The organism is Aliikangiella coralliicola, assembly GCF_007004725.1.
GTDB classification, from domain to species: Bacteria; Pseudomonadota; Gammaproteobacteria; order Enterobacterales; family Kangiellaceae; genus Aliikangiella; species Aliikangiella coralliicola.
In genome coordinates this window covers 346030-403700 of record NZ_ML660162.1, presented here as the reverse complement: position 1 = coordinate 403700, position 57671 = coordinate 346030, and the positions used below count along the sequence as shown (strand labels likewise).

Genomic DNA, 57671 nt, shown 5'->3' with positions numbered 1-57671 from the left:
GCCTTGTCCCAAGCCAATGCACATGGTTGCGACACCGAGGGTTGCGTCTTTGCTTTCCATTAAACGTAATAAGGTGCCGCTAATGCGAGTACCGGAACAACCTAATGGATGACCGAGGGCTATTGCGCCGCCGTTCAGATTGACTTTGTCGTCCATCACATCCAGCAGCCCAAGATCTTTGAGTACTGGTAATGATTGCGCTGCAAAGGCCTCATTTAGCTCCCAAAGGTCAATATCGTTCGCTTGCAACCCAGCTCGTTTTAGTGCTTTTTGTACGGCTGGTACAGGGCCATATCCCATAATCGCTGGATCGCAACCGGCAACACCCATTGAACGAACTTTGGCAATGGGTTGTAAGCCTAGGGCGTCAGCTTTTTCAGCACTCATGATCAGCATGGCAGAAGCACCATCAGACAGCGCAGAAGCGTTACCTGCTGTGACAGTTCCTCGTGGATCGAATACAGGTCGCAACTTGCTTAATCCTTCAACATTGGTTTCCGGACGGATAACTTCATCGTAGTCAAACAACTTAAGCGCGCCGTCGGCATCATGACCCTCCATCGGCACAATCTCTTTGGCGAATGCCCCACTAGTGGTTGCCGCGTGAGCACGTTGATGAGAGCGTGCGGCAAATTCGTCTTGAGTGGTTCGATCAAACTGATGCAACTTGCCAAGTAACTCGGCTGTTAGTCCCATCATGCCCGAGCCTTTGGCAGAGTGCTTGGCAATTTGTGGCGCGAAATCAATACCATGAGTCATGGGAACATGCCCCATATGCTCAACGCCGCCAACGATAAAAATATCGCCATTATTGGTTTGTATCGCCTGGGTTGCACTATGAATCGCCTGCATGGACGAACCACACAAGCGGTTAACGGTTAGCGCCGCAACAGTATGTGGTAAATCGGTCATTAAAGCTGCATTCCGGCCAATATTAAACCCTTGCTCCAGCGTTTGCTGTACACAACCCCAGATCACATCTTCAACTTCTGCAGGGTCAATTGACTTGTTTCGATCTAAGATTTCCTGCATTAACTTCGCGCTCATCACCTCGGCACGGACATTTCTAAACATACCGCCTTTGGAACGACCCATCGGGGTTCTGATAGCATCGACGATGACTACATCTTTCATTTTCATTTCTCCCGGATTCTTTGCAAAATCGTAATTTTTCGCGGTATTAGTTAAGCGCCATAAAATGTTTTGTTATCTGCGGCCATGGTCTTAAGCAATTCAGGCACAGCATAGCCAACGCCCAAATCTGCATATTTTTCAGCAGCGGCGACCACATTTGCCAGGCCGAGTTCATCAGCATACTTTAACGCGCCGCCACGGAACGGTGGGAAGCCCAGTCCGAACAGTAACGCCATATCACACTCAGCGGCAGTATCGACAATCCCTTCTTCCAGACAGCGGACCACTTCGAAAATCAATGGCAGCATCATACGTTCGATTATTTCCTGATTATCGAACTCTTTGGCAGGTGTGCCGATGAGATCAAATATGTTTTCATCAACAATTTTCTTTGGTCGGCCTTTCTTATCTTTTTCATAAGTATAAAAACCGCTGCCAGACTTCTGACCGTATTTATCGGCTTTGAATAATACTTCAACAGCGTCACCTTCGATGGCGCTCATGCGGTCAGGGAAACCGGCGGCCAACACGTCAACGCAGTGATAGGCTGTATCAATTCCAACCACGTCTAGTAGGTAAGCAGGACCCATCGGCCAGCCAAAGCCCGCCATGACCTTGTCGATTTGGCGGAAATCAGCGCCGTCCTTGAGCAGCAAACTAAAGCCGCGGAAATAGGGGAATAACACACGATTCACGTAAAAGCCGGGGCAATCTTTAACAACCACGGCGGATTTGCCCATGGCCGATGCGTAAGCAACCGTTGCTGCAACTGTTTCGTCTGTTGTTTTTTCACCACGTATGACTTCAACTAGCGGCATTTTATGAACCGGGTTGAAAAAGTGCATGCCGCAAAACTGTTCTGGACGTTTTAGATTTTTCGCCAGAAGATCGATTGAAATCGTTGAGGTATTTGAGGTCAATATGGCATCTTCGCTAATCACGCCCTCGACTTCTTGCAGCACCGTATCTTTGACTTTTGGGTTTTCCACCACAGCTTCTACAACCAGGTCGGCGTGTTGCACGGCCGAATAATCTAAGGATGGTGTAATACTTGCAACGACTTTCGCCATTTTGTCTGCCGTCAATTTGCCTAATTGAACACCTTTGTTCAGTATTTTGATGGCTTCATTCATTCCCAGATCGAGTGCAGCAGTGTTGATGTCCTTCATTACCACCGGGATGCCTTTGCTGGCAGACTGGTAAGCAATACCGCCCCCCATAATACCGGCGCCGAGTACCGCTGCTGATTCGACTTTTTTGTTTGCTGTTTTTGCTGCGACTTTGGCTTTTTTCTTCAGCAGTTGATCATTCAGAAATATTTGAACCATGGCGCTAGCTTGTGAAGTTTGGCATACATTCACAAAGCCTTCGTGTTCTTCTTTCAGCGCTTCGCGGGCCGGCATTTGAGCGGTTTCTTCAATAACCCTGATAGCTTCCATGGGGGCGGGGTAGTGTGGTAACGCTTTGGCGCCAACGACACCTTTGGCGGTAGTGAAGGCCATGGTACTTTCAAGTTTGTTCAGTTTTAGCGGTGCCTGCTTTTCTGCTCTGCGAGCTTTCCAATCGAGCTTGCCTGACGCGGCATCTTCAACCATTTGTAGCGCGACTTCTCTCAATTTTTCTGGTTCGGTGACAGCGTCAATGGCGCCAAGTTTCAATGCATTTTCAGGTTTGTGGGGCTTAGCCATGGCAATCCACTCAATAGCATTATCGCTACCAATTAGACGAGGTAATCGAATTGTGCCGCCAAAGCCTGGAATAAGACCAAGTTGTGTTTCTGGCAATCCAACTCTGGCAGTTGATGAGGCCACCCTGAAATCGCAGGTCAACGCCATTTCAAATCCACCACCCAGAGCAAAGCCGTTAATTGCACAAACAGTCGGGAAAGGTAAATCTTCATAGCCCGAAAATATCGCACCGGCTTCAACACACCATTTGACCATCTGCTCGCGGGGCTCGGCGAACATTGATAAAAACTCAGTAATATCTGCACCAACGATAAAAACCGGCTTTGGGCTTGTTGCGATTGCACCGCGCACGCCATCGGTGTTGTTTAAGCGATCGATAACTTCCGCCCATTCCTTCAAAGTCGAGTTATCAAACTTGTTGACTGATTCGTTTTTGTTATCAAAGATAACTTCAGCAATGCCATTGTCCAGCATTTGACACTGAAGTGATTGACCGTCATAAATCATGGGTTACTCCATTGGTTAATATGTCGTTTTGTCGTCTAGTTTAAGCGATTTTCTGATCTGGATCTTTCATTCTAAACGCTGAAGATTGCACGAGTATAACAGGTTTGACCAGTATTTAAACAGATGTTTGAATTTATCCCATAATGAGGTTTTAATCAATAAGCTAAGTGCTTACTATAGCTTGTGTGTCGCTTAATTCAGCTTGTTGGGCCAATGGAAAATTTCCTTATTTTCATATGTCATTGAATCGGTAATATAAAATCTATAAGATGGCTTTCACGCAAAATCGGGCTCAAGCCCTTCATATAATAGTTATTAACAGGTTGTTGTTGTGTCAAATTTAGCCAATCTTTATGGTCCTCATCTAACAGAGCTGTTGGCGCGCCATCGCCAATTAATGCAGCAAAATGATATCGCGTACCTGGTGATCCCTTCCGGGGAGCCAATCCGTATTTACCTGGATGATATGGACTATCCATTTAAGTCGAGCTTTTTATTTCGCACCTACGTTCCCCTGACAGAGCTTCCCCATAGTTACCTGATCATCGGACACGAAGGCAAGCCGACCCTGGTTTATTTCCAGCCGGAGGATTATTGGCATGTTGCCCCGTCTGATCCCGAGGGTATCTGGCCTGAACATTTTGATGTGAAAGTGATCTCTTCACAAAATCAGGCATCGCAGTTTTTACCAGAGAATAGTGAGAATGTGGCGGTTTTAGGTCAACCAACTGATATAACCAGCCAGCTTTCAAAAGCACAAATCAATCCACCGCAGTTGCTGAATTCAATTTATTGGCAAAGGGCCTATAAGACTGATTACGAAATTGCCTGCATGAAGCTCGCAAATGAAAAGGCGGCCTATGCCCATAAAACTGCCGAAGAGGCTTTTCGGGCCGGTAAAAGTGAACAACAAATTCATCTGGCATATGTGGAAGCCACCGGAATGATGGAACACCAGATGCCTTACAGTAATATTGTCGCTCTAAATAACCATGGGGCGGTGTTGCATTACACCGAGTGCGATTCAGTTGCACCCAAACAGATGAAATCATTTCTGATCGACGCCGGTGTGAGCGTGAATGGCTATCATTCAGACATCACTCGAACTTATTCTTTTCAAAAAGACGAATTTGCTGATTTAATAGAAGCAATGGATGAAATGCAACGAGGGTGCATTGATTCAATTCAAACCGGACAACCTTATCTCGATCTTCATGTGGCGGCTCACCTGAAGATTGCCGAGATTATTCAAAGGTTTGGATTGGTTGATATGTCGCCAGAAAGCATGCTGGAAAGCGGCGTTTCAGCGACTTTCTTTCCCCACGGTCTCGGGCATTTAATTGGTTTACAGGTTCATGATGTCGGCGGTCAGTTTGGCGATGAAATGGGAACCGCTAATCCTCCGCCAGAGGCTCACCCATTTTTGCGTAGTACTCGCAACATGGAGCCTGGTGTTGCTTTTACGATTGAGCCTGGTTTGTATTTTATCGAGTCTTTACTCAAGCGACATCGTGACAGTAATCATGCCAGTGCTTTTAACTGGGATAAAATTGAGTCGTTTATGCCATATGGCGGCATTCGAATTGAGGATGATATTGTGGTTCAGGACGAAGGAGTGCTGAATTTAACCCGCGATGCATTTGCGAAGCTGTAAAGGTCGAGTTTGTGTTGGTTCTGAAGTTTTTGTCCGAGGTTGATAAACAAGTTTTAAACAGAACCGAGATGTCAATATAAAGCTTATGCCAACTTATAATGTTCCAGCGCAATCCGTCGAAGTTGAAGAAGTGATAAAGAATAGTCAATTTATCACGCGTCTACATCATGTAGTGACTGCTGAAGCGGCCAAGGCTTTTATTAAAAAGTTGAACCAGGATTACCCTGACGCCACTCATCACTGTTGGGCTTATATTGTTGGCAATCCTCGCTCAACAACTTTAATTGGTTGTAGCGACGATGGTGAACCCTCAGGCACTGCGGGCAAACCTATGTTGAACGTGTTACAACACGCGGATATTGGCGATATTGTTGCGGTATGCACTCGCTATTATGGTGGAACCAAATTAGGGACGGGTGGTTTAACGCGCGCATACGGTGGCGGTGTTAAGTTGGCACTGGAGAGTTTACCGACTAAAGAGAAAATTGATTACGATAAAATCTCTTTTGAGATTGAATATTCGCAATTGAAAGATTGCGAACATTTGATGAAAGGTTTTCAAATTGAAAATCTTAAAATTGATTACCAGACTAAAATCACTGTTGAACTTGAGATTGCCTGTGAAGAAGTAGAAGAATTTAAGCTGGCAATGGATAACAAATTTAAAGGGCAAATTGAGTGGATTACTACAGCTTAGCTAAACATATTCATATGACGGCCGCAGGCTTGTCGTTTTTAGGGTTTTTAATTCGCGGTTACTGGATGCTGACAGGCAGTGGCTTGTTATATAAGAAACCGGTCAAAATACTGCCGCACATCATTGATACCTTATTGTTAGCAGCAGCAATTTACCTGGTTGTGGTTTCTTCTCAGTATCCCTTTGTGGTGAATTGGGTTACCGCCAAAGTGCTTTTATTAATCGTTTATATTGTTGCCGGAACCATCGCGTTAAAACGTGGCAGAACTAAAAAGAAAAGAGTAGCTGCTTTCTTTGTTTCGGTTATTTCAATTTGCGCTATTTTTGCGATTGCTGCGACCAAGCCTGCGCTAAACTTCTGATCGAATGGTTGTCAGGCTTTCGCATTTAATCATCTTGCTAAGGGGTTAATTAACTTTATTTAGCGAAAGCTTAGCGTCTTTATCAGTCCATATTTGATTGACCCATTGTTGGACATTGCGTCTGATATTCGGGTCTTCAATGTAGTTACCTTTGACTTCAGCAGGGATCTCAATCAGTTCTGCTTCAAGCTTGATTTTTCGAACTCTGCCGCATAAAAAATCCCAGAAGCTAAAATTATCGTTCTTCGGATAAGTAATGGTGATGTTGAGTACTTTGTTGATTTCGTTACCCATCAAAGTTAACACATAGCCGATACCGCCTGTTTTGGGTTTCAGCAGGTTTTGATAAGGCGAGCTTTGTTTTTGATGTTTTAACGGGGTAAAGCGGGTTCCTTCGGCAAAATTCATGATAGAAATTGGTATCGATTTAAACTTTTCGCAAGCTTTTTTGGTGGTTTCAAAATCCTTACCCTTTTTGTGAGGGTTCTTTTTGATATAGGATTTTGAGTAGCGTTTCATAAATGGAAAGTCCAGCGCCCACCAGGCGATGCCCAGTACTGGAACCCAAAAAAGCTCTTGTTTGAGGAAAAATTTCAAAAACGGAATCTTACGGTTGAAAGTCTGTTGTAGCGCTAGTATGTCTACCCAGCTTTGGTGATTTGCTATGACCAGATACCAGTCATTGGTGGATAGCCCATCGGGTAGGTGCACTTCCCACTCAATAGGTTTGCTCAATTTATTGATGACGGTGTTCACCGAAATCCAGCTAGAGGCGAAAAAGTTCAGCAAATAGTTAAACACCACGGCCATTGCTTTTATCGGTACGAGCAATTTTAAGATCGCCACGACTAAGATGGGCACAAACCAGAAAAAAGTATTGATTGTGTGAAAAAACAGGGAAAGAGCCCCTACTAGTGGCGCTGGTAAAATTCTAGCTAACATATAACGGTTGTATCCTTATAATTTCGCGCCAATTATACGCATTTATCCGCAATCTCCCAACAAATCCCAATTGAAACTTAAGATTGTGCTTTGACGCTAGTCTTTATGCCTTGCAGTAGCTGGCTGGGAAGCCATTACGGGATTACTCAGGCGAAAGGTTTTTAGGTTGATTGGCCTATGGTAGAATTGCGGTAAGAATTGACCTGTATAGAGCGCCACAAAAGCAGGTGTTGAAAAATTTCTGCGCGAGAACTAATAAGAGAAAGTCTATGATCGATGTTAAAAAAATTGATGAGATCGCTACTAAATTGAATGATGCGATACCACCTGGCGCAAAAGCATTTCAGGAAGATATGCACGCCCAGTTTAAACAGATTTTACAAACCATGCTGTCTAAGATGGATATTGTGACCAGGGAGGAGTTTGATGTGCAAACCAAAGTATTAGCTAAGACTCGGCAAAAAATTGATGATCTGGAAAAAGCGATTGCCGCGCTGGAAGAAAAGCAGGGGCAGTAAACAGTTCGGTAGTTGAAATTTTTCAGATTGCTTATTGATTACTTAGTTTCGTAGGCGCAATGCAGCACCTCATTGAATGTTAGACCAATCTTTTTCTAGCTTTATTATGCTGTTCGAAGCGGTTAACAACGAACGTTTCAAACTCGTTGATTGGCATAGGTTTCGCGAAATAATAACCCTGGATAAAGTCACAACCGATTCGCTTTAAATGTGAAAGTTGCCCTTTTTGCTCGACGCCTTCTGCCACCACTTTGATGCCGAGTTTGTGGGATAAGTCAACCAGAGACTCTACGATCGCAGAGTCCCTTTTGTCTTCCACCAAATGATCGATAAATGCCTTATCGATTTTGAGAATATCTGCAGGAAAATTTTTCAGGTAACTGAGGGAAGAATAACCTTTACCGAAATCGTCGAGGGCGACCGAAATTCCGATTTCCTTTAGTTCTGAAAGCAGGTAACTATTGTGCTCGACATGCTCGATCATTATATCTTCAGTAAGTTCAACTTCCAGGTTGTGTGCGTCGAGAGAACTGGCTTGAAGTGCCAGGTAAACATTTTCTTTCAAGTTACCTGTTTTAAAATGTGCGCCTGAAATATTGACCGAAAAGCGGAGTTGTCCATAAGTGTCTGTAAATTTCTTGGCTAGCTGGCAAACCTGATTTAACACCCAACCTTCGACTCCCACTAATAAACCGAGATCTTCCAGTAATGGAATAAAGACTGCCGGCGAAATAAATCCATATTTAGGATGGTTCCATCGCAACAAAGCCTCGGCTCCGGCTACATGATCTGAATGGGATAACATTTGTGGTTGCAGGTGAATATCAAACTCGCCATTAATCAGGGCACGCCTTAAATTTTTCTCAAGTTCCAGTTTTAACCGTGCTTGCTTGTTAAGCTCTCGAGTAAAAAAATGATAAGTATTTCGTCCGAGTTCTTTCGCTTTATAAAGTGCAGAGTCGGCATTCTTTAAAAGTGTTTCAGGTTCAATACCACATTCAGGGAAAGTGGCGATCCCCATGCTGGCGGAAATGAATAATTCGTGTTGTCGAACTTCGAAGCCAGGCTCCATCGCCTTTTGTATTTTTTGCGCGATAGTGATGATATTTCGGGTTGGGCCGGTGTTTTCCATTAAAATCGCAAACTCGTCGTTGCCAAAACGTGCCACAATATCGGTTTCTCGAACGCAGGTTGTTAGCCGCTCGGCAACTTGTACTAAAAGAATATCGCCAATGTCATGACCCAGTGAGTCGTTGATTAATTTGAATTTATCTAAGTCGATAAATAGCACTGCAAACTGACGGTCGTTTCGTTTCGCGATGCTAATTGAGTGTTCAAGGTGTTGATACAGCAGGTAACGGTTGGCAAGGCCGGTTAGTTGATCGTGAGTTGCCATATGGGCTATTTTAGATTCTGCCTTGCGACGTCTGATGGCGTGTTGAATGGTTCTGTCTAGAAAGGTGCTTGTGAGTTCATTTTTTGGTAAGCAATCATCGGCTCCCAGTTGCATGACCTGCTGGTCAACTTTGATATCAGATTGGTCGGTGAGATAAATAATTGGCTGATGAAACTGTAATTTGAGCGCTGACTTTAAGATATCGATAGACCCACGTGGCCCTTCGAATTGATTTTCGGATTGCCCCAGAAGAAGGATATCGAATCGCAAATTTTCGAATTGTGTTGCGTCAAACTGATTGAGACACTGAAGTTGGTAAGTTTCGGTGACTGTTTTTGACAACTTCTTTTCTATATCTAGAATGTCCTTATCACGACTTTCTATCATTAAAACTTTTATCATCAACTGCTATTTCTGCTACTAATGGGCTCTTCTTACTTAAACCTGTTTAAGTATAGGCAGAAAAATGCAGGCTCAGTTAAATTTTCGAAGGTAAACTGAGTAATTCAATCATTAGTGGTTATAAGGCGTTGCAGGAAACTCATAAGAAGAATTTTTGATATTTAAACTGTTAACGGTGTCTAATTTTTTTATCGAGTAAATTTATTTGGTATTGAGATAATTGCGCTGAATAAGCTTTTTCGCGCTACTTAAATCGCCGAACAAATGAGTTTCTTTTACTCTGCTATGCCTAAAGTTGATCTAATCGAACTTTTAAATCTGTAACCGAAAAACTAGCGCAGATACCATCGATAAATAAGACGATGCACCAAATTTCCATAGGGAGGAAATGCCATCTTCGCTGAATTAAAGCGACCCCGTTTAAAAATAGATTTGGCTTTTGAAAATGTGAGAAAGCCTTCTCGGGCATGGTAACTTCCCATTCCCGATGGACCAATTCCGCCAAAGGGTAGGTCGTCCTGGCCGACATGTGTCACCGTATCGTTGATACATACACCGCCGGCATGGGTGTGCCTTAATACCTGATTTTCTAAGCGCTGGCTTAGCGTAAACAAATAAAGTGCTAAAGGTCTGGGTTGAGAATGAACTATTTGAATGGCCTGTTTAAGATCCTTGTAGGCAATGATTGGCAGGATAGGACCGAAAATTTCTTCCTGCATAATAGTCATTGATGTGTTTACTTTTGTGACCAGCTGCAGAGGCATTGACCGTTGACGGGATTCTCCCGGTTCTGCCAGTGAAATTATTTCCGCGCCTTTTTCCTGGGCATCCTTTAGCCAGGATTTTAACCTTGCGTGTTGGGCATCATTAACAATAGAGGTGTAGTCGCCGTTATCAATATCAGGATATAACTGTTGAAAACGAGTTTTAAATGCCGAGATTAATTCATCGAGTTTATCTTCGGGGCATAAAATATAGTCAGGTGCCACGCAAGTTTGTCCCGCGTTTAAACATTTACCATAGAGAATTCTCTCAACAGCAAAGTCTGCAGTGACATCGGGAGCAACGATCGCGGGAGACTTGCCGCCAAGTTCCAGTGTAACCGGTGTTAAATTTTCGGCTGCTGCTGCCATGACTTTTTTTCCGACGTTGGTTGAACCGGTAAACAACAGGTGATCGAAAGGTAATTGAGTAAACTCCGCTGCAACATCGGCTCCCCCCTCAATCATGCAAACTTCATCGACGGAAAATGCGTCCTCAATAATTTCGTTCAGCACGCGATTTCCATAAGGACAATATTCAGAAGGTTTGATCATGGCGCGATTACCTGCGGCAATCGCAGCGATCAATGGACCCAAGCTTAAGTAAACAGGGTAATTCCATGGTGCCATGATTCCCACTACGCCCAGTGGCTGATACATGATTCGAGCCTGAGCCGGTTGAAATAACATGGCGACTGAGCGTTTTTCCGGTTTCATCCACTCCCGCAGATGTTTGATGGTGTGATCAATATTGAGCACCGTCGGTAAAATATCGGCTAACAAGGTTTCATCAAAAGAACGACACCCGAAGTCAGCAGAAATCGCCTTCACCAATTTGTCCTGGTGCTTAATAATTGCTTTTCTCAAGGCGACAAGCTGTTGTTTGCGAAGCTTTTCTTCAGGGAAAGGCGATTCTCTAAACGCACGTTGTTGCAGTTCAAATATCTCGCGCGATTTTTGAAGTTGCTGCTTATTATGAGCTTCTTGTGGATCGAGGGTTTCGAAATTTCCTTGAGTGTGCATGTGCGATTACCTGATAGTGGATTATTTACACCGTATTGAGTTTATCAATCATCAGCCAGGTTAAAGTGTGATTGATTCGTCAATGTTCGTCACGCCCTAGTGAACAGTAAATTGTATTTGTCCTAACTGGTCAAACTCTGCTAGATAATTTCCCGGTTGAGCAGGGATCATTTTTCCTAACGCACCAGTAATTAATAAATCACCTGCCGAAAGTTGGTGCCCCTGGCTAACTAGTTGATTGGTTAACCAGAGCAGTGCCTGCCATTGGTCACCGAGAGCGTCGATGGCTTTGCCATTGAATTGTACCTGATTGTCATGAGATAAACGGGTTGTAAGTTGGTTAATATTAACGATTTTGTTGAGTGGTTTTTTTTCACCAATAATAAACTGATGTGATGCAACATTGGCCGCAATTAAGTCTACTCCGGTGATTTTTTTTGGTTGTTCAAAACCAATATCTGGAAGCTCGACCACGGCGACCACTGATTCAAATGCCTGCTTTAGTTGAACGATGTCTTTGACAGGTTGTTTTATTGGTTTTGCCAGGATAAATCCTAGCTCGGTTTCCAGCATTAATTTACCCGCTGATTTTAAAGAAACTGTATGTGGATCAGCCACATGACCACTCGCAAATAATACGCCTGATAAAGCCTGACTAACATTGAACTTTTGTTGTCCTGCTGTAGAAGTCAGGCCCGCTTTATATCCGGCAATTGGATCTTTGCCGCTGCGAAGTTTTACGTACTTTTGTTGGACCTTGTATGCCTGGGACTCATTGGCTTGTGCCGCTGCTAGTGAATAATGTGGTGCAGCCAATTTTTGGGTGTGCGCAAGTAGTAGTTGTTGCGGAAAGTTTTCACTTGCCGCTGGCCAAACCCACGAAAGCAGGTAGAATAGTATTATTACTTGTTTAAGCACTAGTTGTTTGGTCACTGTCATTGTTGTTCTATGATTCCAAATGACTTCCCAATATACCGAATCAATTTATGGATGTCACACCAATTCTAGACGGCCTGAATAAGGCACAAAGAGAAGCTGTTACTGCTGATAATCAGGCGCTGTTAGTTCTTGCCGGTGCCGGTTCTGGTAAAACCCGCGTGTTGGTTCATCGGATAGCCTGGCTTATCGCAACCGAGAATATTTCTCCCCACGCAATTATGGCGGTTACCTTTACCAACAAAGCTTCTCACGAGATGAAAAACCGAGTAGAAAGCCTGTTAGGGCGATCAGCATCAAGTATGTGGATCGGCACATTTCACGGCCTGGCCCACCGATTGTTAAGAGCCCACGCGCGGGATGCGGAGTTGCCCGATACTTTCCAGATTCTGGACTCTGATGATCAGCTGCGAGTGATCAAACGGGTGATGAGGGAAATGAATCTTGATGATAATGAATGGCCACCCAAGCAGGCACAATGGTTTATTAACAAGCAAAAGGATGAAGGCAAAAGGCCTAAAGACATTCAGCATAACGGCGATTTATTTATCAGTACACATACCAAGGTTTACCACGCTTATCAACAAGCATGCGCTACTGGTGGATTAGTCGATTTTGCCGAGCTGTTGTTAAAAGCATTTGAGTTGTTGCGAGATAATCAGCATTTGCGCGAACATTATCAGGAGCGTTTTTTACATTTGTTGGTGGACGAGTTTCAAGATACCAATGGTATCCAGTATGCCTGGTTGCGCCTGATCTCTGCCAGTAATTGTGGTATTACCATCGTTGGTGATGATGATCAGTCAATTTATGGTTGGCGGGGTGCCAAAATTGAAAATATCCAGCGGTTTGACCGCGAATTCTCTGATGCGAAGACGATACGACTGGAACAAAATTACCGCTCTACAGGTACGATATTGAAAGCAGCCAATGCTGTCATCGCGAATAACCAGGAACGAATGGGGAAAAACCTTTGGACCGATGATAGTGAAGGCGAGCCGATTTCCTTGTATGCGGCATTTAACGAACAAGAAGAAGCAAGGTTTATGGCCGCGCGAATTGCTGATTGGCATCAGCAAGGTAACGCCTATTCTGAGTGTGCGATTTTGTATCGCTCTAATGCTCAATCGCGGGTGATTGAAGAATTTTTATTACAACGCCAGATCCCCTATCGAATTTATGGGGGACTAAAGTTTTTCGAACGTGCTGAAGTAAAAGATACCTTAGCCTATTTAAGATTGATGTATAACAATCAGGATGACGCGGCGTTTGAACGAGTGGTTAATACACCACCGAGAGGATTAGGTCAGAAGTCGGTAGAAAAAGTCAGGGAGATGGCGCGTATTGATCAATCGACTTTATGGGAGGCAGCCCAAAAAATTGTTGCAGAGTCAGCACTCACTCCGAAAGCAACTGCTGCTTTGAGCGGGTTTATCGAACTGGTTAAGCTCGGTTATGAAGAATTTCATCCATTGCCGCTTTCCGAACAAATACAATTGACCATCGAGTCAACCAACCTGATGGAAATGTACGCGAAAGAAAAAGGTGAAAAGGCGCTCGCCAGAAAAGAAAACCTGGCTGAATTAGCCAGTGCTGCAAGGGAGTTTGACGTCGAAGATTACCCTGATTTATCGCCGATGACTGCATTTCTGGCCCACGCATCCTTGGAAGCTGGCGACACACAGGCAGAGCAATACGAAGATTGTGTGCAGATGATGACGCTTCATTCAGCTAAAGGATTAGAGTTTCCGCTGGTTTTTATTGCCGGTATGGAAGAAAAACTTTTTCCTCATATGATGTCGATGGAAGAAGCGGATAAGCTTGAAGAAGAAAGGCGCCTGGCCTATGTGGGCATCACCAGGGCAATGAAAAAACTCTACTTGCTTTATGCTGAAAAGCGGCGCTTATGGGGCAAAGAAACTTATCCGGCAGTTTCTCGCTTTATTCGTGAAATACCGGCTCAACTTAAAGAAGAAGTCAGACTCAACTCACAACTTAGCCAGCCTGTTTTTGCCGGTGAGTCAGAGTCCGCTCAAGGCGCTAATGGTTTTAATTTAGGCCAATTTGTCGAGCACCCTAAGTTTGGTGTCGGTGTGATTCTCAATTACGAAGGTGAAGGCGCTCAGGCGCGTGTTCAGGTTAATTTTGATTCGGTTGGGGCGAAATGGTTGGTGTTAGCTTATGCGAAGCTGGAAGCATGCTAGCTGGCGACAATTCCGGTTGGCAGATTAAAAAGTAATCGTGTTGCAGAAAAGCGATTGGTTTAGGAGATAGATCGGATATTTGCAAGCTGGGCTAGCTTAAAGTGCCGCCCAACTTGCAAAACTACGAGAGATTAATTAACGCTAGTTCAAATACTACCAATTAATAGTTGGATAATTGAAAGTCCAAATTCCCATTGTTGCTTAACAAAGTCCAATCATCATAAATAGATTTGGGCTTTAAAAAGAGCCCCAGCGGATTAAGCAAGGCAATGCGGTTGCTGTTTAGTTTAAATTCCGTTACCGAGTCAGATATAAGAGCCCAACTATTCGACGTTAGCGAACCTTCTTTAATATAAAGTTTACCACTCGTCTGCAATGCAGCAATTCGATCTCTCTCAATGTCGAAATCGGCGATGTTTAACCCAAGTTCATGCCAGGTGCCATCCAGCTTTCCTTCAATTGCATAGAAAGTATTATGGTAACTCAGAACACCAACACGAACACCGTCTAACTGAAACTTGGCGACGTTTTCGGCATGACTGTGCCATGCTGCATCAAGGGCACCTTCTTTAATATGGAGTTTATTGTAGAAATCCAACACGGCGATACGATCATATGACAACTGGAATTCTTTAACCTCCCAGCTTACAGCCATCCATGGATTGCCCAAAGCCCCTTCAGTAACCCATAAATCATTTGCCGTGTTAAGGGCCGCAACACGTTCACGTTCTAGCTGAAAACTGGTCACACTCTGAGCCTGGCTGAACCAGGGAGCATTTAGCGCGCCTTCTTTAACATGCAGCGAACCGTCGTTGTTGAGAACCCCGATCCGATTACCTTCCAGTTGAAAAGAACGCACATCACCTGCCACATGAGTCCAGGTCATGCTGCCACTGCCCACATCGACCAGGGCATCTTCTGAAACATAAAGAGAATTTCCGATTTTTATCGCAACTCGTTTATTTTCGATTTGATAGGCATCTACATCTGAGTTGTTTCGGATCAACTTCCAGGCAGCATTAGCATCGCCTTCTTTAACAAAAAGATTTCCGGCACTATCCAGCGCACCAACTCGTGATGGTGTGGCTAAACCTCCCCTGAAACTATCTTTTTTGATAGTAATGTCCAAATCCGCGGGATCACTTAAATCATAGACATCGTGCTGACTAAGACTATGTTCAAAGTTTCCCAGCCCAAGTTCGTAATCTGCTTCATCACAAGTATTAAGCCACGCATGTTTGTAACTGCCGTGGTCCCTTCTGCCGGTGGCATCCCAGATTTTTGTTGATCCCTGTATTCGTCCATCGGTCGATGTAAATTTAATGGTGGCGCTCTCGCCTGGTGGAATGAAACATTTCTTTGTACTTGAGCCGGGCTGGCTGTCGCCCTGATTAAAATTACATCGCAACACATTTTGGGAATGATCATGCCAGATTCTGTAACCACCGGCGCTGGGATTAAATTCAACTTCATAAGGAGCATTACTATTGTTGTAGATATGGCGAATACAGGAAGCCGCCATAAGATCGCCTGCTGCTATCAGGCCCAGAAAAGCGAAGACAGCCCTGGCTCCTGATTTTTTGGCGGTCGTATGTTCAGATTTTTTTGGCATCTGAGCGCCAAAACGATTAACGATATTTTTAGTCAATGTCTTCATTTTTAATCTCCTACGTATTACGTGATTTGCTGTATCGAGTTGATGTTAAGAATTTGAATTGAACAGTCTGTCAATTCACGGTGAACATATTACGAAGGACAGAGACATAGAAAAATATGGCTCCCGGAAAAAGATATTTTCCATTTAGAGGGGAGTTTAATATTCTGATTTTGTTGATAGAAAACTTTGATAAGATCTGGTTCTTATTTGGTGGCTCCAATGAATTTGCAAATATTCGTGGGAATTTCAATACTCGGATTTAGCTGGAACGAAGAATAAAACGGCTAGATAAAAAAAAGCCCCAAAACATGTTTGAGGCTGATATTGAATCTAGCTTGGGGAAACCAGATCCAAATTCCCGCATATTAGGAGGGGTCGCGGGAAACGCATGTTGCGTCAGTTATTAAGACGCTCCACAGTTTAAATAGTTTCATCTACTATATGAGATAAATGTAAGGAATTGTTAAGTTCTGTAAGTGCTGCTTTTTAGTGGCTTTAGTTATTAAAAATTTGTGAGGAGTGATTGCTCAGAGTAACGCCCCAGATACAGCAGAACAAAAGGTATGCAGTGTTCTGGTGCCACTGCCAAGGTGCAATTATTGCGGCTTTGAGTCAGGTTTTAAAATTTGAAATCACATCTTCTAGCTTTGCCACATGTTCGGCGAGTTGTTGGCTAGCGGATATTGATTGTTCTACATTATTCTCCGTCACTGTGGAAATCTGGCTAATTGAGTTTAAGCTGCTATCAATTTGACTGGCGATTTGCTGTTGTTGTTGTGAGGCTTGTTCGGTTGCACTATTTTGCTGGCTTATTTCTTCAACGGCTTCGGTAATATGATCCAGCGCCTGATCCAGTTTCGCAGATTCTTCGACTGACCGGAGTGCTTTTTTATCGCTACGGGTCATTGCGTCGACAGCGTCGCTAACTCCCTGTTGCAGGCTTGTAATCGTCGTTTGAATTTCTTCGATTGATTCGTGCGTCCGTTTAGCTAGTGAGCGAACCTCATCTGCCACTACCGCAAATCCGCGGCCTTGCTCGCCGGCGCGTGCCGCTTCTATTGCCGCGTTAAGCGCTAACAAATTGGTTTGTTCTGCAATATTCTTAATCACATCCAGTACCTGGTTAATACTGTCGCTTTGTTGCGATAGCTTATTGGTGACATCGACCGACAGTTTGATTTCTGCGCCCAGCTCATTAGTGGCCTGACGCGCATCAGCTAACTGTTGTTTGCCCTGCTGGGTTTGCTGATTGGCGCGGTTTAAGGCTTCTACGACTTTATGGGTATTTTCAGAAACCGTCGCAACGGCATCCAGCAGTTCACTGATGGCGGCGGTAATCGATTGGGTATCCTGCAACTGAGTGTTAACTGCATCGCCGGTCTGATTAGCAAGTTGCTCTACATCATGGGATTGTTGTGCGACACCGTGGGCTGCTACCTGAACGGAATCAACCAGTTTATTCACTTTAATCGCCATCTTATTGAAAGCTTTGATTGCGTTAGATAACTCGTCTTTTGTTCTTACTGACGCCGAAACACGCGTATCACCGTCGGCCAGTTTTTGTGCGACGTTGGTGAGACTGTTGGTTGTCATCGAAATAGAAAAACTCATTCCAACAAACAGGTAAATTACAATTAATAAAACCGCCGAAACAATTAATGAAACCGTCATCATATTGACTGAATTGTCACTCAAACGTTGCTTAAGGCGCTTTGTTAATTCGCCGGAGAGGCGTTGACCTCCCAGGTAATAAGTATTGAGTTGTTGTTCAAAAAATGCGTCTAAATCAGCAGAATTCAGGGTGACTTCATCGGCTACCAAAAACTGATCTTCCAAAAATATCAATATCGCATCAATCACTTTTAACATTGAGTCGACATCTTCGGCGATCTGTTGTTGAAGCTGCTGGTCGAGCCCTTCACCAAAACTGGCAATATTCTTAATGAGAACATTACTACCAGCTAGCCGATCAGAAACAATACTCAAACTATCAAAAGTACCCGATGAGACTTCGCCTTCTCCAACGGCGTAAGCGGCGACACCATAACTTCGTGAAATCTGGCTTAATACGAGTAAACGTTTCTCGGCCAGTAAACGGGATATCATTACAGTATCTACCTGGGGATCGTTGGTCAGGCCTTTGAGGTTCGCTGTAGTAAAGTAAAGATTATTAAATTGAGTGAGCGCAGTTTCTAACAGGTCAAAGTGATCAACGGCGCTCCATTGGGGATTACCCAAAGTACTGGTTGTTTCTGATAGCCTGGCGTTGGACTTTGTTAACGCAGCCAGGAATGTTGTTAACTGATCATCGGTGAAATATTCTTCATTGGCCAGACTGGGAAGCTGCTGAATGAATTGCTGGAGCCTGGCGGTTTGCTCTGGTGGCACTGTTTGGCCTGAGCGCCAAGCCATATCGTGAATTAAAACCGATAATAGCTTTCTTTGTTGTAGGTCGATTTCGGAGAATATTTTTACGCCGCTTAGCTCAGCTCGGGTATGGCGGGACAGGTTATTGACTTCACTAAAGTAGTTAATTGCCAAGATTATCAGCGGTAACAGAAAGAGTAATACGATCAGAGTAAACTTGAGATTAAATCTCAATTTATTCATGAATAAGGTCGCTGGTAAGAAAAGTCGCCTAAACATATGAGTTAAAACGCAAATTTGCCATTATGAAATCATAACTAAACTATAGACTATGTCTGTTAAATTCTCGATTAGCTATAGTGACATCCGCCGTTTTTCTACTAGAAAGGCGTTAGTGACAAGATTGTTATTTAACTTTTGCGTGTCAGGTTTTTGGGGCGGCGTAAAGTTGACGGGCGTCCTGATAAAGTACCCAGGATGCAAGTACATACTTATCGTTAGATTTTGGAATACTGCCGCGATGAGTGTGCGTGAATCCGCATGGAGCCAGAATTAAACTACCTTGAGTTGGTTTAACTTGAGCCTGTTGATAAAAAAACTCGGTTTCGCCCCCGTCTTCAACGTCATTCAAATAGATCAGCCAAAGTAAAACTCGGTGCAACGAGCGCTGTTGGTTGTCGGTTGGGTGAGGGTAGTGTTCAGAGTGCCAATGATGATAGCCGCCTCGTCCTTTGGTATACCGTTGCAGGTTGACTTCATCCAGACGGTAGATTGTACGGACCAGATTTTCGAGTTGGGGTTCATCGAGCTTGGCCAGATCGTCATATTGGATGGTTCTCAATTCTTTGGTCTCTGGGTCGAGAATGCTCGGTGAAATGGCGCCGGTTAAGATAAAAGGGTACATCTTGGCATATTGCACGGTGGCTTTCAGAATTGTCTGACCAATGATATTACAGTCTTCTTCCCACTCAGGTAGATTGGATATATAGAGATCGAGGCTATCTTTTTTACTTTTGTCGACGCCGGCTCCGGTTCTTCCGTCGGTTTTGTGGGGGCTCTTCTTAAATTTTTTGATCAACTGTTGGCAGTATTCAGGGCTGAATGCCTGTTTGAATTCAACAATAAAATTTTGCATTAAATACTCCCACCAGCGCTGACATCGGTTCTAAATGAGTGAAATGGGAATTAATGATCGTTTTGAGCCTGCTTGAGACTCAATTTGAGGTTTTACTCGATCACCCGTTTGACCGCATATGTTATTTATTTTTATTCCGTTCGATTATCTTTTGCTTAATCAAATAATTCAAGGTGAAAATTACAGGGAATGAGACGGGGAGCGAGTTTTAAGCCTGGTTATTTTACAAGCGCTACCTCTAGCAACTAAAATGGGTCAGGTAGGTCTGAATGAATATCAATTTCAAAAAAGTCATCATTTGAAGAAGGATTTGTTTTATGCTCGCAATATTGGCAAAAATACTAAAAGTACTCAATTCTGAGCAATCCCCTGGACAACTCGCTATGGCAGTGTCGTTAGCAACGATTGTCGGTATCACGCCATTACTGTCCCTGCATAACTTGCTCATATTGCTTGTGGTTCTCTGGTTTCGTGTGAACCTGACTATATTTCTGGTTTTCTGGCCGCTAATGACCATTTTAGGTTTGGCTATCGCGCCGCTTGCTGAGCAGTTGGGGTTACAGATACTCCAGGCACCTGCATTGGTTCCTATGTGGGAGAGTTTTTATAACACGCTAATTGGTCGCTGGAGCAATTTTAATTATAGCGGTGTCATCGGTGCTTTACTCATTGCGATTGTTTTATCTGTTGTACTTTATCCAACTTCAAAATATCTGATTAATCAATATCGCGATAAATGGCTAGAAAAGTTTGAACAATATCATATTGTCAAAGTGCTTAAAGCATCTAAGCTTTGGCAGCTCTATCAAAGTTAAGAAACTTTTTTTGATTAAAAATTATTGGTAAAAAAATCAAGTAGAATTTCAGGATCGCAATTATGAAAATTATTCGTTGGTGGGGCGTTATTACTTTTTTTGTTTTGTTGCTTATTTTAACGCTGGTCTGGTATTTACTCGCCCCAGTTATTATTGCCGACAGTATTGAGGACTTAGGGTCGGAAGCATTAGGTGCGAAAGTTGAAGTCGACAGTGTTGATTTATCTCTTTTTCCGGTGGCGGTTTCGCTTAATCATTTGACTGCCGCAGATCCTGAACAACCGATGAAAAACCTTTTAGACACAGAGCAGATTAAATTTTCATTGGACGCCGGTGCGTTACTGTGGAAAAAACTGGTGATCGATGAACTGATATTAACAGGCGTTAAAACTGCAACCGACAGAGCCACCAGTGGGGCGTTGGAAGGTGGTCGAAAAACCGGTCAGGCGATTCAAAATGCGATTGAGATGGCATTGCCGGATATGGAACAGTTAGATATTAACTCGGTTGTGGATAATGCTGACTTAATTACTTTGAAACGAGTTGATGAATTTAAGCAAAGTCAGGCAAAAATAAAACAGGAGTGGGAAAAAGCACTCGACAAGAAAGCCTTTGCCGAGCGAACCGATGCCATTAAAAGCGAATATGAAAGGCTGTCTAAACGCGCTAAAGACAACAAACTGAACCTGATTAAAGATCGCAAGGATTGGAAGAAACTTAAAAAATCAATTGATGCAGAACGCAAGCAAATTGCTTCATTGTCGGACAAGATAAAACAGGATAAAAAGACCTTAGCCGAGCAATTAAAATCAGTGAAAAATGGACCTGGCGATGACTTGACTGCGGTGATGGATAAATTTGGTTTAGGTAGTGGCGTAGAAGGTTTGGTAGATAAATATCTTGGCCCTAAGTATACGCCGTGGGTAATGCGCGCTGTGGAGTTCGCAAAACAATTTAAGTCAGATGGCTCCTCTGGTGAAGAAGAAGTTGAACAAGCTGCGGTTCAAGTCGGTAAGAAAGTTTACTTTAAGGATGAACATACTTTTCCCGAATTGTTAATCAAGAAGATTAATCTTAGTGGCAGTGATCAGGGATGGGAGTTGGATGGAAAAGGATTTGATTTAGGCTACTTACCATGGTTAACCGGAAAACCTGCCAAGTTGAATATTCAGTTTGGCGGCAAGGGTGATGCAAAAGTCGATCTTTCCAGCGATTGGCCGTCTGCGGATAAAATGTCAACCGAGTTGAAATCTGTCGTAAGTAGTTGGCCGATTGAGTCGATGCAATTTATGGAAACCAAAGAAGGAAGCTGGGTGGTTAATTCCGGTGTTTTGTCGGCAAATGTTGTTGGTGAGCTGACCTTAGAAAAAATCGATCTAGAAGCCTCTTTCAGCATTCAGTCGCCGAAGTTGAGTGTTCCCGATGGTATTTCTGATTGGCAAAAATCTTTGGCAACTAGCGTTAATCAACAGGCAAAACTTGATTTTAAGCTAACCGCCAATGGAAGCATTACCGAGCCAAAAATTAGATTGGACTCCAGCATTGAAAAGCTATTTCAAAAAGCAATTGGTGAAAAGGTAAAGCAAAAAGCGCAAAAATTGACTGGAAAGGTAAAAGCGGCTATCGGTGAAAAAATAGGGGATATTTCTTCTTTGGATAACTTTACCAAAGATTTTGACGGTTGGGATTCGCAGATTGCGGACAAGGATGCGCTATTGAAAAATCTGTTGGGTAAGATTAAGTTCTAATAAGCCGAATAAAAGTAAAATATCTCCATTTTATGAGAATTGCGGCTTGAAATTTTGGCAATGCCTCTGCATAATACTTCGCTTGTACAAAAAGCAATCAAATGATTGCTTTTTGAGTGAAGGCTTTAGGATTTGTTGGTTTGGATGCTCGCTACTTTAACTGCGAGTGTTTGATGAGTCATCGAAGTCAAACACAAGCTAAGTTGTCTGTGTTGCCGTCAATTGTGAAGGGGTTTATCCAAACGAAAAATTGACTTTCTGTGGTTGATTTTACGGCAAAAGGAATTGTGAATCATTTCAAATTTTTTTGATTAAAAAAATTCACTAAACTATCAAGTTCTAATTTCTGACGCTGAGATGTTTTTTCTGTGTGAGCAACATTGATGATAAGCAAGTTAAATATTATGTTAATGGATAAAATTTTTGGGGATTATTGCTATGGTTAGGTGTTTATTAGCCGTTGTTTTTATTATGTTGTCGGGTTCGGTTTTCGCCAAACCAATTCCACTCTCTTATTTTGCAAAAGATGCTGAATTTGACAGTATCAAACTTTCTCCTGACGGAAAGCACTTTGCAGCCGCGGCGCCTTATCGCGATCAAACTGTTCTTGTGGTAATTGATCGAGAATCAATGAAGCCGGTTAATTTCTTTCGCTTCAAAAAAAATGAACATGTTGATGACTATTATTGGGCTAACAATGAAAGACTGGTATTTACCAGAGTGATAAAACGGGGCTGGGCTGAGCAGCCGAGTAGTTACGGCCAGATTTTCGCAGGAAATTTTGATGGCTCAAAAAAAGCGATTATTTTCGGTTACCAGGCAGGTACAGGGAAAGCGTCAAGAGTGAGCAGGCGTAAGGGGGCAGTGCGTGCCTTTGGTGAAATCCTTCATATGCTGCCTGATGATCCAGAGCACATCATTATTTCTTCCCAACATATGGACAATGACCAAGATGCCTCAAAGCGGATTGTTAAACTCAATATTTATACCTCTCGTAGACATTTGATCACTCGGACGCCTTTTGGGAATATGAGAGTTATTTTAAATGCTGAGGGTGTTCCTGTAACCGCTAACGGTCATGACAAAGATGGCCGCGAAAGATTGTTTTTTTTCCGCGATGGTAATTGGGATGAAGTTAGTCAAGATGAAGAACTCAACAATTATAACCCCGTGTCAGTTAGCAAAGATGGCCGCAAGTTGTATTTGAGTTCTTATCTTAATGGAAAAACTGAAGCTCTTTTTGAGTACGACTTTAAAACCAAGGCAATTGATAAAATATTTCATCATGAAACTGCCGATGTTTTTTCTCTAATCAGAGAGCCTGAAAACAATTCAGTTGTCGGTGTTGAAGTAATGCCAGGTCACGTCGAGTATCATTATTTAGACCGAACTAATGCTTTTGCAAAGACACATGCAAAATTGGTGAAGTCGTTTGCCGGTAAAAGTATCAAAATTACTTCGCGGACTCGAGATCAGAGTGAAATGATAGTGTTCGCGAATAGTGATAAGGATCCTGGTAATTACTTTATTTTTAATAATGAAAAAAAATCGGCTACATATTTGATAGGGACAAAGAGTTGGATAGATCCGGCAGTAATGGCAGAAAGAAAACCCATTCAATTTAAATCGAGAGATGGAAAGACAATTTACGGTTATTTGACGTTACCGATTAACCTGTCAAAAAAAGCGCCTCTAGTGACTTTTGTTCACGGAGGGCCATACGGAGTTCAAGACCGCTGGTGGTTTGATACTACGCCCCAGATGTTAGCCAATAATGGTTACGCCGTATTACAGGTAAACTACCGCGGCTCTGGGGGCTACGGAAAAGATTACGAAGAAATTGCTTATCGAAAACGTAGCAGTTTGATTCAACAAGATATTATCGATGGAACAAAATGGGCGCAGTCGCTGCCGCAAATACAGGACAACAAAGCCTGCATTATGGGATGGAGTTTTGGTGGCTACTCTGCGTTGATGTCACCATTAATTGAACCTGAATTATTCTCATGTAGTGTGGCGGCGGCAGGAGTATATGATGCAATAGAGCAAGAAGAAGAGGCCGACTATTCGGAAGTTGATTCTGTGGCAGCACAGGCAGCAAAGGTTTATGGTTCTGATGAACAACTGTTAAAAAAAGAGTCTCCGTTAACTTATATCGATAACCTGAAAATTCCCGTCTTTATCGTTCACGGTGGAGAGGACAAACGCGTTCCGCCAGAGCAGGCATATTTGTTAAAAGAAGCGATGGATGAAAGAAAAATGCCTTACGAGTGGATGTTTAAGGAAAAAGAAGGGCATGGGTTTTACAATGAAAAAAATCGTGAAGAGTTTTATCAACGGACGTTAGCTTTCTTAGATAAATATCTACGTTAAAATCACTTGGTTAAGGATAATCAGATATTTCCAGTTAGTACAGAGTAGTACTCCCTCCTTTTGCAAAGGAGGGCTGGGGAGGATTTGAGCAGTTGGGTCTTCCTCAATGCTCAAAAGCTCAAATTTCTCCTGATTTCTTTTTGATAAAGGTAAATGTTATTTAGCTTAGAACTTTCGGTACGAAGTTAAAGACACAATGTTTAGTTCTTAAAGATAATATTATCTATTTAGACTTGTGTTAGAAGATTGAAAATACTTTACCACATCTAATAAAAATTGCTGTCGTCGTTCTGCCTGTTCAAACTCATCCTCTTCAATGACCGGAAGCCCAGGTATTCTTTCAACAAGCGTTCTAGCAAATATGCCACGTCCATCAGATTTTAGTATGTGATTTTCTGTTTCTTTATGAAGATACTTAGTTGTCACTTTACTCAAGCCGCAACTTGGCGATTTGGTTTTAAATATATAGCCACTAATCGACGTTAGCCAGGATTGATTTTGGTCGTAACATTGCGCCAATTGATCGGTATAATCAATTTGATTAGTTAGCTCATCAAGGCATCGCGTCTCTTGATTGAAGTTAACAAGCTGAATTTTTGGGCGAGGAACACCAAGGCCGATTTCCACTTCCGGGCAAAAGCCGATTAGCTCAAATTCTTTGTTTAACGTGTCGACGATTAAGCGGTCGTATTTATGGCCACCGTCGTAACGAACATTGTTACCCAGCAAACAGCTGCTAATACCAATGGGAATTTTATTGATGGACTTTTCCATTAATTAAATTTCGGGGTCACTGCAATGATCTCTGCTTACTTATTCTGTTAATGTCGCAACAAGTTGTAGTGCATAATTTTTGACGTCCTCCAATATTTGGCGGTCGTTGTCATAGTCTTGTTGCAGGAATTCTAGTGATTTCATTAAATCGTTAAATTGCAATGTGGAGCCAGATGACTCATCAAGAAGGTTTTCTTGTTTGAGCTTTCGCCACTTATCTTGTTCTGCTTCCGATAAAGTGTCTGGCGCATTGCGTGCACGATAGCGGAACAACATTTCAGGTAAGCGTTTATCATCAAAATTAAATTCACTGTTGGCCAGGGCATCCCAATCGCTCGCTCGAATTTTGTCCATTTTGTTCCGATCTGATGGCTTGAAAAAGCCGCCAGAATAAAGTGCAAAATCAGGGTTGGTTATTGGCTCAAACTGGTTTTCCTGGTATGCCGTTAATAACTTACCTTTGATTTCTTGTAACTGAGGTTTTAATGATTCAGCAACTTTCAAACAATCTGCGACGTTGATACCAAGTCTGTCTTGTACCTTTTGACTTAACACGTTTAAAGGAGCGACGGCGGGGCACTTATTGTAGTGAACTTCCTTGATGGGTAGTCGATTAACCCCCTCGGGTAAATCATCTTGTCGAGTGAAAATTCGTTGTTTAATTGTGTCAGCGTCAATGGACGACAAATCATCTATCGGTTTGGTTAAGTCGAGGCAAATCGCACTGTTTTTATTAGTAGGGTGCGCTACCAGCGGCAGCATCACTGCGCAATATTGATGTTGTGGCCCTAACATCGCTGAGCAGTGAACAAAAGGTTGATGGGTGATCAGGTCAATTTTTGCCGCTACCTGTCTTTTGTCTCTTAGTTTAAATAGATAGTCGAATAGTTTGGGCTGGCACTCTTTAACCAGCTTTGCCATGGCAATTGTCGCATAGACATCGGCTAAAGCATCGTGTGCATTTTCGTGTTCAACATTGTTGGCGACAGAAAGTTGTTCAAGACGAAAGCTGGGATTACCGTCTTCGTTTTTGACCCAATTAATTCCCTCCGGTCTTAACGCGTGAGTCATTCGCAACATATCAATAATATCCCAGCGAGAGTTGCCGTTTTGCCATTCCCGAGTGTAAGCATCGAAGAAGTTACGGTACAGGCCAAAACGAACGACCTCGTCGTCAAATCGAATGCTGTTATAACCAACGGCACATGTTCCGGGGGTCGAAAGCTCAAGGTGAATCTGCCTGAAAAAGTCGCGTTCGCAAATTCCTTTTTCAAGCGCTAGCTGAGGAGTAATGCCGGTGATAAGACAGGCTTCCGGGTGGGGCAGGAAATCATCAGCCGGTTTGCAAAACAGGTTGAGCGGTTCGTCAATAATATTGAAATCCATATCGGTGCGAATACCGGCAAATTGGGCCGGGCGATCACGGGCTGGATTAGCACCAAAAGTTTCAAAGTCGAACCAGTAAAAAGTTTCCATATTATGATTTCCGCTGCGCTATTCGCCTGAGTGATCGACTGCTTATTTGTGCCGATATTGAAATATTAAGATTAGCTTGGGCAAATAGTAACCTTTTGTTCATCCAGCTTCCACTCATCTCCTTGTTTAACGTATGTGGCGTAAGCCGTGGCGCAGCCTGGGGTCATTCGTCTGTCTTGATTTCCGGGGACAATGCAAAGCCCAATATAATTGTTTTGGGCTTCAAACCAAAGTGTTTGATGTGTGGGGAGAACCGCAAACTTTTGCTTGCTGATTAAATTATCTGGATCTGTACTCGGCTCGTTAACCGGGTGCCAGGTGGGTTTTTCAAAGGCGGGACAAAGCTTTTGCTGATTTGCCTGTTTTAATAATGAAGTGTCTCTAGCACAACTTGTAACAAGTAAGAGGCTTAACAATGCCAAATACCGCATGATGTATGGCTACCTTATGAATATGAATTTTTGCAGACTACCTTTTTTCTAAAGTGAAAACCAGTCATCCCGTGGAGATAAATGTAAGTAATCAATAATATTGATTCAATATTGAATTTTTGAGACACAATGATACAAATTGCGTCTCAACTTTAAAGTTTGAACAACCGGTAACCAGGCTCTGGCTACCGAATGCTAATGTTATTCAACTATGGTGTTAGTTGATCCTTCGGTGTTGTTCAAAATTACGGTGTTTCAAAGTACAAGGGTTTCCTGGTTTTGGGATGATTGCCAATCTCATTCATGGTTTTACTCTCATAGAGTCGCCCGTTAATCATTACCATAAACACATTGTCAGTTGAGTAAATATCTTCGAGTGGATCTTTGTCCAGAACAACAATATCCGCCAGTTTGCCGATTTCGAGAGAGCCCAGATGTTGCTCCATACCCAGGTATTTTGCACCGTCAATGGTAGCGGCGCGAATCACTTCCAACGGTGTCATGCCACCTTGAGCGAACATCCACATTTCCCAGTGAGAGCCTAAACCTTCTCGTTGGCCATGGGCACCCAGCTGAACCTTTACTCCCAAATCTTGTAATTCGGCAGCAACTGTCGCAATTTTCTTGTGGTTGTAATCTTCATCCGGCGCCATTGGACGGCGTATGGAGCGGGGATAAAGCACTGATTTGGGAACATATTTTGATAGTAAAGGATGCTTCCAGACTTCACTTTGCTGATACCAGTAATGTTCTCCCCAGATTCCACCGTACGCAACAGTTAATGTCGGTGTATAGCCTGTTTCACTTTGTGACCAAAGCTGCTTAACATCATCATAGACGGCTGCCGGTGGAATTGAATGCTCAATGCCGGTGTGGCCGTCGACTATCATCGTGAGATTGTGTTGAAAAGTCGATCCACCTTCGGGCATCACCATCATACCGGTTTGTCGAGCGGCTTCGAGTACCTGCTGACGTTGATCGCGGCGAGGCTGATTATAACTTTTAACAGAAAAAGCACCCTGCGATTGCAATCGTTTCAGATGGCCCGTGGCGTCATCCAGGCTATCGATTTCCGCGGTAATAGAAGCTTCTGCACCGTACAAAATAGTGCCGGTAGAGAAGATGCGCGGCGCAACAATTTTACCGGCTGAGGCGAGTTCTGCCGCAGAGAAAATTTCTGCTGTGTTGTTCGACGGATCGTGAATGGTTGTCACGCCAAATGCCAGGGTGGCTAGGTTATACCAGTTTTGTTGAGGGGTTAATTGGTTGCGACCCTGACGGCCGTGCCAGTGGACATCAACAATTCCCGGAATGATCGTTTTGCCGCGTACATCGATTCGTTTGGCGTTATCAGGTACAGACAGACTATCTTTAGGGCCGATGGCTTTAATTCGGTTACCGCTGATCAAAATGTCGCCTTGCTCGATAACTTGTTCGCCCTTCATGGTAATAATTTTGGCACCGCTCAATAGCGTAGTTCCGCGAGGCTGATCGCTAGTGATTTGCATCCCTAGTGAAGTCATTTTGTGTTGCAGATCTGTATCTTCCTTCCAGGTTTTTACTGGTGGGATCGCTAGTTGAAAAAGTTGGTTCCCAAGTGACCAGTTAAGCGTGAGCTTTTGCTTACTCCATGATAAATATTGCCCACCGTCGGTGCTGACGTTTAATACCGGTAAGTTATCGCCTTTTGGATTTAGCTGTATCGATTTTGCAGCAAAGGTAAACGGAGTCACGTAAAGTTGGTAACGCTCGCGAAATGCCAGGTAATCTTCATTGGGCGATAGACTAAATTCAGTGGCGAATTTAGCAGAGGCATGGGTAATTTCGTCTTTTCCATTGAGGTCAACACTCACGAGATTGGATTTTTTGTCGAAATAACGGCTGAAATAAATGCGCTGGTTATTTCTAGCGAAAAACGGGTCGCCGCCGTTTTCACTGATAAGAACGGATTGGTTACCCTTTTGATCCATTCGGTAGATACCGGTTGCTAAATCGTATTCGGGTGAGGTGATCAGTCCGCCGGAAGATTTTTCATAGACCACCTGCTCTCCATCCGGTGAAAACCTGGGCGCAAGGTATTTTCCTGGTGTTTTTGTCAGTTGTGTCGCTTTGCCGCCGCGAGCACGGACTTTTTTTACCGCGCCCTGACGTTGATCGTTCCAGGTCGTAAACACGACCCAGTCACCGTCAGCGGAAAATGATGGATAGAATTCGAATTCATTTTTCGACCGGGTCAAACGCTTGGGTTTTCCTTTTGGCAGTTTTTGAGTGTACAGCTGGCCCAATGCTTGGAAAATAACCTGGTCCCCATCTGGGCTTACCTGAACCCAGCGTAGCATTTGCGTGTCAAACTTCTCCGGCGCAGGATCGACTTTAAATTTAACCGCTTTGCGCATTGATTTGGTGGTTTTTACATGAAAAGGGATCACTTCGGCCACTTGAGTGGTTCGATTTAAGTTCATGATTTTCCCGCCGGCCCAGAAGATCAGATTTTCGCTGTCAGGGGTCCAGGCGAGAGTCGGATAGACGCCATGAATTGCCCAGGTTTCTTGCATATCTCGATCAAGCTTCTGATACACGGGAAACTCTTTACCACTGGTCAAGTCTTTGAGGAATATACTTGATTGATTGCGAATTCGCCGAACGAAGGCTAGATAGCGTCCGTCAGGAGAAGGGGTTGGTCTGACACTGCCGCCAAATCCAGACACCTCTTTGCGAATTTCTCCATCCATTCGATTGATCGAAAAAATTTCATAAATGACTTTATTTGAGTCTTTGCTGTATTCGAATATTTTTCCTGGCGTTGAGTCTCGAGAAAAAAATACTCGTTCACCCGAGGCTGAAAAAGCGGGTTCACCCAGGTCTTTTTGATCATTCGGACGTTTATTCAGTTGTAATCCTTTTCCACCACTGGTGTGATAAAGCCAGATTTCTCCCGCGCCTAATGAACGCCTCGATGTAAAATGTTTACGCGCCGCGATATAGTTTCCATCAGGGCTCCAGGTGGGGCTATTCAGTAACCGAAAAGGTTCTTTGGTAACTTGCCGGGCATTAGTGCCATCAACATCCATCACCCAGATATTGTCACCGCCCCCGGCATCTGAAGTGAAAGCGAGTTGTTTTCCATCTGGGCTGAATTGTGGTTGCATTTCCCACGCGATAGAGTGGGTGAGTGGTTTAGCTTCGCCACCCGTTATCGGCAAACTGTAAAGATCGCCTAATAGATCAAATACTATCGATTTTCCATCAGGGCTAACAGTCAGATTCATCCAGGTGCCCTCAGTGACATCAATGTTTGCCTGATAACTTTCTCCTGGCGGATTATTCACGTCCCATTTGGGTGGGGTTGAGTTGGCTTTTGGATCTGCCGCTTCATTTTCGGCACTTATTGTTGTCTGAGATAGAAAGCCGAAAAATAGCGCTGCTAACAGGCGTTTCATAGGGCGTTGCTCCCGAAATTAAAGGATTATTAATATCATTGTTTAAAGACTTTACTTGTTTTGGATAAGGAATTCTAATTTTAGTTGGCCTTATTAAGTCAGGGCGGTGTCAATTAGTTATGCTTTTTTACAAGTGGATACCGCTGGGGCATAAAAATGGTTCACTAATCCTATCAACGTAAAAATTTGTGGCGCGTAAAATTTCCCATTCTGGTGGTTTGTGCTATGTTTAATTGTGTACTAACTTACTGATTATAAAAATATAAACAGGGTTTTGTCGCCGCTAGCGCCTAATGTCGTCTGAATAAAAATTAAGTAGTAATGAATTCACTATGATTGCATGTGCTTAGTTTTCCAGATCTCAATAAGAACCAAGATTGATTGCGCGGTAATAAGCTGTGCTTTTACCGGCTTTGTATCTTGCAGTAAAACTAAAATGAGTAAGGTCTTTTTTTCGATTTATGTCTGAGCCTCAATCAAAACTAAAAAACAGTGATTTTTTTCTGCCGGATTTTTGCCAGGTTCAGTCAGTTTTTCTGGTGTTGTTAGCTGGAGAATTGCTCGCTGTTCTATTTACGTTTCTGAATGCACAACCGCAATCATCATTGTGGAATCTGTTAGGTCTATATTCTATTTCTATCCAGATTGTCAGCTTGTTCAGCGTAGCCTGTTTATGTTTGTTAAGACCTTACATGACAAATTATAGTGACTGGATTTCCGGCATACTGAGCCTTTTAGTTGTGCTTGTCACCACGCTAATTTTTAGTCTTTCTGTGATTCGTTGGTATTGGTTACAGCCAATTGACTTAGGTCAGCAAGCACAAAGCCACATGGTCATACGGAATCTTTTTATCGCGGGATTAATCGGTTCAGTCGTCCTGCGCTATTTTTATTTATTGCAGCAATATCGTCAACAAGTCTCGTTAGAGGCATCGGCAAGACTGCAAGCGCTTCAGGCAAGAATTCGACCGCACTTTTTATTTAACAGCATGAATGTTATTGCGAGCCTGACTCGGGTTGATCCGGCAAAAGCGGAATCAGCAATAGAAGATTTGAGTGATTTGTTTCGTGCGACCCTGGAAAACAAGCAAGAACTTATTCCTTTTGCGAAAGAACTTGAGAATACTGAGCGCTATTTATCAATAGAAAAACTTCGTTTGGGTTATCGTCTATTGATAGAAAAAGATATTCAAAGGGAAGCTCTTGAGATTATGGTACCCCCGCTATCGATGCAACCCCTGCTTGAAAACGCGGTTTACCATGGTATTCAAAACTTACCTGATGGTGGCATTGTCAAGTTAAGTGCAGTTGTCTCTAACAAAGAATTAGTCATAGAAGTTACTAATCCGGTTGGAGGAGAGCGAGCTAGCGGTGGTCATGGCATGGCGCTCAGAAATATCACCCAGAGACTTGAAGTGATTTATAATGGTAAAGCGCAGCTTGCCAGGTCTTCAGAAAATAATCTGTACCGGGTCAGTATGCGAATACCGGTAAAAAAGCCCGACTTTTAAATTCGGGAAAAGGAAAGTGATATGAAAGTTTTAGTCGTAGACGATGAGCCTTTAGCACAGCAGAGGTTACAGCATTTACTAACCGGAATGTCAGACGTTGATGAAGTGCTTGTTGCGAATAACGGTTTACAGGCGATTGATAGCTGCCAGCTCAATAAACCAGAAGTCGTTTTGTTAGATATTCGAATGCCGGGGATGGATGGGCTGGAAGCGGCACGACACATTTCAGCGATGGAAAAAGTACCTGCGATTATTTTTATTACCGCCTATGACGAATATGCACTGGATGCATTTAAAGTACATGCGGTGGACTATTTACTGAAGCCGGTGCGAGAGGAAAAGCTTAAAGCGTCATTGTTACATGCCTGTCAACTTAATCGCGCGCAGTTAAGTGCCATTAGTGCGCAACCGAATTGCCGCAGTAATATCACGGCGAAAATTAGCGGTAATATTAAGTTGATCCCAGTTTCAGATATTCTTTTTTTTCAGGCAGAGCAAAAGTACGTTACCGTAAAATATCACGATGGCGAAACCATCATTGAAGATACGCTAAAAGATTTACAGGTAGAGTTTCAAGAGTTGTTTATTCGCATTCATCGCAATGCATTAGTGGCGAAACAGTACGTTACCGGCATTCACAAAGATAACGAAGGACGATCATTTGTGACCTTAAAAGATAGTGACAAATCATTGGAAATTAGCCGGCGTCATTTATCATCGGTGAAGAAACTCATTACCAGCTTATGAAAACCTGAACGAATGGTTGAGCGTTCAGGTTAACCAGAGAACAGTCATCGACAGATCTGTATTTGACGGCGATAGCCTAATTTTCCAACTTCTGAAATTTGGGCAATAATTCTGCGCTCACCAGGTCGTCGCTTCCTTGTGGTAAAGAGATCATCATGGCTTTTTTACCCGGTGCTGAAGCAAATTCTAAACCTTGCTGGAAACAGTTGATTGCGTGTTCTTCGTCGTCCAGGTGTTGTAAAGTTTTCGCCATCATCAGGTAAGTTTCTGCGGAAGGTTTTAACCGCAGTGCTTGCTCGAGAAATTGACGCGCTTTTCCCCAAAGTTGGCTGTTGTAAGCCAGTTTCCCTAAGGTTAAAAAAACTTCGCGCGGCGCATTAGGATTGGTTTGTTGCCAGCTTTCTACAAAGCTTAATTGTTTGGTTGGATTATCCGTTTTGATATTGCCGTACAAAGCCAGAATTTCAGCATCAACCTGTTTCTTGATCATGGGCCTTAGTAGCGTTTCGGCTTCGTCCATTTGATCGAATTCAATTAACAACTTGGTATAGCAAACGACGAGTGCTTTTAGTTTTCTCTGCGCTGACGGAAGTTTTTGCCAGGTATCGCGGAGTGATTCTATCTTGCCTTGATTGGCCTGCTTTTTTAATAGGCCGGTAACACAGTTTTCCTCGATAGACTGTAGTTCCTGTGCTTCAAAAACCTGGTTTTTCTTTAACGCCGGTAAAATTTCATAGAGTTGCTCCCAGTCTTGCAGCGTGTTAAACAATCGACAAAGCAGTTTTAACACATAGGGGTGCGACGGATTATCGATTTTAATTTTGTTTAAACTGGCCAGTGCTTGTTCATATTGCCCATGTTTCAATTGCAATTGTGCCTGGGTTAATCCAATGGCTACTTTGGCCGCCGGTTCGGCCTGGTGAGCTAACCTGAGATAGGCATCACGTCGCACTTCGGCATTTTGCTGTTGCGCCGCCTGGGCAGCAATTAAGTAGTTTATTAATTTGGTATCTGAAGTTTTCGCGGCGTTTACCATGGCGTCTTCAGACGCTTTCCAGCGCCCTTCGGTAAATGCGAGCATGCCTTCGATGGTTCGTTTGCGGGAACGACGCCAGCGCCGACCGCCGCGCCAACTGCTCACTTTGTTTGCGCCGGCGACCAGTGAACGAAAAAACAGGCCGATTAAAAACAAAGCACTGATTAAAGCCAGCAGTAAACACACCGCAATCCACAAGCGCATTTCATAACTGGTTTTGTCATAGGCAATGATTACAAAGCCGGGCAAATTCTTTATCCAGGAACCTGCCAATGCGCCGACGGTTAGCGCGATGATTAAACTGATTTTCCATTTCATGGTTGACTCTCCGTTTCCGGTGAATCCGGCTGTGAAGTGTCAGGTTGGATAATATCGGGTTGAGAAAGGCTTGTGTCAGGCGCTTCTAACCACTGATAAAGCCGTTGTTGGTTAATTGCCTGAATGGCTTTTTTTGCCGTTAATTCTGCCGGTAAATCAATGTTCACGTTTACCTGTTGTAAGAATGCCAGGTTTTCTTCCACTGCGGCCGAGGTTTCATTTTGAATAAAAAAGTCGTCAATCCATTTGGAGGCGTCGGCCAGACTATTCTGGTACAGCTGTTGCTCTCCTCGAATTAATGCAATTTGGGCTTGCTGCAGTGATAGCTGAATATTGGCATTCAGGTTAGCTCTTTGTTCTGGCGTCATTAAGGGTTTTACTGGTTCGCTATGATCTTTGATGGTGACAAAATCATCAAGAAAATCTCTATAGACTTGACTCCATTCGAAAGTCTCTGGTTCGCTCTCTTCCGGCTGTTCTTGCTTTACCTCCGGTTGAAATTCGAGTGCTTTTAGATCCAGCGCCGGGATCTGGTTTGCAACTGCTTTCAGTTGACTGGAAATACCGCCAACATCAGGTGCGACGATTAATTGTAAATTGGCGATATCTTGTGCGATGGCCTGGCGTAGTTCAATCAGACTATTATCTGCAGTTGCCAGCACTCTATTATCTGCCGTTTTCAGTAAGCCAATAGCGGTTGTTTTGTCCTTTTCAAGGCTTATTTTAAATTGCGCTAATTTAATCAGGTATTCAGCTTCAGCTAGCAGCCAATCTTGTTTTTGCCGCCCGGAAAGTTCTCTGACTCTTTGTTGGGTGGCGGTGAGCGCTTGTCGAAGCTGTTGAACCAATTGGGTTTGTTGGTTGATTATTCGCTGATTAGAATCTGCCGTCTGTAAGCTTGTTTGTGCGGTTTGTTGAGTCGTTCTACCCAGTTCAGCTTGCTGCGATGCTTGTTGCTGTAATTGGTTTTGCAATTCTTGCCAGCTTTGCTTCATTTGGTATTGGCTGTACCCTGACCAACCGACACCGCCAAGGGCGAGGATGATCAGAATGATACTGATTATCAGGAGCGGCGTTTTGGTATTACGTGCGCGACGAGTTGTGGACAATTTAGGCGCTTTTTTCTGCGTGAATAAATCGGCTTGTGGAGTGTTTGACTTGCTTTCGGTCAGATTGTCTGCGATATAGTTTTGGGTTTCTGACGGTGCCTCCTCGTTGAGAGTTTTTTGAGCTTCAGTTGTTTTTTCGGTTTCAGCTGATTGAGGCGATTCGGAGGAATGGGGAGTTTTTGATAGATCTGCTTGAGCAGATGCATCGATTTTGGTTATCTCTGGCGATTTTTCTTCGCTAGCGTTCGACTGTCGATCTTTCTCGACTTTTTTGCCTCCTTGTTTATCTTTGGGTTGCCGAGTTGAAGTGCCAGATTTTTTTCCTGGTTTCGCGCCGCTTTCCGCAGAACTATCTTGATTGCCCTTGTTCTCGTCGCTCATAAAACGCTATTCCTGATGTAAGATGAGTGTTTTTACACATTGTACCAGTTGTGATTCAGATGCGCCCGCTGATTGGGCGATAATTGTGAATCCTTGTTGCCTTGCCATGGTCGCAAGCCTGTCGCTGCTGACAATCAATCTGGTTGCGTGTTCCGGTTGGTCAGTTAATCCCAATATTCGATGTAAGTGAGTGATTGCCTGAGCACTAGAGAGAAGCCACACCGGATGGTCGAATTTTTGCTGATAAATTTTTTGCTGAGTGGAGTAATCTGGCAGCCTACGTTGATAGACTTCGATTTCACTCACTTGTGCACCACGTTCCCGCAAAGTTTGTTCGATGAGTGATCGTCCACCTGTGCCTTTAACAATCAGCCAGTGTTGGTTGGAGATAGATTGCAATTGAGCGAGTTTTAATAGGCCTTCTGAATTCATCTGGTCCGGATAAAGCACCGGCTGGTTTGTGATTTTTTTTAGTTCGCTTGCGGTGTTGTTACCAACAGCTAATAGGGGAATACCAGAAAGATTATCGGCCCGCTTTGAGTGATTAAAAAATAACCGTGCCGCATTACCTGAGATAAAAATTGCACCATCAATTGCTTTATCAGTAAGGTCTTTTTTTTCTTGCTCTGAGAAATCGAGTGGTGATATCTGAATGAGTGGTAAATGCTCTATTTCTAGCCAATTTCCAACAGCTTGTTTTAGTTTTTTGAGGAGTGAGTCAGTCTGCCCCTGAGGTCGGGTAACAATCAGTCGCTTAATATCTGAATCTTTTAGCAATGGTCTGTTTTGGAAATAATCGAATAACGCCGTGAGTTTATCAGAAAGTGAGCTTTCTCCCTAGTTGTTTGGTTTTATAGCCATTGTAGAATCTGAATTTTCGATACCTCTTCTTGAGATTGTCGTGAACAGCAGGACAATTTCGGTAATCAAGTCTTGCTCTTTCTAATAAAAGCTCAATCATCGGACTTTTGACTAATATTACCGAGGAACCTCATCGACAATGTCATCTTTCATCAAAAACTAATAGCTAATATCACTTTATGAAACGGAGCAATGTTGCTATCCTGAATTCCACATTTTCAGTGTGTAAAAAATTAGCTTGATGGTATTGTTGTGAAAACGATTCTTTTGGTTTTTCTGCTTTTATCTACATCTGCGTTAGCTTGCTTACCTGTCGGTAAACCGCGTGATGTTCCAGATGGAGTGATTGAGGCAAAATTATCATCAGTTTTTGAGCCAACATTTGATTCGAATGTCGATCCAAAAATCAAACACGCTAGAGTAGAAGCCGTACTTAATTTATCATCAAAAGGTATTGTAGAGCGTATCGTAAATATCAAAATCGAGCCGTCGACTTTGCCACAAGAGCCGATAATTAAAGCAATTCGAAAATCAAAGTTTTTACCGAAAACCGATGATAAAAAGCCGGTGGAGTCTATCGGTTTTCGGTTTCATTGGGAATTTGAAGTTACCAGACTTCCGAAATTCAAAATTGAAATTGAATATTGAGCCACTTTTTTTGCGGCACGGACTAGAAGGTAATTCGGTCAAAAAACGTTCTTTTATTGTATGACCCCATCTGTCATAATATCGCTCGGATTTAGTCTGAACGATATACAATTGTTGCGATCTTTGAGTTTTTCTAAGTCCTTGGTTTTATTTTTCTCTGGGATGAATTAACAACATTGAAGTTGGTTCTCTAACATAAAACGGAAGCTTTTCTCTCAAAAAAGCTGATTAGAATATTAAGGACAGCAAATGCGCTTATCACTTTTCCTACTGGTTGCACTTTTACTCAATGCCTGCGCAACCCGGGTGACTTCTCTTAAACCTAATGAGGTCAAGCAACTAGAGCAAGACAAAGGTTTTATTTTGTTAGGTGTTGAAACAAACCGCGATCTAAAGCTTATTAAAATATCTGGTCCACAAAGTATTAAACTCTCGTCGAAAGATATTAAGGAAGGAACCAATTACCTGTTGGTTGATCTTGAGGCAGGCACTTATACGATAGACAGGGTTAAGCTTGATGATATTTTTTATATGAAGTTTGAAGAAGAAGAAAACTGGGAGTTCGAAATATTGCCTGGGCAAATCAGTTATGTAGGCCACTTTGAAATGTCCCGAAGAGACTCTGCGTATTTCTGGCGAGTTTATGCTGATGCAGAGTTGGAAAACCGGTCTTCTGAGGCACTAGAGTTTCTCGAGGAAAAATATCCCGAACTATTAAAGGTCCACAAAGTGAAGTATGCCGGTCCGGGGCAGGATCGTTTTTTCGAATTTCTAAATTCAGTTAACAAGGAGTAAACAATGGGAATGGTTAAAAATATTATGGACAAAATTGGCATATTCCTTTTTTCACTGTTGATCGTTTGGTCAAGTACATCGGTTTCTCAACCTTTGGAATCAAGCAAAATTTTCGTCACACCAGATAGCAGCATGTTTAGATTGTCGCCTGACGGAAAATTTGTCACAACCTACTCCAGAGGGAAAAATAATCACTATATCAATTTAATTAGCCTTGAAACCAATGAGATGCTCTATTCATCGGCAATAGGCAACGATAATCGTTTACTGAGCTACAACTGGCTTAATGCGACACAGCTCTACATGAAGGTGAGATATAAAAATCGGAACGTATATTTACTAGGTGAGATTGAAAATAATGTTATCAAATTAGTGCACATCAAAGCTTATGGTTACTTAGTGCATACACTCCCTGAACAACCTAACAAAGTGATGTTCGCTAAAAGCAAGCGGCGACTCTGGCAATATCATGATCTTTTTATCATCGATATTAACGCTCTCGCAGAAGATGACTTTAGTAATGCCCATGAAATAGATCACAGTCTGAGTGAGGTTAACGAATATTTTTTCGATGATGAGTTTAATCGAATTATTGCGCGAAAATACGACGAAGAGGAAGAAACGACAACCCTGCTGTACGCTGTTCTTGATGAAGATGATTGGCAAACAATTTTCAAGCTCGATGATGTTGATTACGAATTTAAATATGCCGGTTTTATCAGCGATCAGGTGGTTGGAGTACTTACCAATAAAGATACGGACAAAATGGTGTTAAGAGAGTTTGATATCAAAACTCAAACATTGGGTAAAATCATTTATCAACATCCTAAATATGATCTCTATTCTGCAAGTTTTCTTGAAAATGGGCAACTGGAGTTTGTAAGCTATTATCAACATGGTTTAGCCCAGATACTTTACTTTGACAAAGGCAAAGCGCGTTACCTGGAAAGACTCAGAAATACCTTTGAAAACAAAGAAGTCTATGTCATTGGACGCTCAGATGATAAGAACATTGATTTGCTTTATGTGAATGGTTCTACCGAGCCTGGAGAATACCTGGTCTACCGTAAAAAAAGCGATCAGATTTCCAGGCTTTCTGTTTCTTATTCAGAATTAGCCGATCAAAAGTTTGCACAGTCAGAACTTTTGACCGTTACTGCATCTGACGGTACAGAATTAGAAGCATTTCTGACGCTGCCCATTGGAATTGATCATAAGACTCTATTAGTCATGCCTCACGGAGGGCCGATATCGGTTCGCGAAAGTGATCGATTTAATAAAGAAATTCAATATTATGCCAGCCGCGGTTTTTCAGTACTGCGAGTTAACTTTCGAGGGTCGTCGGGGTTTGGTAAGGCATTTCAAAGTCGCGGTGTTGGCGAGTTTGGTCAACTCATTGAAGAAGATATTAGTGCGGCGGTCAAACTGGCCAGGCAAAAATATTCATTTGAAAAAATGTGTGCAATGGGGGCCAGTTACGGTGGATATTCATCAACCATGTTAGCCATTAAACACCCGGAAAAATATCAATGTGTCGTCGGCGCTTTTGGTGTTTATGATTTACCATTGCTTTTTAATGCCAGTAATCTTCGCTCGGGTAAGGAGTACGAAAAATACATGTCGAAAACTGTTGGTGCGTATAGTGAAAAACTGGTCGACGTGTCTCCGGTCTATCTGTACAAAAAACTCAATACGCCGATTTTATTAATTGCAGGACGAGATGATGATACCGCCGATTTCGAACATACCAATCGGTTCAGCTATTTATTAAAGATCAAAAAACACCCAGTCAAGACAATGTTTTACCGTGACACGGGGCACGCACATCGAAATTGGTGGGGACACAGGCATGAGGCCGCTATCACCTACGAGTTTTTGATGGAAACCTTGCAATTGGAATTACCAAAAACAGAAAAGCTGGATGACAAGGGTAAACTTGCTGTTGCTGACGACTTTGCAATAATTGCTGATGGCTATGCTTTTGATAACACTGTCGATGACGATAAAAACAAAGCTTTTGAGTATTATCGAAAGGCGGCTGCTTACGATCATCCGAGATCAAACTTCAATATTGGTGTTTATTACCATCAAGGGGAAATCGTTGATGCCAATGTGGCCGAGGCGGTGAAATATTACCGAAAAAGCGCAAAGCTGGATTACGCTTCAGCCTACGGTAGACTCGGGCGAATGTACATGGAAGGTGAATATTTTCAACAGGACTGGGATAAAGCTTTCGAAAATCTTGCTAAAGCTCAGGAGCTGGAGAGTACCCCTGTTAACAATATTCGACTGGCCCGGCTTCACTGCATGGCACCTTCCCCTCATCGAAATATTGATCGTTGTCTCGAATTAATGAACCTCGAACAATACGAAAGACATTCTAAATCAAGACTGGAGTCCGCGAAAAAGTTGATAGGAGAGGCTCTTACCTGGATTATTGCGGACGCTGAACTAAGCGATAAAGAATATGCCCGCATTAAGAAGTTTGCCATTGATGTATATGAAGTCAAGGAGACCAGAGTAACCGTTGAAAATAGGCGAGAAGGACATTTTGAATACGTTGAGAGTGAAATTTTTGGAAGAAAAAGCGAATATCAAACTCAAGTTAAAGGATTTAAAATCAAAAAGTCTGAAAAAGATGAAGAGCGGTTTGGACTCATTTTTGAAGTAGATGTACCTGGCATCAACAATAGACAAAAGCAGGTGGCTATGGGCGTTCGATGGAGTGTTACAACACCCGATGGCAGAAAAAAATATGTGGATAGTTATGTTCTGTACGGTTCGCCGGATGGTCGCTGGAATGCTCTCAGGGGGTTTGGTTCGGTTAGAGAAGACGCTATCTGGGCTCTTGAAATTTTTGATCTGGACCGTAACAGAATTTACCAAGCTCACTATGAATTGTCGTTGTAGCGTTAATAAATTGCGTTAAAAATAACTAGCGGAGAAAATGTTCAATAATTCTTCTCCGCTACCTAAAAACTTGCTTAAACTGAACTGAAAATAGTTACCCTATTTCAGCTAGTATCTTGTCTGCTCCCCCAGCGAGCAATTGCTCCGCTATTTCAATCCCAAGCGCTTCAGCCTGTTCCAATGGACCGCGAATTTGGCGCTGAATTATTTGACTGCCATCAAGAGCGCCGACTAATGCGTCGATAACAATAGAGTCATTGTCGAGTTGTGCGAAGGCGCCTATTGGAACCTGGCAGCCGCCTTGTAGGCGATTGTTGACTGTTCGTTCCGCCTTGACTCTAATCGCTGTTTCCTGATGGTTTAATGGCGCGAGTAGTTCCAGGGTCTTTTTATCATCAGTTCGGCATTCTATTCCCACTGCACCTTGACCACCTGCGGGAAGAATAAAATCGGCCGGGATTTTTTGTGCGATTCGTTCGGGCATTTCCAGTCGAAGTAATCCGGCTGTCGCAAGGATAATGGCGTCGTATTTTCCTTCATCTAATTTACCTAGGCGAGTACCGAGGTTACCCCGCAAGTCGCGGATATCAAGATCGGGACGTCTGGCTTTTAGCTGACACTGTCTTCTTAAACTTGAGGTGCCGACGATTGCACCCTGTGGTAATGCTTCGATTGAATCAAACTGATTGGAAACGAGTGCGTCGAGTGGATTTTCCCGGTCGCAAATTACCGCAAGACCCAAACTTTCTGGAAATTCCATGGGTACATCTTTCATCGAGTGGACGGCAATGTCCGCGCGACCTTCCAGCATGGCTACTTCCAGCTCTTTGACAAACAAACCTTTGCCGCCGACTTTTGCCAGGGGAGTATCCAGAATCTTGTCACCTTTAGTGGACATAGGCACTAATTCAACAGGCAGATCAGGGTGAAATTTTTGTAATTCTGCTTTGACAAAATTCGCCTGCCAGAGTGCAAGAGGGCTTTTTCGAGTGGCAATTCGGATCATTAGGATTCTCTACTGAATAAGTTGCTCGAAATTTTAACATTCCACGAGAGCTGGGGGAATGACCAGGTATTGGGATTTAAGTGTAAATATCAATTTATGTATTATTTGGAGTGCATTTCAACCTGGTCGTTTGACACGCTTTCTGTCATCTCGAGCTTTGTCGAGAGATCTCCCAAAGGTTTAGATCACGTAAAGACGAAGCCTTATCTAATGGGAACAACTTTCTTAAATAAATATTGGGTAGATTATTAAGTGAGTCAATGTCTGTAGGAGATCTCTCCACATCGGTCGAGATGACAGTTAAGCAGAAATACTATCCTATTGACGAGAAACTCATTATGTCATCTCGAGCCTTGTCGAGAGATCTCCCAAAGGTATAGATCACGTAAAGACGAAGCCTTATCTGATTGGAGTGATTTTCTTAAATAAATATTGGGTAGATTATTGAGTGAGTCAATGTCTGTAGGAGATCTCTCCACATCGGTCGAGATGGCAGTAGCAGTTTCTTTGGTAGAGTTTGGATTCTAATTACCGAACTTTAAAATGACCGCACTATTTTGTTTTCTTTTTTCCAATAAATCGCCAGTATCAACGGTGTATTTAAGTTCTTCCAGAAAACAGCGTAAATCATTAAGGCTGTTCCACATCATTTCAGAAATCTCAATACAGGCTTGCATCGGGTTGTTGGCCTGGCTGCGGATTGTGTTAATTTGAAACATTAAGCCGCGTAACCGATGTTGACACCTCTCTGAGGATGAATTGATAATATCTTCAATCCATCTTTCTCGTCTGGCTTCAAAAGCAACAGGATCTGTTTCGTATAATTTTTTCCATTCATTAAAATTAAATCGTCTTACATGAAAAACTCGATCGTTACTTGCCTCTTGGTTATTATACTGCTTCAAAATGCTGCTCCTTATTAAGACCACCTCTACCCTTAAAATGCAAAAGCTTGAATGGTGTTGTCATATTCAAACTAATGACTTAGACCATCGTACCAGAAAAAAATTAGCGGATGAATTTGCAAAAGTTTTGAACTTCGCTGTAGTTATAACGGAAAGCTTTAAATTGAATAAATGAATGCTTTTCTAAATGTTCTTAAAAAGTGACACTAAGCTATTGATTAGTAAGATTTTGAACTAGTCATCGAGAGAGTGGTTTATTGAAAAAGACAATTGTGTTCGTGGAAAACTAATAACAGCAAAGCATAAACAAGCTCAAAGCTACAAAAAATCAATCTATGAAGCAGGAGCTATTGAGTACTTTTCAGTTGTTTATTTTGTTACTTTTATTGATATTCATTTTGGTTTTTAAAATTAAATCGCTTCTAGTATAAAAAATAAATCAAACTTCCAATAAGAATTCCGCTCCAGATAAATACAACGGTACAAAATCCCATAATCTGCCGAATATTTAAACCCGCAATGCCAAGCAATGGTAGCGCCCAAAAAGGTTGGATCATATTGGTCCATGCGTCTCCCCAGGCGACAGCCATCGCGGCGTTGTTAATAGGCACCGAAAGGCTTTGTGCTGCGGGGATAACAATCGGTGCTTGCACTGCCCACTGGCCACCGCCGGAAGGAACAAAAAAATTAACGACACCGGCGCTGATAAAAGTGAAAACGGGAAAGGAATCTTGCGTGGATATTTCAACAAACCAGTTACTTACCGAATCAGCCAGACCTGACTGTACCATCATTCCCATTAATCCCGCATAGATTGGAAACTGCAAAATGATTCCAGTTGCGCCGTTAATGGCTGTTTTGATTGCACGCAGGAAATTGTGTGGATTGCCATGAAGCAGCACACCCAAAGTAAGTAATGATAGATTGATAATATTAAGGTTGAGACCGTTTCCTTGAACAAAATAATTAACCAGGTATAAACCACACATAGCAGCCAATAATAAGCTGATGACTGGATTGTGTTCTAGTTTTTCTGCGGGAGAAAGTTGGGTGTGGTCAACCGTTTTTTCTGCTGTTTCTGTTCCAGTAAATTCAATCAGGTTTTCTTTAGGCATCATGAGAACATTGAGTAATGGCAAGCTGATCAATAATGCGAATACAATAATCAAATTTTCCATGGCTAAAATAGTTTGCGACACTTCGATGACTTGGCCGTTGAGTAACGCATTTAACGAATCTTGATTTGTTGAAGCTAGCTTCAGTGGAATTGAGCCGGAAAGACCGCCATGCCAAACCAGAAAGCCACTGTAGGCAGATGCAATTAGCAAAGGAAAATGAATGTGTCTCACATTTGTTGCGACTTCGCGGGCGACCAGTGCGCCGACGACTAATCCGAATCCCCAATTGATCCAGGCCGCGATAATTGATACGCCTGTTACTAGCACAACCGCCTGCGTCGGTGTTTTTGCGAGGGATGCTAGTTTAGATAATAAGGTTTGAACCGGGCGACTCATTGCAAGCACGTGACCTAGTACCAAAATAAGCACCATTTGCATTGAGAAACTGAGTAGTTTCCAAAAACCATTGCCCCAATGATCTGCCATTTGAACAGGTGTTTGATCTTGAAATAAGAGGCCGCAGATAAAAACGATCGCCGAAAGTATTACAGCAAAAAGAAAAGCATCGGGAAGCCAGCGTTGCATGATCCGACTGAAAAAATCAGCACTACTTTTGATTGATGTTTCTACTGTTGTTCTTATCATAATGTTAATCGCTTTATTTTCGTTTTTATCAAAATGACGTTTGTTTCATTATTCAATGATCTGGTAAATAGTTTTCTGATCAAAAAATAGATAGAAAGCGCTAGGCCAAATCTTCTATCGATTTATTTTGAAGATAGTCAACCAAGTCTAGTATTTTATCGTGCAAACTGCGCGATGCGCGAGATAAGTGATTGAGAAACTCTTCTTCAGAACGGTTTTCCTGATCAACCAGATTAGTAATTGATTTCAGTGCCATCATTGGTACCTTGAATAGCATTGCGACCCAGGCGATAGCCGCTGCTTCCATTTCTTTAGCCACAGCGTTATGTTGATTGATGACTAAAATATCCTTGTCACTTTTTTCCAGGGATGAGCCGGTTGAAATAACGCCGCTTGGTAAGTTCAAACTTTTGGCGAGTCGGCTGGCTTCAACTGCCGGATATTTGCCAATGGATGACTCATTAAACCCTGGAATAGGAACATGTCTGTCATGATAGACAAAGTGCGCTTCGCTGACATATACGGTACCGATATTCGCGCCTTTTTCGGCAAAGCCTCCGGCTGTTCCGGCAGAAATTATCAGATCAGGCTTTAATCGCGTTATCGCCTCATAAGCCATTAAAGTGGCTGCTTCACTACCAATATTATCGACGCCGTGACGATCGTCAACACCACTGATAATTAGTGATAGTTGAATACTTCCCACTTGTTTTTGGTAACAACACATGGGTAGTTGGGAGTGAATAACATCGTCACGTTTTTGCAATTTAAGAGAGTCGATAACTGGCTGGGCTTCGTCGCGCATAGCCATTAAAATTGACACGTGATTGATAGGCATAGCAGAACCTTGATTAGACATATGTCACTCGGTTTATTCTTCGTTATTCGGTGTCGTTTCTTTCCGGGTTGAAAATATAAATCTCATCACTATTTCTCCAATAGTGGTTGTAATCCATCCCATAACCAAACACATACTTATCGGGTGTTTCCAATTCACAGTAGTCCGGCCGCATCCCCGGGCTTGCTTTTCTATCGTGAATTTTTTCGATTAGAACTAATGTTTTTACTGATTGCGCTTTTCTACTTCGACAATGCTCGATGATTGCTTTGAGGGTATGCCCTTCGTCCAGAATATCATCTAAAATCACAACATGGCGTCCCGCTAAATCCATATGCGGCTCAACTTTCCAGCCAATCTCTCCGCCGCTGGTGTTGCCTCGATATCTGGTTGCATGGCAATAATCAATTTGTGCCGGAAATTTTAATCGAGAAAGCAATTGTCCGGCAAAAATGAGTCCACCGTTCATGACCACGAGAAAGATAGGGTTTTTGTTTGCGTAGTCGAGTGTCAGCTTCTCAACTAAACAGCTAAGTGCGCTCTCGATCCTTTGATTGTCGTGTAGTAAAGTCGCATTGTTTTTTATCTGGTTGAGAGTATCAATATCCATAATAATTTAATCTGTGTTTTTTATATTGGTAATACGAATAATATCTGAAACATTGACTTTTTCAGGAACACTTTTTCTGCGCGATTGTTGAGCTTCGCTTTCTCGCTTTGAGTCTGTGTCTCTTTGCTCGGCTGTTTGAGTATATCCACAATCGACACATTCTATACTTTGATCATTACTGTCTAGTAACAATGAGTCTGGCGATTGACATTCAGGGCACACTGCCCCGGCTATAAAGCGTTGACTAGGTTTCATTGTATTTACTCAAATGCTTCCAGTTGTTCACTGACTTCTAACCATTCTTCTTCTAATTTTTCGAGATCATTTTTAACTTGATTAGAACGAGTAACCACATCGTTGAGTTTGGCTTTATTCTCGTCGTTATACAGGTCATTGTCAGATAGTTGATTCTCTAAGTTGCTGTGTTCCTGTTGTAATTGTAACATCTGTTTATCTATCTTTTTAAGTCGATTGGTCAGCGGCGCTTTTTGCTGACGTCTTGCGGCTTCCAGGCGCTTTTGCTCTTTCTTGGCTTGAGCCGAATTGACCTTTGCATCGCTGACGTCATCTGTATTTTTCGCGTTAGAGCCCCAGCGATTATCGTTCAACCATTTTTGGTAGTCGTTCAAATCGCCGCTGAAAGGCTCGACTTTTCCCTCGTTAACCAACCAGAATTCGTCGACGACACTTTCCATCAGATTTTTATCATGGGCGACTAATAATACGGCTCCATCAAAATCTTGCAGCGCTAAAGATAGCGCTTCGCGCATTTCAATATCAAAATGGTTAGTGGGCTCATCAAGAAGTAACAGATTGGGTTTTTGCCAGGTGATCATAGCCAACACCAGGCGAGCCTTTTCTCCGCCGGAAAAGCCTTTTACTTTATCGAGAGTTTTATCACCATGAAATGCAAAGCCGCCGAGAAAGTTTCGTGCTTCCTGTTCGCTAATACCGGTGCCTAATGATTGAATATGCCATATGGGGGACTGGTCCAGATTGAGTTGTTCAACCTGGTGTTGGGCAAAGTAACCTGCGTTGAAGTGTTTGTTCCGGTTTAACTCACCATGACGAATTGCTAATTCCCCACAGATCAATTTAATCAGGGTTGATTTACCTTCGCCATTGCGACCAAGCAATCCAATTCTTTGGCCAGCAAGTATTCGCATTCGTATGTCGGCTAGGACGATTGTATCGTCGTATCCGACTGAACCTTGTTCGATGTTAATCAGCTCAGTAACATTTTTATTAATAGGAGCAAACTCAAAGCCAAATTTTGTACGGATTTGAACAGCACTCACTTTATCCATCTTTTCCAGTGCCTTGACACGACTTTGAGCTTGCGTTGCCTTGCTGGCTTTGGCTTTAAAACGGGTAATAAACTTTTCCAGATGTTCAATTTCTTTTTGTTGCTTTTCAAATTGAGCCTGTTGTAGTACTTCACGTTCTTGCTTTTGTTTTTCAAAGCTTGAATAGTTACCGGTGTACTGGTTAATTTTCTGGCTATCAAAATGCAGAATATGGCTACAGAAGTTGTCGAGAAAATCACGATCATGAGAAATCGTCATTAACATTCCGTCATAGCGTCTTAGAAATCCCTGTAACCATAAAACGGCTTCCAGGTCGAGATGGTTGGTTGGTTCATCCAGTAATAATAATTCCGCTGGCTGGATTAGTGCTTGTGCCAGATTTAAGCGCATACGCCAGCCTCCGGAAAGTGATTTTACCGTTGATGCCATTTGCGCTTCGGTAAAACTCAGACCGGTTAGCAGTTTAGCTGCCTCCGCAGGTAACGACCAGCCGTTAATGGCTTCCAGCTTCGCATGAATGGAAGCAATGGCATGTCCATCTTCATTGTGTTCCGCTTTGGTCAGCGCCCGGTGTAACTGAGCATATTCTTGATGGCCGCTAAGAACATAGTCGATTGCCGTCAAATCACTCCCAGGCGTCTCCTGTTTGGCTGAACTGGTGCGCCATTTTGAGGGGAATTCCAACTCTCCGTGTTCAGGGGCCAGCTCATGTTGTACCATTTGAAACAGGCTGGACTTTCCACAGCCATTTTTACCCACAATTCCAATTTTTTGATCTGGATACAGGGTCAAATCGATCTGGTTGAGTAATTGTTTGTTGCCCTGAAAAAGGGATAATTTCTTAAAACGTATCATACCACTGACGCGAATAATCTTGCCGACTTAAAAATTGGGCACATTCTAGCATAGAAAGACGTAATTATTCTTGTTAGCGATGGGGCGATAGTGAAGGTTTTTTGCTAAACGAGATATTACTAGATTTGATAGCTAAATTCTGGCACGAGGAAGACATGGTATTACTTCACAGGGTAACGATTCTGAAATTTCAATTGATACTGAAACTGAACAAATTATGTTTTGTATGGCAAGAGGGTAAAGTGGGAATGTTTTTTGGCTGTTCAAAGTTGCAGCTGACGATGAAAAGAAAGGTGTGAAAGGCGTATCTAAGGTGTCATGATACAGTCCAAATTCTAGCGCTGGTAAAGTGTTTATTCTGAACTCAGTTTTAAAAAGTAATGATATCGAAATGCGGGTTGACTGTTATCGCTCGCATTTTTTTTATAGAAGATAATAAAACATTTTTTCTCTCTTTCTCACTTTGCAATACAAGATATTCTGCTTTACCTGTATTGGTTTGAGTTTCTGAATCTGTCTGAATTATCGTGGTAACGGCCCTGCCAATTGTGTTGGTGCCATCATTTAGCGACAGTTCAATCTCGAAGGAGTACATGCAGGCGATTTCGATGTAATCGTGGATATTACAATTGATTATTTTTTGTCTATCTTGGGTCATCAGTTTTATCAATCAGCTCTAAATTGTATCAGGCTACTCATCAATCTAATTTAACTTCTATATCGATAAATTAAAACTAAAATCTCCATGGAGTGATAAATTTTTAATAAGTAGCGTTAGTAAAAAGATAGAAGATAATCGCCAATTTTTCATTTTTTTGCCGTTTTGATAAACAATGATTTCATTATCATCTCCACGAAAAATATTACAGTTAAGTCATAAAAGTTAATTAAGTTTTTAAGAATTTTTTAATGCGCTGAATAGTAAACAATTTTAAGTTATTCATTAGAAATTCTAATCGAACCGATAAGATATTCTCTATTGTGAGCCAGTTCAATTTTGTTTGAAATTGGCCCCGCGAAATCCAATTCTGGAGTCGCAATTCCATTGATTAATTTAACTTAGGAGAACCCCAATGAAAGGAATAGCAAAAAGCTTGGTCGCTTTTGTCGCAGCAACTGCAAGCTTTGCATCCTGGAGTAATGACTATGTTCCTCACAATGAAAGTGATTATTCAACTTTCAAAAATTCTTACAACCAAACGACTACCCTTGAAGTTAAGGAGCAGTACGGCAGTCATTGGAAAAAGTATTCGAATTACTTAGGAAAAGAATCACAATGGATTTGGTCATCGCAAAACTCACAACAAGTATACTGGTTTTCTGATTCGGGTGTCGCGGAATTATTAGTTGATTTCGATGATCCTGTCGGCACGGAGTACCAGGTTAGCATTGATGCTTGTAGTGATACTGCTAAGTTAGTCAATAAACGCTCGTTATTATCGACACCTGCGGGTCATTTTAGCGACGTATCTATGCTAACATTCTCTGGTGCTTGTGCTGATGCTGGGCTATTGAATGCCTGGTTCGTGCCAAAAGTTGGCTTAGTTCAATGGCAGGAGCAGTCAATTGCAGGGCCTGTTACTTTTTCGTTAGTTGACGCGAAAATTAACGGTATTCAGTATCCCGTTATGAGAGGGCTGCAAATTTCATCTCAAATGGAATCGGGAAGTTTTAACTTAAACAAAAAGGACCGGGTTGCAGCCTTTATTGATTTAACTAACCCGACTAGTAACGCGTTTGATTTGACCTTTAACTCGGGGCAACGGTTTGATATCGAGCTTTATAATGAGCATGGAGAAATGGTCAATTGTTGGTCGGACAATCGCGTCTTTATCCAGATGATGCAAACCATCAGTCTTAACCCTGGAGAAACACAAAGGTTTGGTGATTACATCGAACTGAGAGATTTTAGTGGCGAGAGATTGGACGAAGGAGCTTATAAATTGAGAATTGAAGTGAAAGGATATTCTCAAAATACTGTTAATGCAAAAGCGATAATGTATGCGGTAGAAGTTCCACTGTTTTTAGAAATTACAACAGCAGCTAAATAGCTTGGCGGTTTAGCCATATCAGGGGCCGGGTTGGTTTTTCTCGGTCCCTGTAGTAAAAATGAGTAATAAGAGCCTTTCTATTTCACCTTGTTTATGTTCATTTTCCATTTTATTTTGCCCAGGTTATCAATGAAATTCGCTAAATGACATGTTTTAGACAGATTTCCTCCTCGAATAGCCCTATTTACCCACTAAAATAATAAACACTCTCACTCGCCCGTGGGATTCGGTACACTAGCCTAAGATAAAAACACCCGTATGCGATCGCGCAACCAGTGATCGGATTGTCGGCCCAGGAACAAAATAATGACTCACAAATTTAAACTGCCGCTGTTACTTCTTTTATTTTCTGTATTGATAAGTGCTTGCGGTGATCAAAAAGATCAAACTGAAGATGCGCAACAGCCAGAGCAAGCGACATCAAAGCCGGCTAAATCATCGACTGGAGAAGCTTCAATAAGCAAAACCTATCGATGGATAGACTATATTGAATCCAATTCACACGGAATTATTTCTAGTCAGTCAAAAATATCAATTTTATTTCGCAGTCCTGTTATCGATGTTGCGAAAGTCGGAGATTCTGCGGAGAATTTCTTGAAAATAACACCGCCAATAGAAGGGAGCCTTACTTTTGTCACACCAAGACAAATTGAGTTGATCCCATCAGGGCCGTTACCGTCAGGACAACGATATTCCGCGGCGCTTAATACCTCCCAGCTTGAAGGGTTTCCCGATGGTTTAAAAAACTATCAATTTTCATTCTCAGTGATTAAACAGGCTTTCGAAATTCATTCTAATGGCGTCAAGGCCGATGATAATGGAGATACAGTATCGGTGAGTGGTTATGTGGCAACGGCGGATTCCGAAGATGGTTTAAAAGTTGAAAAAATGTTGTCGGCGTCGTTTCTCAATAAGCCCGCTCAGATTCAGTGGCAACACGCGGAAAACGGCAGGCGTCATGAGTTTATTGTGCCTGGATTAAAACGTCAGAAACAGACGGAAAAATTGCTTCTCAACTGGAATGGCGCACTAATTTCTGTTGATGACCAAGGAAAAAGAAGCTTCGAGATCCCTGCTTATGGGGAATTTAAAGTCGCTAATATCAGAGCGGTTCAGGCTGATCGGCAATTAATTGAAATTAGTTTTACCGAGAAACTTTCTGCCGAGCAAAATTTGAAAGGCCTTATACAGATTGACCGAGGCCGGTTTACTATTCGTCAGCAAGGAAGTTTGGTAAAGATTTATCCACAAAGTCTGTTTACCGGAGAGGTGACAATTACCATTGATCAAGGATTAAAAAATAGCCGCGGGTTTAAACTTGGCGAACCGGTTCAACAGACGCTTACTTTCTTTAACCAAAAACCACAGGTTCGATTTGTTGGCAAGGGCGTCATCTTGCCGCCCAATAAGTCATTAACAATTCCCTTTGAAGCAGTTAATGTCGACTCAGTACAGGTGACCGCATTTAAAATTTATGCCAACAACATGGGACAGTTTTTACAAGCTAATAACCTTGATCAAAATTATCAAAGCCAGCGTGTGGGTCGCTATTTGTGGCGTAAATCTATTTCGCTGGAAAGCCCGGTTCAGGATAATTGGAATCGATATTCACTGGATATTTCTGAGCTTCTGGCAAAGCATCCAGGTGCTCTTTTTCGCCTGACTTTATCGATTAATCGTAGTAATTCTACTTATAGTTGTTCGCAGGAAGAAAATAATGTTCCAGTCATTAAGGAGCGTGCTTTTTCCAGTTATGACCAGGAATCTTACAATGAATATAGTAACTGGGATTACGCCGATAATTATTACAATAACACGCAATTAAGATGGCGAGATAGAAACAACCCTTGTAAAGATGCTTACTATCGATATGGAAAAAATATTGAAGCCAGTCGAAATTTTCTGGCAAGCAATATTGGTATTGTCGCCAAACAGGGAAATGACAGAAAACTAACGCTGGTCACAACGAATATTTCAACGGGTTTACCCTGGTCGCAAGTGAAGCTTGAAGTTTATAACTATCAGCACCAGCAACTTGCGCAGGCAACCAGCGATAAAAATGGCCTGGCCGACATTCAATTAGATTCTGCAGCTTATTATGTGCGCGCATCTGTCGGTGAAGAAACTGGGTACCTAAAACTTTCCCCCGGTTTGGCTTTACCGACCAGCCATTTTGATGTGGGCGGTGTCAAAGTAAAACAAGGAATCAAGGGGTATCTTTATGGAGAAAGAGGCGTTTGGCGACCAGGTGACGATATTTTCTTAACTTTTGTACTCCAGGATAAAAACAACAATATTCCGCCGGGGCATCCGGTTACTTTAGAATTTTTTAACCCTAAGGGACAGCTGGTTTCCAGTCAAACTAATAACCAACCGGTCGATGATTTTTATCGCTTTAATCTAAAGACTGAAGAGAACGCGATAACTGGAAATTGGAAAGCCATTGCTCGCCTGGGTGGACTTCGTTTTCACAAAGTGATTAAAGTAGAAGCGGTGATTCCGAATCGCCTGAAAGTAGAACTGAAAGCCGAAGCTCCATTTTTAACCGCTTCTAAAATGCCCGTGACAACGGAGCTTTTCTCGCAATGGTTACATGGCGCCAAAGCCTCTAATTTGAAAGCTGATGTTAAAGTTCGTCTATTGCCCAAAAAAACGCGATTTAAAAATTTTGCCGGGTTTAACTTTGATGACCCTGCCAGAGAATTTCGTGGCGAAAAGCAAGATGTCTTCTCTGGCAATCTTGATGAAGAAGGACGTGTTAGTTTCAAAACTAACCTTGCCGTCAAAGGGAAATCTCCCGGGTTGCTTTCCGCTCGATTTACCAGCCGAGTATTTGAGGACAGTGGTGCATTTAGTACTGAACGGCAGTCAATGGATTTTCACCCTTATGACAATTACCTGGGAGTGAAGTTACCGAAAGGTGATAGTCGGCGCAATATGCTGCTGACTGATACTCCGCACAAAATTCAAATTGCCAGTGTTTCATCAAGTGGTGAGAAGGTTGCTCTCGATGAAGTAGAAATATCTTTGTATAAAATCAATTGGAAATGGTGGTGGGATAAATCCGGTGACTCACTGGCAAAATATGCCAGTGCCTATAGTACAGAAGCGCTAGAACGAACAGCAATTACAACAAAGGATGGAATCGGCGAATGGGAAATGGAGGTTAATTACCCGGCGTGGGGGCGTTACCTGGTAAGAGCTTGTGACAAAAAAGGCGGTCACTGTACCGGAGAGGTTTTCTATATCGACTGGCCGGGATGGGCAGGCAGATCGCAAAACCAGAAAGGAATTGGTGCGAGTGTGGTAAACCTTTCAACAGATAAAGATAAGTACCAGGTCGGCGATGTAGCTACGATTAACTTCCCACCGTCCAAGCAGGGAAAAGTGCTAGTCAGCGTTGAAAATGGAAGTCGTCTGTTGGATCGCTTCTGGACCGATATCGACCCGAACAATCCCGGTATTAAATTGCCCCTAACGCAAGCAATGAGCCCTAATGTTTATGTGTCTGTCATGTTAATTCAACCCCACAGCGGTAAAGATAACGATTTGCCAATTCGACTATTCGGCGTTGTTCCTGTGATAGTTGACGATCCGGCGACAGCTTTGTCGCCCCAGCTGCAAGTTGCAGATGAAATTTCCCCTCAGTCGTCGGCGGATATTAAGGTGTCTGAGTCGAACGGAAAATCGATGACTTATACACTCGCAATCGTTGATGAGGGTTTGCTCGGGTTAACGCGTTACCAAACGCCAAAATTAAGAAGTCACTTTTATCGCAAAGAAGCATTAGGGGTTAAAACCTGGGATTTATTCGATGAAGTCGTCGGCGCTTATGGTGGAGAATTAGATCGGATTTTAGCACTGGGTGGCGACGGGAAAGAGAAAGATGGTGAAGATGGAGGAAAGAAAAAACGCTTCCCACCGGTAGTGAGGTTTTTAGGTCCGTTTCATTTGAATGCCGGCGAAACCAATTCCCATGCGGTTGATATTCCTCAATACCTTGGCGCGGTTCGAGTCATGGTGGTGGCTGGGTATGAAGGCGCTTACGGTTCAACCGAAAAATCTGTTTATGTAAGACAACCGGTGAATGTGTTGGCGACTGTACCGAGAGTTGTTGGGCCGGAAGAGATTGTGACGATTCCCGTTGCCGTGTTTGTTAATGAACAGGCGTTAGGTGAAGTGTCGCTGGAGATTGAACATGATGATCATTTTGAGCGACTCGATAAGGGGCCAATTAAATTGAACTTCAGTGAGCCCGGTGACCAGCTTGGATTTATTCCGCTAAAAGTTAATTCAACATTAGGTCAGGCCCATTTGCGGTTTGTTGCATCCAATAAAAACCATACAAGCCAACAAGATATCTATGTGGATGTGCGTAGTGCGAACCCAGTAACCAGTCGGCAAACTAAAAAGGTTCTAAAGGCAGGTGAATCATGGAATACCACTCATCAACCCCATGGCTTGCCATCAACTAATCAGCTTACGCTAGAATTGTCACGTGTACCACCGCTTAATTTAGAGTCGCGCCTGAAATACCTGATTCGATACCCGCACGGTTGTGTTGAACAAACGACTTCTTCAATTTTTCCACAGCTTTATCTGAACGATTTGATGACGCTGGAAAAAACACAGGCTGATCAGGTTGAAAATAATGTCGCAATTGGTATTGAGCGACTACGTGGATTCCAGTTGCCATCAGGCGGTTTTGCCTATTGGCCGGGTCAAAATAAAATTCACGATTGGGCGTCAAGTTATGTTGGTCACTTTTTGCTTGAAGCGAAAAGTAAAGGCTATCATATTCCCTACAATGTTTTGTCAAACTGGATCGGTTATCAACGGCGCACGGCTGACAGCTGGACTTCAGGAGATACGTTAAGTCAAAGTTATCGATTATTTACTCTGGCAATGGCGGGTAAGCCGGCGTTAGGCGCAATGAACCGTTTAAGGGAGCGTGACCAAATCGATAATGTTAGTCAGTGGTATCTTGCCGCCGCCTATCAAAAAGTTGGTCAAACCGATGCGGCAAAACAGTTGGTTGCCGGGCTTAGTACACAAGTGAAAAGTTATGCAAGGGCGGGTAATACTTTTGGTTCAAGTTTAAGAGATCAGGCGATTATTCTGGATAGCTTGGTGTTAATGAATGACCAGGTGTTGGCTGAAAAAATGGTGCAGCAGATTTCTCAAACTTTGTCGTCAACCTATTGGTTAAGTACTCAAAGTACTGCCTATGCGTTAAATTCAATGAGCCATTACGTTTTTCAAAGTGATGTTGGTAAACAAGAAGCGATTACCGCCGCTTATAAAATCGGCGATGCGCCAATTGAGATTGTTAACAATCGCTTACCCTTGTGGAAAAAACACCTCACCGAATCTAAAGATGAACAGATCCCAGTTGAAATCAACAACCAAAGTGGTGGCAAACTTTACGTGACCTTACACGCAGAAGGAGTCCCGCCTGCAGGAAAAGAGGAAGCTGAACAACAAGGCTTAGCTATTCAGGTTGATTATTTTAGCGCGAGCGGCAAACCCGTGGATGTTACTCGGTTAGCTCAGGGAGAAGATATTCAAATTCGAGTTAAAATCCGTAACGATACCACCCGAGATTTTCAAAATCTGGCGCTGTCACAAATTTTGCCATCAGGTTGGGAAATTCATAATAAACGATTTGATAGCCTACAAAATGATAAGCCAGAACCAAGTAGTCATCGCTATCGAGGTGTGTCAAAACGCCAACAAAATCAAACAGCCGGTTTTGACTATCAGGATATTCGAGATGATCGAGTGTTTACTTACTTTGATTTAAAAACGAACCAAAGTAAGACTTTTAATATTACTGTTAACGCGGCTTACCTTGGGCGTTTTTATTTACCATCGTTTAAAGTAGAGGCAATGTATGATGCCTCCAAGTATGCGAAATCAAAAGGTCAGTGGGTGGAGGTGGTTAAACAGCCTTGAAGGCAGGCAGACTGTCATCTCGACCAACGTGGAGAGATCTCCTGCAGACATTTGAAAACTATCAGTCTTCATTACTCGTCGATGAGGAATGGTATTTTAAAACAGAGTAATCTTGGCGTTTGAGTCTGATGATATCTTTTGGAGATCTCTCCGCTGCGGTCGAGATGAAAAGATTTGGCATACCGCTACTTTGAAATGTAACCAAGTTGCCAATACAAAAATTTTATTGACTAGAAATAGTGACTCAGAAATAAAAGTTAACAAAATGTGGAAATTGAAACCAATTAAAAAGCGAATATTTGTCGGACTAACACTGTTAGCTGTGTTAGCGACATTCTATTGGCATTGGTTACCAAAACAGATTTTCGAAGTTTCTTATTCACCGGTTGCATTAACTGAAGAAGGCCGGCTACTCGATGCCAGAGTCGCAAAAGATGAGCAGTGGCGATTTCCTGCAAGAACTGAAATTCCAGAAAAGTTTAAAGTTGCATTAATGACTTTTGAAGACAAACGATTTGAGTCTCATTTTGGAGTCGATTTTCTGGCGCTGGCCAGGGCAATTAAAAGTAACCTTGTATCATCTCAGGTTGTTAGTGGCGCGAGCACCATCACCATGCAAACTATTCGATTGTCGCGTAATGGTTCGGTGGGGAATAGAGCGCGATCTTATTGGGAAAAAGTCATTGAGATGTTATTAGCTGTTCGTCTGGAGATGAGCTATAGCAAACAGGAAATTTTGGCGATGTATACGGCGCATGCGCCTTTTGGTGGTAATGTCGTTGGACTGGAAGCTGCGTCCTGGCGATATTTTGGTCGTGCGCCGGCTCAATTGAGTTGGGCCGAAAGTGCGATGCTTGCCGTACTTCCTAATAGCCCTACAGCTATTCATTTGAAAAAAAATCGCAGTCAATTAAAACAAAAAAGAGACAGGTTATTAGCCCGACTTTGGAATAATGGTGTTTATACCGAGATGGATTATCGTCTTGCGATGGCTGAGCCGTTACCACGACAGAAAAGGGAGATGCCTAAGCTCGCTCCTCATTTGATCGATACACTAAGCAAAAAGAATGTTAATAAAGCTCGACCTGATTTTTTTCACACCACGCTAAGCGCCGATATTCAACAACGCATTTCTCAGGTTGTTAAACAAAGTTCCAGAGAGTTACAGCAAATGCAGATTAATCACGCTGCGGCGTTAGTGATTGATAATCGTGATTTATCAGTCAAGGCTTATGTCGGCAACAGTGATTTTTCCAGCCGATTTAACAGTGGTTACGCGATTGATCTAGTGCATCGACCTAGAAGCAGCGGCAGCGTTTTTAAACCACTATTATTTGCGACAATGTTGGAACAGGGAGAAATCATTTCAACAACGCTGATACCCGATTTACCGACACAATATAGTGGCTATGCACCAGAAAACTATGACCGAAGTTTTCGTGGGGCTGTGCCGGCAAAAATGGCATTGGCACAATCGCTTAATATTCCTTCGGTGAGATTACTCCGCCAATATGGATTAGAAAAGTTCTACGACTTTCTTCAACACGCAGGGATCACAACGCTACATCGAACGCCCGATGATTATGGTTTGCCCCTGATCCTTGGCGGCGCGGAGACCACTCTAT

At 42.7% G+C, this 57671-nt stretch carries 40 protein-coding genes (2 of these 40 only partly in view); 16 read left to right on the top strand and 24 right to left on the bottom strand.

Annotated features, from left to right (window positions below; all coding sequences use genetic code 11):
• Positions 1 to 1140 carry the 5' portion of an acetyl-CoA C-acyltransferase FadA gene (gene fadA, locus FLL46_RS07865; RefSeq protein WP_342779780.1) on the bottom strand. The gene continues 27 nt to the left of window position 1, outside the view, so only the first 1140 of its 1167 coding nucleotides appear in the window; the start codon lies at positions 1138 to 1140; its stop codon lies beyond the left edge, outside the window.
• Between the two features lie 44 nt (positions 1141 to 1184).
• Positions 1185 to 3329: a fatty acid oxidation complex subunit alpha FadB gene (gene fadB / locus FLL46_RS07860; RefSeq protein ID WP_142892938.1), complete on the bottom strand. Its 2145-nt coding sequence runs from the start codon at positions 3327 to 3329 to the stop codon at positions 1185 to 1187.
• Between the two features lie 331 nt (positions 3330 to 3660).
• On the opposite strand from fadB, the gene pepQ reads away from it, so the two are divergent.
• The 3 genes from pepQ to FLL46_RS07845 all read left to right on the top strand — a co-directional run bounded on the left by pepQ (position 3661) and on the right by FLL46_RS07845 (position 6042).
• The gene (pepQ, locus tag FLL46_RS07855; RefSeq protein ID WP_142892937.1) at positions 3661 to 4983 is read left to right on the top strand and encodes a Xaa-Pro dipeptidase; all 1323 of its coding nucleotides are present in this window, start codon (positions 3661 to 3663) and stop codon (positions 4981 to 4983) included.
• A gap of 85 nt (positions 4984 to 5068) precedes the next feature.
• On the top strand, positions 5069 to 5680 hold the full coding sequence (locus FLL46_RS07850; RefSeq protein WP_142892936.1) for a YigZ family protein: 612 nt from the start codon (positions 5069 to 5071) through the stop codon (positions 5678 to 5680).
• Positions 5662 to 6042, top strand: coding sequence for a SirB2 family protein (locus tag FLL46_RS07845; protein ID WP_142892935.1), 381 nt, complete (start codon positions 5662 to 5664; stop codon positions 6040 to 6042). The genes FLL46_RS07850 and FLL46_RS07845 overlap by 19 nt, the downstream gene beginning before the upstream one ends.
• 45 nt (positions 6043 to 6087) lie before the next feature.
• Here FLL46_RS07845 and FLL46_RS07840 read toward each other — a convergent pair whose 3' ends face one another.
• Positions 6088 to 6984: an acyltransferase gene (locus FLL46_RS07840; RefSeq protein WP_142892934.1), complete on the bottom strand. Its 897-nt coding sequence runs from the start codon at positions 6982 to 6984 to the stop codon at positions 6088 to 6090.
• Between the two features lie 269 nt (positions 6985 to 7253).
• On the opposite strand from FLL46_RS07840, the gene ubiK reads away from it, so the two are divergent.
• Positions 7254 to 7502: a ubiquinone biosynthesis accessory factor UbiK gene (gene ubiK / locus FLL46_RS07835; protein ID WP_142892933.1), complete on the top strand. Its 249-nt coding sequence runs from the start codon at positions 7254 to 7256 to the stop codon at positions 7500 to 7502.
• A gap of 79 nt (positions 7503 to 7581) precedes the next feature.
• Here ubiK and FLL46_RS07830 read toward each other — a convergent pair whose 3' ends face one another.
• From FLL46_RS07830 to FLL46_RS07820, 3 genes are all read right to left on the bottom strand, one after another.
• Positions 7582 to 9300 (bottom strand): putative bifunctional diguanylate cyclase/phosphodiesterase, encoded by a 1719-nt coding sequence (locus FLL46_RS07830; RefSeq protein ID WP_142892932.1) that lies wholly within the window; start codon positions 9298 to 9300, stop codon positions 7582 to 7584.
• Between the two features lie 332 nt (positions 9301 to 9632).
• The gene (locus FLL46_RS07825) at positions 9633 to 11084 is read right to left on the bottom strand and encodes a coniferyl aldehyde dehydrogenase (RefSeq protein WP_142892931.1); all 1452 of its coding nucleotides are present in this window, start codon (positions 11082 to 11084) and stop codon (positions 9633 to 9635) included.
• Between the two features lie 96 nt (positions 11085 to 11180).
• Positions 11181 to 12023: a 2-keto-4-pentenoate hydratase gene (locus FLL46_RS07820; RefSeq protein WP_142892930.1), complete on the bottom strand. Its 843-nt coding sequence runs from the start codon at positions 12021 to 12023 to the stop codon at positions 11181 to 11183.
• Positions 12024 to 12070: 47 nt separating this feature from the next.
• On the opposite strand from FLL46_RS07820, the gene uvrD reads away from it, so the two are divergent.
• On the top strand, positions 12071 to 14224 hold the full coding sequence (gene uvrD, locus FLL46_RS07815) for a DNA helicase II (protein WP_142892929.1): 2154 nt from the start codon (positions 12071 to 12073) through the stop codon (positions 14222 to 14224).
• A 160-nt stretch (positions 14225 to 14384) separates the two neighbouring features.
• On the opposite strand, the gene FLL46_RS07810 is transcribed toward uvrD, so the two are convergent.
• From FLL46_RS07810 to FLL46_RS07800, 3 genes are all read right to left on the bottom strand, one after another.
• Positions 14385 to 15881, bottom strand: a complete 1497-nt coding sequence (locus FLL46_RS07810; RefSeq protein ID WP_142892928.1) for a hypothetical protein — start codon at positions 15879 to 15881, stop codon at positions 14385 to 14387.
• Between the two features lie 612 nt (positions 15882 to 16493).
• Positions 16494 to 18491 carry a methyl-accepting chemotaxis protein gene (locus FLL46_RS07805; RefSeq protein ID WP_168204088.1) on the bottom strand — a complete coding sequence of 666 codons (1998 nt, stop codon included), beginning with the start codon at positions 18489 to 18491 and terminating at the stop codon, positions 16494 to 16496.
• Positions 18492 to 18672: 181 nt separating this feature from the next.
• On the bottom strand, positions 18673 to 19383 hold the full coding sequence (locus FLL46_RS07800; RefSeq protein ID WP_142892926.1) for a 2OG-Fe(II) oxygenase: 711 nt from the start codon (positions 19381 to 19383) through the stop codon (positions 18673 to 18675).
• Positions 19384 to 19700: 317 nt separating this feature from the next.
• Between FLL46_RS07800 and FLL46_RS07795 the strand changes: the two genes are divergently transcribed.
• From FLL46_RS07795 to FLL46_RS07785, 3 genes are all read left to right on the top strand, one after another.
• Positions 19701 to 20198 carry a TIGR03546 family protein gene (locus tag FLL46_RS07795; protein WP_142892925.1) on the top strand — a complete coding sequence of 166 codons (498 nt, stop codon included), beginning with the start codon at positions 19701 to 19703 and terminating at the stop codon, positions 20196 to 20198.
• A gap of 62 nt (positions 20199 to 20260) precedes the next feature.
• Positions 20261 to 21946, top strand: a complete 1686-nt coding sequence (locus FLL46_RS07790; RefSeq protein ID WP_142892924.1) for a TIGR03545 family protein — start codon at positions 20261 to 20263, stop codon at positions 21944 to 21946.
• Positions 21947 to 22384: 438 nt separating this feature from the next.
• Complete coding sequence (locus FLL46_RS07785; RefSeq protein WP_142892923.1) at positions 22385 to 24319, top strand: alpha/beta hydrolase family protein; 1935 nt, start codon at positions 22385 to 22387, stop codon at positions 24317 to 24319.
• 219 nt (positions 24320 to 24538) lie between these two features.
• On the opposite strand, the gene FLL46_RS07780 is transcribed toward FLL46_RS07785, so the two are convergent.
• The 4 genes from FLL46_RS07780 to FLL46_RS07765 all read right to left on the bottom strand — a co-directional run bounded on the left by FLL46_RS07780 (position 24539) and on the right by FLL46_RS07765 (position 30440).
• On the bottom strand, positions 24539 to 25093 hold the full coding sequence (locus FLL46_RS07780) for a 2-thiouracil desulfurase family protein (RefSeq protein ID WP_142892922.1): 555 nt from the start codon (positions 25091 to 25093) through the stop codon (positions 24539 to 24541).
• A 39-nt stretch (positions 25094 to 25132) separates the two neighbouring features.
• Positions 25133 to 26569 carry an exodeoxyribonuclease I gene (gene sbcB, locus FLL46_RS07775; RefSeq protein WP_142892921.1) on the bottom strand — a complete coding sequence of 479 codons (1437 nt, stop codon included), beginning with the start codon at positions 26567 to 26569 and terminating at the stop codon, positions 25133 to 25135.
• Between the two features lie 71 nt (positions 26570 to 26640).
• Entirely contained in the window at positions 26641 to 27000 is a 360-nt protein-coding gene (locus FLL46_RS07770) for a hypothetical protein (RefSeq protein ID WP_142892920.1), read from the bottom strand.
• A 245-nt stretch (positions 27001 to 27245) separates the two neighbouring features.
• Positions 27246 to 30440 (bottom strand): amidohydrolase family protein, encoded by a 3195-nt coding sequence (locus FLL46_RS07765; RefSeq protein ID WP_142892919.1) that lies wholly within the window; start codon positions 30438 to 30440, stop codon positions 27246 to 27248.
• Between the two features lie 461 nt (positions 30441 to 30901).
• On the opposite strand from FLL46_RS07765, the gene FLL46_RS07760 reads away from it, so the two are divergent.
• Positions 30902 to 31951: a sensor histidine kinase gene (locus FLL46_RS07760; RefSeq protein WP_142892918.1), complete on the top strand. Its 1050-nt coding sequence runs from the start codon at positions 30902 to 30904 to the stop codon at positions 31949 to 31951.
• A gap of 21 nt (positions 31952 to 31972) precedes the next feature.
• Positions 31973 to 32698 carry a LytR/AlgR family response regulator transcription factor gene (locus FLL46_RS07755; RefSeq protein ID WP_142892917.1) on the top strand — a complete coding sequence of 242 codons (726 nt, stop codon included), beginning with the start codon at positions 31973 to 31975 and terminating at the stop codon, positions 32696 to 32698.
• 76 nt (positions 32699 to 32774) lie between these two features.
• On the opposite strand, the gene FLL46_RS07750 is transcribed toward FLL46_RS07755, so the two are convergent.
• The 3 genes from FLL46_RS07750 to FLL46_RS07740 are packed head-to-tail and all read right to left on the bottom strand — an operon-like array spanning position 32775 to position 36319.
• Positions 32775 to 34052 (bottom strand): heme biosynthesis protein HemY, encoded by a 1278-nt coding sequence (locus tag FLL46_RS07750; RefSeq protein WP_142892916.1) that lies wholly within the window; start codon positions 34050 to 34052, stop codon positions 32775 to 32777.
• Positions 34049 to 35542 carry a uroporphyrinogen-III C-methyltransferase gene (locus FLL46_RS07745; RefSeq protein ID WP_142892915.1) on the bottom strand — a complete coding sequence of 498 codons (1494 nt, stop codon included), beginning with the start codon at positions 35540 to 35542 and terminating at the stop codon, positions 34049 to 34051. The genes FLL46_RS07750 and FLL46_RS07745 overlap by 4 nt, the downstream gene beginning before the upstream one ends.
• A gap of 6 nt (positions 35543 to 35548) precedes the next feature.
• Complete coding sequence (locus FLL46_RS07740; RefSeq protein WP_142892914.1) at positions 35549 to 36319, bottom strand: uroporphyrinogen-III synthase; 771 nt, start codon at positions 36317 to 36319, stop codon at positions 35549 to 35551.
• Positions 36320 to 36655: 336 nt separating this feature from the next.
• Here FLL46_RS07740 and FLL46_RS07735 point away from each other — a divergent pair, with 336 nt between their 5' ends.
• The 3 genes from FLL46_RS07735 to FLL46_RS07725 all read left to right on the top strand — a co-directional run bounded on the left by FLL46_RS07735 (position 36656) and on the right by FLL46_RS07725 (position 40756).
• On the top strand, positions 36656 to 37051 hold the full coding sequence (locus FLL46_RS07735; RefSeq protein WP_142892913.1) for a hypothetical protein: 396 nt from the start codon (positions 36656 to 36658) through the stop codon (positions 37049 to 37051).
• A gap of 249 nt (positions 37052 to 37300) precedes the next feature.
• The gene (locus FLL46_RS07730) at positions 37301 to 37846 is read left to right on the top strand and encodes a hypothetical protein (RefSeq protein ID WP_142892912.1); all 546 of its coding nucleotides are present in this window, start codon (positions 37301 to 37303) and stop codon (positions 37844 to 37846) included.
• 3 nt (positions 37847 to 37849) lie between these two features.
• Positions 37850 to 40756, top strand: a complete 2907-nt coding sequence (locus FLL46_RS07725) for an alpha/beta fold hydrolase (protein WP_142892911.1) — start codon at positions 37850 to 37852, stop codon at positions 40754 to 40756.
• Between the two features lie 94 nt (positions 40757 to 40850).
• Here FLL46_RS07725 and hemC read toward each other — a convergent pair whose 3' ends face one another.
• The 8 genes from hemC to FLL46_RS07685 all read right to left on the bottom strand — a co-directional run bounded on the left by hemC (position 40851) and on the right by FLL46_RS07685 (position 48698).
• Positions 40851 to 41762, bottom strand: a complete 912-nt coding sequence (gene hemC / locus FLL46_RS07720) for a hydroxymethylbilane synthase (protein ID WP_142892910.1) — start codon at positions 41760 to 41762, stop codon at positions 40851 to 40853.
• A gap of 524 nt (positions 41763 to 42286) precedes the next feature.
• On the bottom strand, positions 42287 to 42667 hold the full coding sequence (locus FLL46_RS07715; protein ID WP_168204087.1) for a DUF3135 domain-containing protein: 381 nt from the start codon (positions 42665 to 42667) through the stop codon (positions 42287 to 42289).
• A gap of 422 nt (positions 42668 to 43089) precedes the next feature.
• Positions 43090 to 44430 carry a short-chain fatty acid transporter gene (locus FLL46_RS07710; RefSeq protein ID WP_142892908.1) on the bottom strand — a complete coding sequence of 447 codons (1341 nt, stop codon included), beginning with the start codon at positions 44428 to 44430 and terminating at the stop codon, positions 43090 to 43092.
• A gap of 100 nt (positions 44431 to 44530) precedes the next feature.
• Positions 44531 to 45289: a phosphorylase family protein gene (locus FLL46_RS07705; RefSeq protein WP_142892907.1), complete on the bottom strand. Its 759-nt coding sequence runs from the start codon at positions 45287 to 45289 to the stop codon at positions 44531 to 44533.
• Between the two features lie 22 nt (positions 45290 to 45311).
• A complete protein-coding gene (locus tag FLL46_RS07700) occupies positions 45312 to 45878 on the bottom strand; it encodes a hypoxanthine-guanine phosphoribosyltransferase (protein WP_142892906.1) in 567 nt (188 codons plus the stop codon).
• 6 nt (positions 45879 to 45884) lie between these two features.
• A complete protein-coding gene (locus FLL46_RS07695; protein WP_142892905.1) occupies positions 45885 to 46133 on the bottom strand; it encodes a YheV family putative zinc ribbon protein in 249 nt (82 codons plus the stop codon).
• A 5-nt stretch (positions 46134 to 46138) separates the two neighbouring features.
• Complete coding sequence (locus FLL46_RS07690; RefSeq protein WP_142892904.1) at positions 46139 to 48040, bottom strand: ATP-binding cassette domain-containing protein; 1902 nt, start codon at positions 48038 to 48040, stop codon at positions 46139 to 46141.
• A 370-nt stretch (positions 48041 to 48410) separates the two neighbouring features.
• Positions 48411 to 48698, bottom strand: a complete 288-nt coding sequence (locus FLL46_RS07685; RefSeq protein WP_142892903.1) for a Rho-binding antiterminator — start codon at positions 48696 to 48698, stop codon at positions 48411 to 48413.
• A 415-nt stretch (positions 48699 to 49113) separates the two neighbouring features.
• Between FLL46_RS07685 and FLL46_RS07680 the strand changes: the two genes are divergently transcribed.
• The 3 genes from FLL46_RS07680 to pbpC form a co-directional block, all read left to right on the top strand.
• A complete protein-coding gene (locus FLL46_RS07680) occupies positions 49114 to 50091 on the top strand; it encodes a BsuPI-related putative proteinase inhibitor (RefSeq protein WP_142892902.1) in 978 nt (325 codons plus the stop codon).
• Positions 50092 to 50397: 306 nt separating this feature from the next.
• A complete protein-coding gene (locus FLL46_RS07675) occupies positions 50398 to 56046 on the top strand; it encodes an alpha-2-macroglobulin family protein (protein WP_142892901.1) in 5649 nt (1882 codons plus the stop codon).
• A gap of 265 nt (positions 56047 to 56311) precedes the next feature.
• Positions 56312 to 57671, top strand: the 5' portion of a protein-coding gene (pbpC, locus tag FLL46_RS07670) for a penicillin-binding protein 1C (RefSeq protein WP_210418625.1). 1001 nt of this gene lie beyond the right edge of the window; 1360 of the gene's 2361 nt are visible here — the first part of the coding sequence; its start codon is at positions 56312 to 56314; its stop codon lies beyond the right edge, outside the window.

Excerpts from the sequence above, each read along its gene's own strand:
- fadB (WP_142892938.1), bottom strand. The coding sequence starts at position 3,329 with ATGATTTATGACGGTCAATCACTTCAGTGTCAAATGCTGGACAATGGC.
- FLL46_RS07850 (WP_142892936.1), top strand. The coding sequence starts at position 5,069 with ATGCCAACTTATAATGTTCCAGCGCAATCCGTCGAAGTTGAAGAAGTG.
- FLL46_RS07840 (WP_142892934.1), bottom strand. The coding sequence starts at position 6,984 with ATGTTAGCTAGAATTTTACCAGCGCCACTAGTAGGGGCTCTTTCCCTG.
- ubiK (WP_142892933.1), top strand. The coding sequence starts at position 7,254 with ATGATCGATGTTAAAAAAATTGATGAGATCGCTACTAAATTGAATGAT.
- FLL46_RS07830 (WP_142892932.1), bottom strand. The coding sequence starts at position 9,300 with ATGATAAAAGTTTTAATGATAGAAAGTCGTGATAAGGACATTCTAGAT.
- FLL46_RS07825 (WP_142892931.1), bottom strand. The coding sequence starts at position 11,084 with ATGCACACTCAAGGAAATTTCGAAACCCTCGATCCACAAGAAGCTCAT.
- FLL46_RS07820 (WP_142892930.1), bottom strand. The coding sequence starts at position 12,023 with ATGACAGTGACCAAACAACTAGTGCTTAAACAAGTAATAATACTATTC.
- uvrD (WP_142892929.1), top strand. The coding sequence starts at position 12,071 with ATGGATGTCACACCAATTCTAGACGGCCTGAATAAGGCACAAAGAGAA.
- FLL46_RS07810 (WP_142892928.1), bottom strand. The coding sequence starts at position 15,881 with ATGAAGACATTGACTAAAAATATCGTTAATCGTTTTGGCGCTCAGATG.
- FLL46_RS07805 (WP_168204088.1), bottom strand. The coding sequence starts at position 18,491 with ATGAATAAATTGAGATTTAATCTCAAGTTTACTCTGATCGTATTACTC.
- FLL46_RS07800 (WP_142892926.1), bottom strand. The coding sequence starts at position 19,383 with ATGCAAAATTTTATTGTTGAATTCAAACAGGCATTCAGCCCTGAATAC.
- FLL46_RS07795 (WP_142892925.1), top strand. The coding sequence starts at position 19,701 with ATGCTCGCAATATTGGCAAAAATACTAAAAGTACTCAATTCTGAGCAA.
- FLL46_RS07790 (WP_142892924.1), top strand. The coding sequence starts at position 20,261 with ATGAAAATTATTCGTTGGTGGGGCGTTATTACTTTTTTTGTTTTGTTG.
- FLL46_RS07785 (WP_142892923.1), top strand. The coding sequence starts at position 22,385 with ATGGTTAGGTGTTTATTAGCCGTTGTTTTTATTATGTTGTCGGGTTCG.
- FLL46_RS07780 (WP_142892922.1), bottom strand. The coding sequence starts at position 25,093 with ATGGAAAAGTCCATCAATAAAATTCCCATTGGTATTAGCAGCTGTTTG.
- sbcB (WP_142892921.1), bottom strand. The coding sequence starts at position 26,569 with ATGGAAACTTTTTACTGGTTCGACTTTGAAACTTTTGGTGCTAATCCA.
- FLL46_RS07770 (WP_142892920.1), bottom strand. The coding sequence starts at position 27,000 with ATGCGGTATTTGGCATTGTTAAGCCTCTTACTTGTTACAAGTTGTGCT.
- FLL46_RS07765 (WP_142892919.1), bottom strand. The coding sequence starts at position 30,440 with ATGAAACGCCTGTTAGCAGCGCTATTTTTCGGCTTTCTATCTCAGACA.
- FLL46_RS07760 (WP_142892918.1), top strand. The coding sequence starts at position 30,902 with ATGTCTGAGCCTCAATCAAAACTAAAAAACAGTGATTTTTTTCTGCCG.
- FLL46_RS07755 (WP_142892917.1), top strand. The coding sequence starts at position 31,973 with ATGAAAGTTTTAGTCGTAGACGATGAGCCTTTAGCACAGCAGAGGTTA.
- FLL46_RS07750 (WP_142892916.1), bottom strand. The coding sequence starts at position 34,052 with ATGAAATGGAAAATCAGTTTAATCATCGCGCTAACCGTCGGCGCATTG.
- FLL46_RS07745 (WP_142892915.1), bottom strand. The coding sequence starts at position 35,542 with ATGAGCGACGAGAACAAGGGCAATCAAGATAGTTCTGCGGAAAGCGGC.
- FLL46_RS07730 (WP_142892912.1), top strand. The coding sequence starts at position 37,301 with ATGCGCTTATCACTTTTCCTACTGGTTGCACTTTTACTCAATGCCTGC.
- FLL46_RS07725 (WP_142892911.1), top strand. The coding sequence starts at position 37,850 with ATGGGAATGGTTAAAAATATTATGGACAAAATTGGCATATTCCTTTTT.
- hemC (WP_142892910.1), bottom strand. The coding sequence starts at position 41,762 with ATGATCCGAATTGCCACTCGAAAAAGCCCTCTTGCACTCTGGCAGGCG.
- FLL46_RS07710 (WP_142892908.1), bottom strand. The coding sequence starts at position 44,430 with ATGATAAGAACAACAGTAGAAACATCAATCAAAAGTAGTGCTGATTTT.
- FLL46_RS07705 (WP_142892907.1), bottom strand. The coding sequence starts at position 45,289 with ATGTCTAATCAAGGTTCTGCTATGCCTATCAATCACGTGTCAATTTTA.
- FLL46_RS07700 (WP_142892906.1), bottom strand. The coding sequence starts at position 45,878 with ATGGATATTGATACTCTCAACCAGATAAAAAACAATGCGACTTTACTA.
- FLL46_RS07695 (WP_142892905.1), bottom strand. The coding sequence starts at position 46,133 with ATGAAACCTAGTCAACGCTTTATAGCCGGGGCAGTGTGCCCTGAATGT.
- FLL46_RS07690 (WP_142892904.1), bottom strand. The coding sequence starts at position 48,040 with ATGATACGTTTTAAGAAATTATCCCTTTTTCAGGGCAACAAACAATTA.
- FLL46_RS07685 (WP_142892903.1), bottom strand. The coding sequence starts at position 48,698 with ATGACCCAAGATAGACAAAAAATAATCAATTGTAATATCCACGATTAC.
- FLL46_RS07680 (WP_142892902.1), top strand. The coding sequence starts at position 49,114 with ATGAAAGGAATAGCAAAAAGCTTGGTCGCTTTTGTCGCAGCAACTGCA.
- FLL46_RS07675 (WP_142892901.1), top strand. The coding sequence starts at position 50,398 with ATGACTCACAAATTTAAACTGCCGCTGTTACTTCTTTTATTTTCTGTA.